Genomic DNA, 57,671 nt, shown 5'->3' with positions numbered 1-57,671 from the left:
CTGATCTTCCACCATGAACTCGAACACCTGCTCGGTGACGCGCCCGAACTGCGTGAAATGCCGGCAGGCACCCCGCACCTCGATTTGCAGCAGCTGGTGCTCAAAGCCGAGCAGCACCGCCCCGGCGAGGTCATGCAGTACTTCGGCTACGACGAAGACGAACCCAACGGCGTGGTCGCCATTACCGCGGCCACCGCCGGTACCGACCCTAACCTGTCGCACACCTTCATGCTCGACGCGCGTACCGGCGAGGCGGTGGCCATGCCGGCGGCCAACGGCGGCTTCATGATGCTGATGCTGCGCCTGCACGTGGACATGTTTGCCGGCCTGCCCGGCAAGCTGCTGCTGGCGTTCATGGGCGTGCTGTTCATCGTCGCGATCGTCTCCGGCACCGTGCTCTATGCACCGTTCATGCGCCGCCTGGAGTTCGGCACCGTGCGCCACGAGAAATCCCGCCGCCTGCGCTGGCTCGACCTGCACAACCTGATCGGCGTGGTGACCCTGGCCTGGGCACTCACGGTAGGCGTGACTGGCGTGATCAGCGCTCTGTCCGACCTGGTCATCGCGGCCTGGCGCAACGACAGCCTGGCCACCATGGTTGCCCCCTACCGCGATGCCCCGCCGCTCACCGAGCGCGCACCCGCCACGCGCCTGCTGGCAATTGCCGAACAGGCTGCCCCCGGCATGCGCCCGGACTTCATCGCCTTCCCCGGCACGCGCTTCTCCAGCGAGCACCACTACGCGGTGTTCATGAACGGCGCCACGCACCTGAGCTCGCACCTGTTCACGGCAGTGCTGATCGATGCCCGTACCCTGCAGCTGACCGCCGTGGGCGAACGCCCTTGGTACATGGACGCCATGGGCCTGTCGCAACCGCTGCACTTCGGCGATTACGGCGGTCGGCCCATGCAGATCCTCTGGGCAGTGCTCGACTTACTCACCATAATCGTGCTCGGTAGCGGCCTGTACCTGTGGTGGGGTAAACAGCGCAAACCCCGGGAGGCACGGGCATGAGCCACAAGTCGCAATCGACCTGGCAGATTTTTATCTGGCCGGCAGTGCTCGCGCTGTTGGCCGTGCTCGGCCTGTTCGCAGCGCTGCTCGGTGACGGGTGGTGGGATGCGCTGTCATGTTTTGGCCTGGGCATCCCGGCCTGGCTCAGTGTGCGTGGCATGAACAGCCGCTGAGGTAGCCGGATAACACCTGGTCCAGGCCGTCAGGCTGCAGCATGGTCCGTTTTCCTGGAAGGACACGGACCATGACCACGCCAGATCGCTTTCAAGCGCTGGATGAACGCCTCGCAGCGCTGCTCCCGGTGGCGGGCAGCATAGAAAAGCACCTTGACCAGCGCCTGGAACAGCTTTTCCCTGGCCTCGGCATCACCGCTCGCACGCTCTATTTCGACACCGACAACTTGCTGACATTGGTAGGCTTGCACCTGTTCGACGGTGGCACCTTCCAGTTGCCCGCGGGTAGCCGACCCGGCCACGCCAAACACCAGGCGCTGAGTCTGCCGATTGGCTTCAGTGCGCAGATCGACAGTTTCTGCCGTACGCTTCGCCAGGACCTGCATGCACGCCTGGCCGCCGATTGGCAAGAACGCGACAGCAAGGGCCTGACCCGCGTCGTGCGTCTGGCCTCGCTGCGCAGCGACCAGTTCGAAGCTGAGATGCGCTTGCGCAGCACTGACCAGACACTCTCCAGCGAACACATCCGGCTGCTTAGAACCTGCCTGGAACTGCCCCTGCCGTGGCAGCGCAGGCATCTGCCGCTGCAGTCGCGCCCTCAGCTCTACCGCCCCTTGCTGACGGCAACCCAACCCAACTGGCGCAGCCACTTGCCTGGGTTCATCGTACTTACGGAGCACGGCCCGGAGGGCCAGACGCTGGATCAGCATGCCGACGTCGGCCGTGCACTGCTCTGCAGTGTGGCGCACGGCGTGGAGGCGTTCGACAACCTTGCCGAACTGCACAAGGAACTTTGCGAACGCCTGGAGGACCCGCAGCAAAGCGAGCACCTGCTGGGGCTGCTGAACAATCCAGAGCACAAGCAGCGCGCCCGCCAGGCCGAGCAGCTGCGCTATGACTGGTATACCGAGGAGCTGGTGCAGTTTCAGGCATTTGCCATCCGCGACGCCCAGCTGGCGCGCCTGACCCAAGCCTGGCACGACAGCTGGAAACAAGGCCTGCAGCGCAACATTCAACAGCTCGACAAAGCGCTGGCCGACGCCTTGGACATGCGCAACCAGGTCGGCAGCACCGGCCCGCTCGCCACCCGCTACGGGCTGCTGCTTGAAAACCACCTGCCTAACTGGTTACGCACCACTTCACAGCAAGGTGTCACGCACATCATGCAGGCGCTGCAGCAACAAGTCGCTGCCATCGAGGGCGCTGCTGCCCCCGGTATTCTCACGCTGGAACAGTTCAACCAGAAAAACTCGCTACTGAATTGGGTTCGCGAGCGGCTGCGGGAGTACTTGCAACGTGACCCAGGCCTGGATATCGACCCCCGCGATGTCTTCATCAGCGTAACTGTCGCACGCCAGGTGGGCCCACTGATCAACCCGTCGTCCACCGGTAGCGCCACCGGCTACATCCCAGCAGCCAGCAGGCCTATCGTGGGAGATACCGTCGAATTTGTCGGCCATACCTACAGGCTCGACGAACTGGCGCTCCTCAACATCGCCTGGTTCGAAGTCGACTATTGGCTAACGGCAAAAGTGCATCTGGACGGTGGCGAAGCGATACCTGCCCTCACCCCTTCAAGGGTCAAACAAGTGGTGCGACGGCTCAATGCCGGAACCAGCTACCAGGCTTATCTGCGTACACAACTGCTCGACTCACCCGAAGGCCAGTGGCGGCAATTGGCCCACGCGCAACTAAACCGCAGCCGCATGAACGCCGATGCTGTCAAGGGGCGTTATGCAGGGCACTTTCTTGTGGATACGTTGGAACAAGGCTACGGCTGGGCCAGCACAGTCATCAACGCACCCGACAGCCACAACCGCCCCTACTTCAACGAAGAACAGCGCGTGGACGTACAGCAATTGCTCATTCAGGAGCACACCTTGCAAGGCGTGCTGGTACTGGTGTCGCCCCTCAACTCCAGGCGAATCGTCATCTACACCCCGGACGCCCCTGACCGCCGCTACTGGCGCGAATACGCCAACGCGCGCGGGCTGATCCGCGCGGTACGTGGCGACGAGCGCCTGCGCAACTATGTGCTAGAACGCCTGCCATTGGCCAACCCCAAGAGCCTGGAGACGCTCTTGGTAAAAGGGCGGCTGGGTTCGCACATACGGCAGCAGACCATCACCGGTAACCTCTATGACGCAGTCTACCGCGCAGAGGTCAACAGCCTGATGGCGGAAACCAACGCTGCTACCCGCAGCAACGAGGAATTGCTTGGCACATTCTCGATCAACGTGCTGCGGCTATTGCTGGACATCATCACTCTGGTATTGCCGCAGCGCCAACTCATCGCGCTGGCCTTCGGGCGCATGGGGATTTCGATCTGGGATGGTTTCGAAGCATTCCATGAAGATGACCATGAGGGTGCGCTGCATCACGCCGTTGCCGCCCTCAGCCATGCCACTGAAGGGCTGAACACCCTGGCGGGCTCGGGCATGATGCGCCGCGTGCTGCGCGGCATGCCCAAGCCACCGCCGGTACCGCTGCCGTCCCGTTACGAGGCCAGGCCACCCGAGGCAAAACTCCGATATCGAATCGACGGCGCGCACGGCGAGGCGGTGTATGAGCAGACCTCGGCCAGCTCGGGTTTATCCTTGTACTACGTCAGGGACGGGCAAGGGCGTTACTTCAATGTCAGTTTCGATGGCACCCGCTGGCGCGCTACCGACCCGAAACTGCCACTCGCCTACTTGAAGCTCCCCATCAAACGTCGCCTTGACGGTGCCTGGGTGGTGGATTCTCCACTGCTCTGGTATGACGGCCTGCCCGACCTGAAACAATTGCTGGCGGCCTGCCACCCTCTCATGCCCCTCACTGGCTCAGCGGTGGCCGGTGAGCCAGAGGTGTTCGAAGCGGAGGGTGCGCTGTTTCTGCAACTGGGCAAGCAGCAGGTCAACGTGCGGCACCACCCCCTTGCCGGACATTACCACCTCGCCATCCCGGAGCACATGCAAACCAGTGTGCCGATCTGGGCGGTGCTGCGCCTGCAGGATGCTCAATGGCATATCCGCGTGCGCCAGCCGGGGCGCAGCAGCGATTGGCTGGCGCTACCCGCGGACTACTCAGCCAGCTTGGGGAGCAGCCGGTCCAACCGCTGATGCAAGGCACTGCCACTCGGCCAGTTGCGCAGCAGCCGCGCCCGGTCACGGGCGTAGGCCGGGGCAAAGCTCAGCTGGGTGGCGTGCTGGCACATGGCGTCGAGGTCGATCAGCGACCACCGGCCGTTGTCCCAGAACAGGTTGTGGCCCTTGAAGTCCCCATGGCTGATCCGCTCGCGAATCAGCTGTTGCATGACATGCGCCAAGGCATCGACCTGTTCTTCGGGGGCATCGCCGTTCTCCACGTAGGGCGCGAAGCATGCGGTCAGGTCCGGGCCATCGACATACTCGGTGACCAGGTAGGCGCGGCTGCGCAGGCCCATCACCCGCTGCTCCAGCACCGCCAGCGGGCGTGGAGTAGCGATGTCGAGGAATTCCAGGCGGTGCCCTTCAATCCACGAATGCCAGGCCCGGCTCGGGCGCCAGAAGCGCTTGAACCAGTGTGCGGTGTTCTTGATGTTGTAGCGTTTGAGTACCAGCTTGCGGCCGTTGACCTCGATACGCGCCACGCTGGCGGCGCCACCGGTCTTGTATAGATGTCCCTTGTCGATCAGTGCATCCGCCTGCTCCAGCACAGGCAGCATGGCGTCCACTTCTTTGCGACGGATCGCCCGCAAGCCGGACAGGCTACGCTCGACACTGAACAGGCTGCATTCGCGGCCGGCCTTCTCCAGGTAGTCCTTCTGCCGCCAGCTGCGCACCTTGTCGACCTGCTTCTGCAGGGCTTCCAGCGGTAGCGCGTGCTCGGCATTGGCCAACAGGTAATGCACCAGCAACTCTTCGATGAACGGCTCCAGGCGCTTGGGCAACTGGGCGAAGAATACGCCTAGGTTTTCCAGGACGCGCTGCCGCGACAGCTGCTGGCCCGGGGTTTCGGCCTTGATGCCGGCGCCGTCGATCAGGTACAGCTTGCCGCCATGGCGCAGCAGGTTGTCCAGGTGCAGGTCTTCCTGCCACAGGCCCTGGGCATGCATGTGCGCCACTGCAGTCAGTGCCTCGCCCAGTACCAGGTGCTGCTCGTCGGCCAGCACCGGCAGGTTTTCCACCGCGGCCCAGGCATCGGCCAGGCTTTCGGCGCCGTCGAGGAACTCGAACAGCAGCCAGCCGCCCTCGCCTTCCTTGAGGCCGTCGGCCAGCAGCTTGGGCGTGGTCAGGCCCTGCTCGGCCAACAGCTTCACGCCCTGCAGTTCACGCTGGAAATGCCGGGCAGCGTTGCCACCGACCAGCAGTTTGGCCAGCACCGGGGTACCGCGCCAAACGCCGGCGCCAACATAGCGCTGGCCCGGCAACACACGCAGCAGGCTGAGCAGTTGCAGGTCGGCGCTGCCAGCGGCATCGGCCAAGGTAATGCTCAGCGGCAACGACGGGCTGCGCCCGGCATTCTTCAGTTCAGACAAACGCATCAGCGGGCCTCTTTTTCACGACGGCGTTGCGTCAGGCGTTGCAGCCAGGTATCGACCAGCGAGCCGTCGGCTGGCTGCGCCAGGTATGTAGCCAGCAGGGTACGCACATCCTGCTCGCTCCAGGCCTGGGCGCGGCGCAGCAGCGGCTCCAGGTCCTTGAGCCGGTCACGCATGCCGAACAGCAGCGGCCGGGTCTTTTCCAGGTCGATCAATTGCGCATCCCACCCTTCGCGGCGCTGGCGCAGGAAGATGTGCTTGGGGTAGAAGCAGCCATGCACCTGGCCGGCGCTGTGCAGCGTGCGCGCCAGCCGGCCACAGCCCTGCAGGATGCCTGTGCGTTCGGCGTCACCCAGCTGCGACCACTGCGCCAGCAGGCTGTCGAGGTCAGCCCACTCGTCCAGGGCGCGGGTCATCAAGATGGCCCGGTGTTTGCCGCCCTGCTTGCGCTCACCATAGAACACCGCCTGCAAGGCCGGAATGTGCAGCTTCTGGTAACGGCTGATATTGCGGAATTCGCGGGCGAAGGTCGGCTCGCCGAACGGCCGGTGCAGGGTGCGGGTCAGGTAGTCGCTCTGGCGCTTGAGGTAGTAGCCCTTGCCTTCGAGTTCCAGGCGGAACACGCTACTCCAGCCGCCCCGGCCGGTGTTGGGTTCGTCCACGGCGTCCAGTTGCAGCGCCCACAGCGCCTCGAAGTCGTTCAGGCCATGGCGTTTGAGCAGCGCGAGGTCTGCGCTGGCCAGGTAATCGGTCATTCCCTTCCCTCGAAAAAGCCCAGTACCTGGCGAATGCGCTTCTTGTCGCGCACATTCAGCCGGTCGCGGCCACGGTATTGCAGGTAGAAGCGCAGACGCTGGGTGGCCGACAGGTGATACTTGGCCACTTTGTCCAGGCACGCCAGGTCCTTGATCATCCGGTGCCGCCACATGAAGCCGCGCCAGAAATCGCCGGTGGGGCAGTCGATGAAAAATAGCGTGCCCTGGTCATCGACCAGCAGGTTGCGCCATTTCAGGTCGTTATGGGCGAAGCGGTGTTCGTGCATCACCCGGGTATGGTGAGCCAGCTGCCGGCTGATATGGTCGACCCAGGCGCGGTCGCCCAGGCGCGCATCGTTACGCTCGGCCAGTGCCGACAAGTCTTCGGTGTTGGGCAACTCGCGGGTGATCATCGCCCCGCGGCCAAAGGCCAGGCCATTGCGCTCCAGGCCCCAGGCCACCACTTCGGCGGTAGGAATGCCCCACTTGGCGAACTGCTTGAGGTTCTGCCATTCGGCCTTGATGCGTGGCCGGCCCAGGTAGCGGCGCATGTGCTTGCCGGCGCCGGTATAGCGTTTGACGTAGTAGTTGACCCCGTCACGCTCGATGCGCACCACCTCGCTCAGCGGGTCGCGGGTCAGGCGTTCGCCTTGAACGGCAAATACTGCATCTAGGCTGCCGAAGTCCGCCGCCAGGTGTTCATAACCCGGCGCCAGTGTCCAACTCGCCATCAGAGTGCATCCCCATAGCGTTGCTTGCGGTCGTAGAGTTTCTGCGCCTTGCGCTCCAGCCAGGCGAGCAGCGCGGCTTCGTCCTTGAGGATTTGCCGCAGCGGGCGCTGGAAGTAACCGCGCAGGAAACGCAGCTTGTCGCGCTGGGTCAGGCCGATGTCCAGCGCCGAGAAGTACAGCGCGGCCAGGTCCTTGTCGCGCCAGCGACGGCTGATTGTCGCCCGGGTTTGCGCGCGGTGCAGGTCGATCACCGACAGCTTGAAGTCATCCGCCGTCACCGGGCGGTCAGTGTGCAGCAGGAAGTGGCAGATGTAGCAATCGCGGTGGTTGACCCCGGCGCGGTGCATGCCGCCGGTCATCTTCGCCACTTCGGCGATCAGCGCACGCTTCAGGCGCGGCTCGGGCGGCTGTTTGACCCAGTCGATGCTGAAGTCTTCCAGGCTGATGGTCGGCGCCAGTTCCTCGGTAATGATGAACGAGTGCTGCGTGGCCGGGTTGCTGCCGCGCTCGCCGTAGGCGACTGCGGTCATGGTCGGCACGCCCACTTCATGCAGGCGCTGGATGGCCTGCCATTCCTGGCCGGCGCCAAGCACCGGCAGCTTGGCGGTGAACAGGTTCTTGAAGATCTCGCCCCAGCCGATGCCACGGTGGATCTTGACGAAAAAGCCCTCGCCAGCCACCTCGGTGCGCAGCGTGCGGCGCCCTTCCAGCTCGCGATAGACCTCGCCTTGCAGCGCCTCTACGGCGTCGAAGGCGTCACGCCCGGCCCACAGGCGTTTGAAGGGTTCGCCCAGTATCAGCTTCATGCGGTTTTCTGCCCCAGGATCACGTCGGCAGCATGCTGCGGCATGCTGTACAGATCAGCGGTTTCAGCAAATGCCAGGCCGTTGCGCGACCAGCTGGCGCGGGCCTGCGGGTCTTCGAGCATGCGCTGGAGGTAGCCGTTGAGCTGCTCCTGCTCGAACGGCTCGTCCAGCACCAGGCCACTGTCGGCCTCGGCAATGTAATGCGCGTAGCCGCACACCCTGGACACCAGCACCGGCAAGCCGGCCACCAGCGCTTCGAGCAGCACCGTACCGGTGTTCTCGTTATAGGCCGGGTGAATCAACAGGTCGGCGCCCAGCAGGAAGCGCGGGATATCGCTGCGCCCCTTGAGGAACTGCACCTGATCGCCCAGGCCCAGGGTGGCGCTTTGCAGCTGGAACACCTTGGGGTCGTCCTGGCCGATCACCATCAGTCTGGTGCGCTTGCGCAGGGCCGAAGGCAGCGCGGCCAAGGCCTTGAGGCTGCGGTCCACACCCTTGGTCTTGAAGCCCGAGCCAATCTGCACCAGCAGCAGGTCGTCATCGCCCAGGTTGAATTCCTTGCGGAACTCGGCGCGGATTTCGGCGGCGTTGGCCGGCGCGCGGCGGTCCAGGGAAATACCCGGTGGCAGCAGGTGGAAGCGCTCTGGCGGGGTGCCGTAATGCTTGATGAACAGCGGCTGCTGCACTTCGGAAATCATCAGCACTTCGGTATGTGCGTCCTTGGCGAACACCGCACGCTCGTATTCGGCAAAGTGCCGGTAGCGGCCCCAGCGGCGGTAAAGGCCACCACGCAGGGTTTGCGCCTTGTCTTCGAAGCAGCCGTCGGCGGCGTAGTACACGTCCAGCCCCGGCATCTTGTTGAAGCCGATCAGGCGGTCGACCGGGCGCTTGGCCAGGTCGGCGGCCATCCAGGCACTGAGCTTCTCGTTGCGACGGTGGTTGAAGATCGCCTTCACCGGCGCCACCAGCACTTCGAAGCCCGGCGGAATATCACCCTCCCAGATCAGCGTGTAGACACGGATCTGGTGGCCCCGCTTCTGGCATTCCAGGGCAATGCGCATGAAGTCGCGCTGCAGCCCGCCAAAAGGGAAATATTTGTAAAGTACGAAAGCCAGTTGCATCAACGGACATCCTCAGCCAGCAGCAACGCGCTCAAGCGGCTCGCCACATGCTCGGGATTCAGGCGAGTGAAGCACAGCGGCCACTCGCGTTTCAGATCAAACCGGGCCAGGTCATCGGCGCTCGGTTTATAGGTGCACTTTTTCTGCAGGCAGGGAGCGCAAGGCCAGTCACTGGCCTGGTGAATCTGGGTCCGTCCGTAGGCGCCAGTCAGGCCCGGGTTAGTCGGGCCAAACAGCGAAATGGTCGGCACATCAAGTGCCGCCGCCAGGTGGCCAAGGCCGGTATCGACCGCCACGCAGGCTTTTGCCGCCGCCAGCACACGTGCGACGCCGACAAGGTTCAATTTGGGGAGCACCTGGCAGTTGTTCAAGCCCTGGGCAATGCGCTCGGCCCGTGCCTTCTCGGCCGGGTTGCCCCATGGCAGGCGCACTTCCAGCTTGCGCCGGCCCATGCGCTCGGCCAGCTCACGCCAGTAGGCCTCAGGCCAGTGCTTGGTGGCCCAGGTGGTGCCATGCAGGAACACCACATAAGGCGCAGCCGGCGGCAGTTGCAGGCGGTCGAGGTCCAGGCCGTAGTTGCCGATGCCTTCCGGCAGGTCATAAGCCAGGGCCATGGCGAACAGCTGGCGCACCCGCTCTACCGCGTGTTGCCCGGTGGCCACCGACAGCGGCCGGTCATAGAAACGGCTGGCCCAGCCTTCGCGGGCCGAGTAGCGGTCCAGGCCAGCGACCGGGGCCTTCACGTAGCGGGTCAGCCAAGCCGACTTGACCAGGCCCTGGGCGTCGATCACCAGGTCGTACTTGCGCTCGCGCACACGCTTCTTGAACGCCCGCCACTCGCCGCTCTTGAGGGTTTGCCAGAGGTTCTTGCGCCAGCGGCGGATAGCCACCGGGATAACCTGGTCGACCGCCGGGTGCCAGCTGGGGATTTCGGCAAAGCCTTCTTCCACCACCCAGTCGAAACGGATGCCCGGGATGGCATGGGCGGCATCGGTAAGCGCCGGCAGGGTGTGGATCACATCCCCCAGCGACGAAGTCTTGATGATCAGTACCCGCACTTAGTCGACCTCGGCCACGGTATCGATCAGGTCCGGCCCGCTCAGGCTGTGCAGGGCGGCGATGACTTTGCCCGGTTCCAGCAGGCGCAGGCAGTTGTAGTGGCCGAAGCGGCAGGTACGGTCAAAGCATGGGCTGCACTCGATACCGGTGCGCACCACCTCCACCTGCTCGGCCAGCGGCGGGGTGAAGCCAGGCGAGGTCGAGCCGTACACTGCCACCAGCGGCCGGTTCAGCGCGGCCGCCACGTGCATCAACCCGGAGTCGTTGGACACCACGGCATTCGCGCAGGACATCAGGTCGATGGCCTCGGCCAGCGAGGTTTCGCCGGCCAGGTTGGACGATTCTTCACGGAACCCCGGGATCAGCCGGTCGCGGATCTGCTCGCCGACCGGGTGGTCGTTCTTCGAGCCAAACAGCCACACCTGCCAGCCCTGGCGGATCATTGCATCGGCCACGGCAGCATAGTGCTCGGCCGGCCAGCGCTTGGCTTCGCCAAACTCGGCACCGGGGCACAGCGCCAGCACCGGGCGGTCCAGCTCCAGGCCGAACTTGGCCAGGGCGGCCTCGCGGCTTGACGCTTCGATCTGCAGGCTGGGGCGCGGGTACGGCTGCGGCAGCTCGGCGCCTGGCGCGTAGGCCAGGGCCATGAAGCGCTCGATCATCAGCGGGTAGCGGGCCTTGTCCAGCTTGCGTACGTCATTGAGCAGGCCGAAGCGCATTTCGCCGCGCCAGCCGGTACGTTTGGGGATGCCGGCGAAGAACGGCACCAGGGCCGACTTCAGCGAGTTGGGCAGCAGGATGGCCTGGTCGTACTGGCCGGCCAGGGACTTGCCGATACGCCGCCGCGTGGCCAGTTCCAGCGCGCCGTGGCCGAGCGGGAAGCTCAAGGCCTGGCGCACTTCAGGCATGCGTTCGAGGATCGGCCGGCTCCACTCGGGGGCCAACACGTCGATCACGCAGTCGGGGTGCTGCTGTTTCAGGCACTGGAACAAGGTCTGCGCCATCACCATGTCGCCGACCCAGCTGGGGCCAATGATCAGTATTCTCATGCTTAGTCCAGAAACGCTCGGGGAGGCTACAGGCTACGTACAGCCTGGCCTCCCCTCTTTATATTCAGGCTATGTGGCGGACAGTGTACCACCGGTGTGGGGACATGGACCTTGGGGGCTGCTTTGCAGCCCATCGCGACGCAAGGCCGCTCCTACAAGGGAGTGCGATCTCCTGTAGGAGCGGCCTTGCGTCGCGATGGGCCGCAAAGCGGCCCCAAATTCTCAAGTCAGCCCCAATTCACCCCAGATCCGCCGCACTTCGCGGCGTTCATCGGCAAACTGCGCCGCATCGATCACCCCGGCCTGCTTCTGCAAAGCCTGGCGGTGCGAGGCCGAGCGGAACGCCTTGTACACTTCACGCAACAGCACCGCGTCACTGGCCGGCATCAAACCTGCCTGCTCCAGCTCTTCCAGAATGCGGATGTTATCGGTCCATCGGAGTATGGCCGGGTGGTCGTGGGACCAGGCCAAAGCGGCGTATTGCACCATAAATTCGATATCGACGATACCGCCGGCATCCTGCTTGATATCGAACGGCACACCGGCCTCGAAGGCATTGGCGGCAGTCCCTGCAGCGGTGGCCTTGGTGCCGAGGTTGTCGCGCATCTTGGCGCGCATTTCACTCACTTCGCTGCGCAGTTTTTCCAGGTCGCGGGCCTGGCCCAGCACCTTGGCGCGTACCCCTTCGAACGCCGTGCCCACTTGCTTGCAGCCCACCAGCACCCGCGCGCGTACCAGGGCCTGATGCTCCCAGGTCCAGGCTTCGTTCTGCTGGTAGCGCTCGAACGCACCCAACGAGCTGACCAACAGCCCCGAAGCGCCAGACGGACGCAGGCGCATGTCCACGTCGTACAGTTGGCCCGAGTTGGTTTGCGTGGTCAGCAGGTGAATGATGCGCTGGCCCAGGCGGGTGAAGAACTGCGCGCTGTCGATCGGTTTAGCACCGTCAGTTTCGGCCTGCGGGTCGCCGTCGTGGATGAACACCAGGTCCAGGTCCGAACCGTGGCCCAGTTCCAGGCCGCCCACCTTGCCGTAACCAATAATGATGAAACCCGGGTCGCACAGGCTGCCGTCGCTACGCTTGGGCTGACCGTGGCGGGCCACGGTCTGGCGCCAGGCCAGCGCCAGTACCTGGTCGAGGATGGCTTCGGCCAGCCAGGTCAGGTAGTCGCTGACTTTCATCAACGGCAGGTTGCCGCTGATTTCCGAGGCAGCCACGCGCAAGCTATGGGCCAGCTTGAAGTGTCGCAGCGCCTCCATCTGCTGCTCCAGGTCGTCCTCGGGGATGCGCGTCAGGCGCTCGCGCAGCTCGCTGGCCAGCTCTGGCGCCAGTGGCGGGCTGAACAGGCGCCCCTCATTGAGCAGTTCGTCGAGCAGCAGCGGGTAGCGGGCCATCTGCTCGGCAATCCATGGGCTGGCGGCGCACAGCGTCAGCAGGCGGCGCAAGGCACCGGGGTTTTCCGTCAGCAGCACCAGGTAAGCCGAACGCCGCGCCACCGCCTCGACCAGCGGCAACACACGTTCGAGCACCAGGTCGGGGTTGTCATGCTCCACCGCCTGCGCCAGCAACCGCGGGATAAAGGCATCCAGGCGTTCACGACCGAGGCGCTGCATCGAGCGCAGTTGCGGGCTGGAGCGCAGTGCAGCCAGGCGCCGCAGGGCTTCGACGGGTTCCTTGAAGCCGGCCTCCTCCAGCTGGCGGCCGGCGGCCTCCTCGTCCTGGGCCTGCTCCCACAGCGGCGACCATTCACCGCCCACTACCAGTTCACCTTCACCGTCTTCATCATCCGGGTCGGCGATTACCTGGCGGAAGTGCCAGTCGATCCGGCCACGCCAGTACATCAACTGGTCGTGAAAGCTCTGCCAGTCGGCAAAGCCAAGGATGTAGGCCACCCGTGCCTGATCGGTTTCGCCCTCGGGCAGCATCTGCGTCTGGCGGTCGGCGATGGCCTGGATGGCGTGCTCGGTGTAACGCAGGAACTCGTAGCCCTCACGCAACTCGGCCACCACCGCCGGCGGCAGGTAGCCCTGGCCCTCCAGGGTCGCCAGCACCTTGAGCAGTGGCCGTTGCTGCAGGCTGAGGTCGCGCCCGCCGTGGATCAGCTGGAAGGCCTGGGCAATGAACTCGACCTCGCGGATGCCACCGGCACCCAGCTTGATGTTGTCGGCCATGCCTTTGCGCCGCACTTCCTGCTGGATCAGCTGCTTCATGGTGCGCAGCGCTTCGATCGCGGAAAAGTCCAGGTAGCGGCGGTACACGAACGGGCGCAGCATCTCCTGCAACTGGGCACCGGCCGCCTGGTCGCCGGCCACCACCCGCGCCTTGATCATTGCGTAGCGTTCCCAGTCGCGGCCCTGGTCCTGGTAATACTGCTCCAGGGCATTGAAGCTGAGCACCAGCGCGCCGGCCGAGCCGTACGGGCGCAGGCGCATGTCGACGCGGAACACAAAGCCGTCGACGGTTACCGGGTCCAGCGCCTTGATCAACCGCTGGCCCAGGCGGGTGAAGAACTCCTGGTTGTCCAGCGAACGCTTCACCCCTTCGGTTTCACCGCCTTCGGGGAAGCCGAAGATCAGGTCGATGTCCGACGACAGGTTCAGCTCCACCGCGCCCAGCTTGCCCATGCCCAGGACCACCATGTGCTGCGGCTGGCCGCTGCGGTTGCCGATGGGCGTGCCGAACTGCTGGCAGTGGCGCGGGTACAGCCACTGGTAGGCTTCGTCGATGGCAGCATCGGCAAGGTCGGACAGGTCGCGACAGGTTTCGCCCAGTTCAGCCTGGCGGGTGATGTCGCGCCAGATGATGCGCACCTGTTGACGGTTGCGCGCCCGGCGCAGGTTGCGCGCCAGTTCGTCTTCGCTTTGCGCCGCCTGGGCCGCCTCGGCAATTTGCCCGCGCAGCTCACCCGGGGCGTAACGCCGCCCCAGCTCGCCGCCGGCCAGCAGGGCAAACAGCATGGCCGGGTCGCGCTGGGCGACACCCAGGACGAAGTCGCTGGCGGCGGCAACCTGATCGAACTGTTGCCGATGAATTGGACTCCAGGCGTTCAGGTCGAGTTCGGGGTGGGCAGCCACGGCATCGCGGATGAATTGCTGGTTGCGAACGACCACTGGCTGCAGGGTGACGGGCAGATCTGAAGGCAAAGGTAGGCGCATGGTCTATCCTTGATCGGCGTGAAATAGAGGGGAAAAAGCGGCCAAGGGAAAGCCGGACCACGGTTGGACTGTCGTACAAAAGTTGGAAATAGCTGAAAAAAACGGAATATTGGCAACAAACATCAAGAACCACCCGTTCGCAACACAATGCCAACCAACATGAACGTTTTTCCTCACAAGCAAAGGTGCGACCAAACGTCGCATAGTTGTAGTTTTACTACTACTCATGTCGTGTAAAAGCATGAAATGCGCAAGCAAATGTAGTAAAACTACAACTCGCCGGAAGACACCCCGGTAATCCAAGAATTCACGACGTCTGCCCATAAGGCCAGTCGCAATCTCAGGCAATCGATTCTGGTTGCCTTTCCGCCCTGGAGCAAGCCATGCAAGACCTCGATCCAATCGAAACCCAGGAATGGCTGGATGCCCTGGAGTCGGTCCTCGACAAAGAAGGCGAAGACCGCGCTCATTACCTGATGACCCGTATGGGCGAGCTGGCCACCCGCAGTGGCTCCCAGCTGCCGTATGCGATCACCACGCCATACCGCAACACCATCCCTGTCACCCACGAAGCACGCATGCCTGGCGACCTGTTCATGGAACGCCGCATTCGCTCGATGGTGCGTTGGAACGCCCTGGCCATGGTCATGCGCACCAACCTGAAAGACTCGGACCTGGGCGGACACATCTCCAGCTTCGCCTCCAGTGCCACCCTGTACGACATCGGCTTCAACTACTTCTTCCAGGCCCCGACCGAAGAACACGGCGGCGACCTGATCTTCTTCCAGGGCCACGCTTCGCCAGGCGTCTACGCCCGTGCCTTCATGGAAGGCCGCATCAACGAAGACCAGATGAACAACTTCCGTCAGGAAGTGGACGGCAACGGCCTGTCTTCGTACCCGCACCCATGGCTGATGCCTGATTTCTGGCAGTTCCCGACCGTATCGATGGGTCTGGGCCCGATCCAGGCCATCTACCAGGCCCGCTTCATGAAGTACCTGGAAGCGCGCGGCTTCATCCCGGCCGGCAAGCAGAAGGTCTGGTGCTTCATGGGCGACGGCGAGTGCGACGAGCCGGAATCCCTGGGCGCAATCGCCCTGGCCGGCCGCGAGAAGCTGGACAACCTGATTTTCGTCATCAACTGCAACCTGCAGCGCCTCGACGGCCCGGTTCGCGGCAACGGCAAGATCATCCAGGAACTCGAAGGCGTGTTCCGTGGCGGTGGCTGGAACGTCAACAAAGTCGTCTGGGGCCGCTTCTGGGACCCACTGCTGGCCAAGGACACCAACGGTGCCCTGCAGCGCCGCATGGACGAAGTCATCGACGGCGAGTACCAGAACTACAAAGCCAAAGACGGCGCGTACGTTCGTGAAAACTTCTTCAACACCCCAGAGCTCAAGGCCATGGTCGAAGACCTGTCCGACGACGAGATCTGGAAGCTCAACCGTGGCGGCCACGACCCGTACAAGGTCTATGCGGCGTACCACCAGGCTGTGAACCACAAAGAGCAGCCAACCGTCATCCTGGCCAAGACCATCAAGGGTTACGGTACCGGTGCCGGCGAAGCCAAGAACACCGCGCACAACACCAAGAAGGTCGACGTCGACAGCCTGCGTCACTTCCGTGACCGCTTCGACATCCCGGTCAAGGATGCCGACCTTGAGAACCTGCCGTTCTTCAAGCCGGAAGAAGGTTCTGCCGAAGCCAAGTACCTGGCCGAGCGCCGTGCTGCCCTGGGCGGTTTCGTGCCTCAGCGCCGTGCCAAGAGCTTCAGCGTGCCGACCCCGCCACTGGAAACGCTGAAAGCGATCCTGGATGGCTCGGGCGACCGCGAAATCTCCACCACCATGGCCTTCGTGCGTATTCTGGCGCAGCTGGTCAAGGACAAGGACATCGGCCAGCGCATCGTCCCGATCATCCCGGACGAAGCCCGTACCTTCGGTATGGAAGGCATGTTCCGCCAGCTGGGCATCTACTCGTCGGTCGGCCAGCTCTACGAGCCAGTCGATAAAGACCAGGTGATGTTCTACCGCGAAGACAAGAAGGGCCAGATCCTCGAGGAAGGCATCAACGAAGCCGGCGCCATGTCGTCGTTCATCGCTGCCGGTACCTCGTACAGCTGCCACAACCAGCCGATGCTGCCGTTCTACATCTTCTACTCGATGTTCGGCTTCCAGCGCATTGGCGACCTGGCCTGGGCCGCTGGCGACAGCCGCACCCGTGGCTTCCTGATCGGCGGTACCGCCGGCCGTACCACCCTGAACGGTGAAGGCCTGCAGCACGAAGACGGTCACAGCCACATGATGGCGGGCACCATCCCGAACTGCCGCACCTACGATCCAACCTACGGCTACGAGCTGGCGGTGATCATTCAGGACGGCATGAAGAAGATGACCGAAGAGCAACAGGACATCTTCTACTACATCACCGTCATGAACGAATCCTACCAGCAGCCAGCCATGCCGGCCGGTGTCGAGGAAGGCATCATCAAGGGTATGTACCTGCTCGAGGAAGACACCCGCGAAGCCGCGCACCACGTACAGCTGATGGGCTCCGGCACCATCCTGCGCGAAGTCCGCGAAGCAGCGAAGATCCTGCGTGAAGAGTTCAACGTCGGTGCCGACGTGTGGAGCGTCACCAGCTTCAACGAACTGCGCCGCGACGGCCTGGCCGTAGAACGCGCCAACCGCCTGAAGCCTGGCCAGAAGCCACAGCAGACTTACGTCGAGCAGTGCCTGAACGGCCGCAAAGGCCCGGTCATTGCCTCTACCGACTACATGAAGCTGTTCGCCGAGCAGATTCGCCAGTGGGTACCGAGCAAAGAGTTCAAGGTCCTGGGTACCGACGGTTACGGTCGCAGCGACAGCCGCAAGAAGCTGCGTCACTTCTTCGAAGTCGACCGCCACTTCGTGGTGCTGGCTGCCCTGGAAGCCCTGGCTGACCGTGGCGAGATCGAACCCAAGGTTGTTGCAGACGCTATCGTCAAGTTCGGTATCGACCCGGACAAGCGCAACCCACTGGACTGCTGAGGAGTATTTTTAAGTGAGCGAACTCATTCGCGTACCTGACATCGGCAGCGGTGAAGGTGAAATCATCGAGCTGTTCGTCAAGGTCGGTGACCGTATCGAGGCTGACCAGAGCCTGCTGACCCTGGAGTCCGACAAGGCCTCCATGGAGATCCCGGCCCCCAAGGCCGGCGTCATCAAGGAACTGAAGGTCAAGCTGGGCGACCGCCTGAAAGAAGGCGACGAGCTGCTGGTACTGGAAGCCGAGGGCGCCGCTGCTGCGGCCCCTGAGGCTCCGGCCGCCGCCGCTGCCCCGGCTGCTGCTCCAGCGCCAGCCGCTGAAGCCGCCCCTGCTCCGGCTGCAGCCCCGGCTGCCGCCAGCGTGCAGGACATCCACGTGCCGGACATCGGCTCGTCGGGCAAGGCCAAGATCATCGAAGTGCTGGTCAAGGTTGGCGACACCGTCGAAGCCGACCAGTCGCTGATTACCCTGGAGTCCGACAAGGCCTCCATGGAAATCCCGTCGCCGGCTGCCGGCGTGGTCGAAGAAGTCCTGTGCAAGCTGGAAGATGAAGTCGGCACTGGCGACCTGATCTTCAAGCTCAAGGTTGCTGGCGCAGCGCCTGCTGCTGCCCCGGCTCCGGCCGCTGCGGCTGCCCCGGCCAAGGCTGAGGCAGCTCCGGCCGCCGCACCTGCCGCTGCCGCCCCGGCTGCTGCCCCGGCACCGGTTGCTACTGCACCGGCTGCCGGCAACAACGCCAAGGTTCACGCCGGCCCGGCGGTTCGCCAGCTGGCCCGTGAATTCGGTGTCGAGCTGGGCGCAGTTGCCGCCACCGGCCCCCACGGCCGCATCCTGAAAGAAGACGTGCAGGTTTACGTCAAGGCGATGATGCAGAAGGCCAAGGAAGCACCAGCAGCCGCGGGCGCAACCGGCGGCGCCGGCATTCCGCCGATCCCTGCCGTGGACTTCAGCAAGTTCGGCGAAGTGGAAGAAGTGGCCCTGACCCGCCTGATGCAGGTCGGTGCTGCCAACCTGCACCGCAGCTGGCTGAACGTGCCGCACGTGACCCAGTTCGATTCCGCCGACATCACCGAGCTGGAAGCCTTCCGCGTTGCGCAGAAGGCCGTGGCCGAAAAAGCCGGCGTGAAGCTGACCGTGCTGCCACTGCTGCTCAAGGCCAGCGCCTTCCTGCTCAACGAAATGCCGGACTTCAACAGCTCGCTGGCGCCAAGCGGCAAGGCCATCATCCGCAAGAAGTACGTGAACATCGGCTTCGCCGTGGACACCCCGGACGGCCTGCTGGTCCCTGTGATCAAGAACGTCGACCAGAAGAGCCTGCTGCAACTGGCTGCCGAAGCTGCGGCGCTGGCTGAAAAAGCCCGCACCAAGAAGCTGTCGGCAGACGAGATGCAAGGCGCTTGCTTCACCATCTCCAGCCTCGGCCACATTGGCGGCACCGGCTTCACGCCGATCGTCAACGCGCCGGAAGTGGCCATTTTGGGCGTCTCCAAGGCGACCATGCAGCCGGTCTGGGATGGCAAGGCCTTCCAGCCGAAGCTGATGCTGCCGCTGTCGCTGTCCTACGATCACCGTGTGATCAACGGCGCTGCCGCCGCGCGCTTCACCAAGCGCCTTGGCGATGTGCTGGGCGATATCCGCACCATGCTGCTGTAAGGCTGCACACTGCCCCTGCGTGCAGGGGCAGTACCCTTTTCGAGCTGCCACGCTCGTACCTCAACCCCGTCAATTGGCGGGGCTTTTTTTTGCCTTGAGAAAGCTGGGAGGGCTTTGCCCTCCTTTCGCGACACAAGGCCGCTCCTACAAAAGACCGCGGTTCCTTGTAGGAGCGGCCTTGTGTCGCGATGGGCCGCAACGCGGCCCCAAAATCTCCAGCCAAACTACAGATTCCGACCAAACAGCCGATAACCCGTACACAGCATCACGCATGGCCGCTTGCCAGCCCTCGGGACATGATGCAACCTTGCCAGATACGCTGCGGTCCCAAGCTGCGTTCCCTCTTCAAGCGAGTCTTCGATGAAAAGCCAACCCGATGCCGCCAGCCGTGTGGCGGCCGAGGTCGTCACGCAGTTACCCGTGCCCTCGCGGCTCGGCATGCTGCGTTTCGAAAGGCTCAACGAAGCCACCTGGGCCATGCTTTACCTCGACCCGGCCTGCGAGCGCCACTTCGGCCTGCAAGCCGGCGACTTGTGCGCCATGGTCGACGCGCCCTACGCCAGCCTGATGGAGCCCGAGGCACGCTACCGCCTGCATGACGAGATCCAGCAGCAACTGGCCCAGCGCGGCTACTACCGGGTGCGCTATACCCTGCATACCCCCAGCACCTCGCTGCGCCTGCTGGAAGCCGGTGAAGCCTACAAGCAACACAATCGCCAGCTGTTGCGCGGCTACCTGAGCACGCTCGACGACCAGCAGGAGGACGCTGGCGACAGCGATGCCAGCGACCTGGAGTCACGAAACAACCGCCTGCAGCTGGCCCTGCAACTGAACCAGCGCGCCCAGCAAGAACAACTCGAGCACCTGGAGCGGGTGCGAGGCCAGCAGGACCTGATCCTGCGCCTGGCCCGCCAACGCTACAGCGCCGAAAACTCGCTGCCAGAAGCCGCCCAACTGATCACCCAGAGCGCCTGCGAAATCTACAAGGTCGACTGCGCCAGCATCTGGCACCTGGAAGACCAGCGCCTGGAGCCGATCATTGCCTGGTACCGCGACGCCCAGGAGCACCGCCAGCCCGAAGCCATCGATGCCAGCCGCTTCCCCGACTACCTGGACGCGCTGCACGCCAGCCGTGCCATCGACGCCCACAACGCCGGCCACGATCCGCGCACCCGCGCCCTGGCACAAAGCATGCGCCCGGAAAACAAAGCCATGCTCGACGCCAGCATCCGCGTCGATGGGCAGGTCGTCGGCGTGCTGTGCCTGGAACAGACCGGCCAGCCACGCGCCTGGCAGTCGGACGAAATTGCCTTCGCCGGCGAGCTGGCCGACCAGTTCGCCCAGGTCATCACCAACCACAACCGGCGCGCCGCAGCCAATGCCTTGCACCTGTTCCAGCGTGCAGTCGAGCAAAGCGCCAGCGCCTTTCTGCTGGTAAACCGCGATGGCCGGGTGGAGTACGTCAACCCCAGCTTTACCGCCATCACCCAGTACAGCACCGATGAAGTACAGGGCCGCCACCTCGGCGAGCTGCCAGCGCTGGAAAACCTCAGCGAGCTGCTGTTCGACTCGCCATCGAGCCTGGCCATGGGCAACAGCTGGCAGGGCGAATTCAAAAGCCGGCGCAAAAACCTCGAGCCATACTGGGGCCAGCTGTCGATATCCAAGGTGTACGGCGACAACCGTGAGCTGACCCACTACATCGGCATCTACGAAGACGTCACCCAGACCAAGCTGGCCCAGCAACGCATCGAGCGCCTGGCCTACACCGACAACCTGACCAACCTGGGCAACCGCCCGGCGTTCATCCGCAGCCTCGACGAGCGCTTTGCCCGCGACGGCGAAAACTCGATGTGCCTGCTGCTGGTAGACATCGACAACTTCAAGCGCATCAACGACAGCCTCGGTCACCAGACCGGCGACAAACTGCTGATCAGCCTGGCCCGGCGCCTGCGCAACAGCCTGCACACCGGCGGCATCCTGGCGCGCTTTGCCAGTAACGAATTCGCCGTGCTGCTTGATGACACCAGCCTGGAAGACGGCCAGAGTGTTGCCATGCAGCTGCTGAGCACGCTCGACAAGCCGATGTTCGTCGACAACCAGCTGATCAACGTCACTGCCTCAGTGGGCCTGGCCTACGCGCCACTGCACGGTACCGATCCGGCCAGCTTGATGAAAAACGCCGGCCTGGCGCTGCACAAGGCCAAGGCCAACGGCAAGCACCAGGTGCAGGTGTTTACCGAAGTGCTCAATGCCGAGGCCAGCTACAAGCTGTTCGTCGAGAACAACCTGCGCCGCGCGCTGACCCAGAACGAGCTGGAAGTGTTCTACCAGCCCAAGCTGTGCCTGCGCAGTGGCCGCCTGCTGGGCCTGGAGGCGCTGCTGCGCTGGAACCACCCCGAGCGCGGCATGATCCGCCCGGACCAGTTCATCAGCGTGGCCGAAGAAACCGGCCTGATCATCCCCATTGGCAAATGGGTGGTGCGCCAGTCCTGCCGCATGAGCCTGGAACTGCGCAAAGCCGGCCTGGGCAACCTGCACGTAGCCATCAATCTGTCGCCCAAGCAGTTCTCCGACCCGGACCTGGTAGCCTCGATCAGCACGATCCTCAAGGAAGAAGGCCTGCCCCCGCACTTGCTGGAGCTGGAGCTGACCGAAGGGCTGCTGCTTGAGGCCAGCGAGGACACCCACCGCCAGCTGGACGAGTTGAAGGCCCTGGGCCTGACCCTGGCCATGGACGACTTCGGCACCGGTTATTCGTCGCTGAGCTACCTGAAGAAGTTTCCGATCGACATCCTCAAGATCGACCGCAGCTTCATCAACGAAATCCCGGATAACCAGGACGACATGGAAATCACCTCGGCGGTGGTAGCCATGGCGCACAACCTGAAATTGAAGGTGGTGGCCGAAGGGATCGAGACGCCGGAGCAGTTGGCGTTCCTGCGTCGGCATCGTTGTGATGTGGGCCAGGGGTATCTGTTTGACCGGCCGATCCCCGGGCGCGAACTGGCTGAGCGGTTGAAGCGCTATCCGCGTGGACCGGTGGCCTGACAGCTGCGTAATCCTCGGGCACTATAGAGGCCATACGGGCCCTTTCGCCGGCAAGCCAGCTCCCACAGGGGCCGCACAGATCTCAAAACCTGTGGGTACCCCTGTGGGAGCTGGCTTGCCGGCGATGGCCCCAACACCTATCCAACTGACATACAGAGGAACGGCCATGGTCCTGCGTTCGGAAATCCTGGTGAACAAAAATGTCATGCCAACCGCGGAACAGGCCCTGCCTGGCCGCGAAACGCCAATGAGCCTGCCCGAGTTCCATTATGTGTTCGAAGGCACCCCGCTGCTTGGCCCGTTCTTCGAAGGCGCGATCGACTTCGCCATCTTCGGCCTGGGCTGCTTCTGGGGCGCCGAGCGCCGCTTCTGGCAGCGTGAAGGCGTGGTCAGCACGGTGGTCGGCTACGCCGGCGGCTTCACCCCGAACCCCACCTACGAAGAAGTCTGCTCGGGCCTGACCGGCCATACCGAAGTGGTACTGGTGGTGTTCGACAAAGATAAGGTCAGCTACCGCGAGCTGCTGGCGATGTTCTGGGAACTGCACAACCCGACCCAGGGCATGCGCCAGGGCAACGACATCGGCACCCAGTACCGCTCGGCCATCTACTGCACCAGCCCGGAACAGCTGAAAGAGGCGCAGGCCAGCAAAGCCGAGTATCAGGCTGAACTGCAAAAGTCCGGCTTCGGCGAAATCACCACCGAAATCGACCAGGCACCGACCGTGTACTTCGCCGAGGCCTACCACCAGCAGTACCTGGCCAAGAACCCGGACGGCTACTGCGGCATCGGCGGCACCGGTGTGTGCCTGCCACCGAGCCTGCAAGGTAACTGACGCATGAGCACGATGACCCTGTTCCACTCGCCGTTGTCGCCGTTCGTGCGCAAGGTGATGGTGGTATTGCACGAGACCGGGCAACTGGGCCGGGTGCAGTTGCAGGCGGTGAATATCAGCCCAGTCAGCGGCGACCTGCAACTGAACCAGGACAACCCGATCGGCAAGATCCCGGCCCTGCGCCTGGACGACGGCACCGTGCTGCATGACAGCCGGGTGATCTGCGAATACCTCGATTTGCAGCATGTCGGCCTGCCGCTGCTGCCACGCGAGGGTTCGGCGCGCTGGCGGCGCATGACCCTGGTGTCCCAGGCGGATGCGATCATGGATGCGGCGGTGTCGAGCCGCTATGAGAGCTTCCTGCGGCCTGAAGACAAGCGCTGGGATGGCTGGCTGCAGGCGCAGGGCGACAAGATCCGCCGTAGCCTGGCCAACCTGGAGCAGGAGCATTTGCCCGAGTTGCTGTCCGGGTTTGACCTGGCGGCGATTGGCGTGGCTTGCGCGCTGGGCTATCTGGATTTGCGTCAGCCGGAATTTGGCTGGCGTGAGCGCCAGCCTGGGTTGGCGGCGTGGTATGCCGAGGTGGCCAAGCGGCCTTCGATGGTGGCAACAGCACCGACAGCCTGACAGGCCGCTATCGCCGGCAAGCCAGCTCCCACAGATACTCCACAGCTCTTGAATCCTGTGCTGCACTTGTGGGAGCTGGCTTGCCGGCGATTGGGCTGCAAAGCAGCCCCCGCCTCACCTCGATATCACAGTAAACAACTGCCCGATCCTGAAAGCCAACCACCGCCCGATCTCTTTATCCTCCCTCATGCCGCCCTCCCCACCCGCGCCCAGTCCAGCCGCCGGGTCAGCACCATGAACACCCCCAGCAAGCCAAAGCACAGCAACGAGCCCATCAGCAGCGCATAGTCCTCGGCACTCAGCAGCCCGTAGAGCAACGCATACAACGCCGCCAGCCCCGCCGCAAACCCGACACCACGGCCCACGCTACGCAGCACATGGCTCAGGTAGAAACCGATCAACAACACACACGCCGACGCCGACAAGCCATACGCCAGGCCAAAACCGATGTGCTCGGACAACGACAGCAGCAACAGGTAGAAGAACGCCAACGCCACCCCCACCAGAATGTACTGTACAGGGTGCACACTCAGGTTCTTCAGCACCTCGAACAGGAAGAAGCCGGCAAAGGTCAAGGCAATGAACAGCAAGGCATATTTGATCGCCCGCTCGCTCTTCAGGTACTGGTCCACCGGGTCGACGAAGCTGACACCAAAGCTGCGCTCGCCGAAGTCAGCGCACTGCCCGGCATTGGCACACTGACGCAAAGCGTCTTCGAGGTTGGTGGCAAAGAACGAGGTCTGCCAATGGGCGCTGAAACCTTGCGCATCAATGTCGCGACGGCTGGGCAGGTAGCTACCGACGAAGCTCGGGTGCGGCCAGTTGGCGCGCATGTCCACGCTGCTGGTGCGGCCCACCGGCACCACGTGCAATTGGCCGGTGCCTTGCAGCGCCAGGTCGAAGCCGTAGCTGAACTCCCGCGCCTGCTGGCCATCGAGTCCGGGCAGGCTGGCGTGCACGCCGCCACGCATCCAGTCGAGCTGGGTGCCCGCTTCGAACGGCACCTTTTGCTCGTCCATGCTTAGTTCCAGGCCGTTCTCGATACCGCGAATATCACTGATGCCCACCACCAGGAACGGCTTGTCGAAACGGTAGTCGTCGAAATCCTTGTCGATGCCCCAGCGCTCCGGCAGCTTGAAGCGGCCGCTGATGCGGCCTTTGGCATGGAATAGCCGGGCCTGGTAGATACCACGGGCGCGCAGTTCGGTGTCCACGCCAAGGTCGGCATCGAAGGTTTCCGGCAGGAAGTACAGGTGGCCGGCGATGGTGCTGGTTTCCTGAGTCCGCTCGCCGTCCTTTTCGATCCAGCGGCGCTGGTATTTGCGGTAAGGCACTACCAGCAGCGGGCCGCTGAGTTGCTGGTCGAAGCTGGCGCTTTGGGCGATGTCCTGCAGCACGCTGTCGCGCAGGGCCTGGCGTTCGTCGATCAGGCCGTTGATCAGCAGCAGCGGGATGAGCAGCAGAAGCATCAGCACGGCGATCATGCCGAGTTTGAAACCGAGGGTCTTGTTCATGGGGCCTCCTGTGGCAATGGGCGCAGTGTCTGCGCCTTGCGTGGAGGCCTTGGGGAGACTGTGTGGAGATTGCGTGTATTTGGGACCGCTTTGCGGTCATCGCGACGCAAGGCCGCTCCTACAGGGGACCGTCTGACTTGAGCCTTTCGCGGTCCCTGTAGGAGCGGCCTTGTGTCGCGATGGGCTGCGCAGCAGCCCCGGCTATCTCAGCTAATACGCCGGGCAGGCAGCCACAACCTCACCCGCACCCCGCCATCAACGTTATCCACCGCCAATGCCCCACCATGCAGCTGCATCACCTCAGCCACAAAATTCAGCCCCAGCCCGGTACTCTTGCGCCCGCTCCCCGGCCGGGGCAGCGAATAGAACCGCTCGCTCACCCGGCCAATGGCATACGCCGGTATCGCCTGCCCCTGGTTGAACACACTCAACGCCACCCGCTCGCCATCGCGCTCCAGGTCGAACAGCAGCGCGCCACCCTCCGGGGTAAAGTCCAGCGCGTTGTCGAGCAAGTTGGCCAGCGCCTGGCGCATCAAAAACGGATCACACAGCAAGCGCATACCCGCGGGCACTCGCTGACGCACCTGCAGATTGGCGCTTTCAATGCGCGGCGCATGGGCCAGCAGCAACTCGTCCACCAATGCCGCCAGCGCCACCTGCTGTTCATCTTCCAAAGCTTGCATCTGCTCGACCCGGGCCAGGTTGAGCAAGCGCTCGATCATCTGCTGCAAGCGGTCGCTTTCCCGCTCGATGTTGCTGGCAAAGCGCGCGCGCTGTTCGGCTGGCATATCGTCCTGCAATAACTCGGAAGCCCCCCGAATAGCCGCCAGCGGGCTTTTCAGCTCGTGGGTCAGGGTATGCACATAGCGCTCGACATAGGCCTTGCCTTCCAGCTGCGTGCGCATGCGTTCCACCGCCTTGGCCAGGTTCGCCAGTTCACCCCCCTTGTAATGCGGCAACTCCGCCCGTTTACCTTCGCTGACCGCCTGGGCATAGGCCGCCAACTTGCGCAGCGAGCGCGCCAGCCACCACGACAGTGCCGCCCCCACCAGCAAGCCCAGGCCGATCAACCCCAGCCCCAGGGTAAGCAAACGCCGCTCGGAATGGTCGATGTACGGCTGTAGCGAGCTGTTGGGCTTGGCCACGGTGACCACGCCGATGATGTTGCCATCGTCGATGATCGGCGCACCCACGTGCATGACCGAAGTGCTTTCGTCGTTGGGGTCGCTGCGGGTCGAGCGCGCACCGTAATGGCCACGCAGGGTCAGGTACACGTCATTCCACTTCGAGTAGTCCTTGCCCTGGGCCTCGCCACTGGAGTCCAGTAGCACAATGCCCTTGGCGTCGGTGACATAGATGCGGTGGCTGACCTGGTTCTTGGCCAGCCCCCAGATCTGCGCACCCGGGCTGCGCGAGCCGTAGGCCTTGAGTACTTCCGGCAGCCGCCCTTGGTTCAGGGTGCCAGCTTTGACGTCATCACGCAGGATCTCGGCCAGCAAGTTGGCAGTGTCTACCAGGGTTTCCTCAGAGGACTGGCGCACCACTGGGCGAATCTGTTCGCGCACCGTGTTGAGCAGGAAGTACCCCGCCAGCCCGACGAACAGGAAGTACACCAGGAAAATCCGGATGCCCAGGCGCATCAGGCATGGTCCGGGCTGTAGCTGTAGCCGAGGCCTCGGTGGGTCTGGATCGGCTCGGCGTCGCTGGCCACCTGGCGCAACTTGGCACGCAGGCTCTTGATGTGGGTGTCGATGGTGCGCTCGTAGCCCACATCGGAGGCCACGCCCAGGGCGTCGAGCAGCTGTTCGCGGCTGAACACCCGCTGCGGTTGTTCCAGCAGGCATTGCAGTAGACGGAACTCGTGGCGGGTCAGCGTCAGCGCCTGGCTGCGGTAGGTGATCTGCATGCGCAGTGTGTCGAGCTGGAACAGCGCGGTTTCGGCAACGGGCTCGACCCTGGGCGCCATGCGTTTGAGAATGGCCCGCACGCGTGCGGCCACTTCTCGAGGGCTGAAGGGTTTGACCACATAGTCGTCGGCACCGATTTCCAGGCCAACTACCCGGTCGATTTCGCCGTCGCGGGCGCTGAGGAACATTACCGGCACGTCAGTGAAGCGGCGCAATTGGCGGCAGGTTTCGAAGCCGCTGACATCGGGCAGGCCGATGTCGAGGATGATCAGGTCGGCCGGGCGCAGGCGCTGCTGGTCGAGGGCGGCGCTGCCCAGGGTCACCCATTCAGTGCTGTGGCCGTCGGCCTGCAGGGCGTAGACCAGGGTGTCGGCGATGGCGGCTTCGTCTTCGACGATGAGGATATGGGGCATCGAGCTACAAGCCTCAAGTTGCAAGCTTCAAGTAAAAACGGACCGTTTGAACTTACACTCATCTGTTCATACTTGCAGCTTGCAGCTAAAGGCTTGTAGCTGCTGCTTAGCAGCCAGGCTTCCCAGCCGTAAACTTCTTCGCCGGGTTGACCGCCGCCTTGAACTCACGCAACGCCTTGGAGCCCACCAGCAGCGGGTAGTTGAAGCTGCTGCGGTCCACCAGGTTCACTTCCACGGTGCGCTTCACGTCACCCAGGCACAACTCCAGGTCCACCACCGGGCGCTTGGAGATCTCCGGCGCATCGCCTTCGTCCTCTTCATCGGCCCGGCCCTTGATCTTGCTGATGCGCGAGACCTTGTGCTCGTACACCTTGCCGTCCGAGTCCTTGGTCGCCAGGCGGAAGCGCACCCACTCGTCGCCATCGCGGGTGAACAGTTCGATGTCCTTGGCCGACAGCGACGCGGTAAAGGCACCGGTGTCCATCTTGGCTTTCAGGGTTTCGCCCAGCTCGGGCAGGGCAATGTTCTCGTAGCGACCGTAGATCGTGGGTTCGGCAGCCATCACCGGCAGCGCCAACAGCGACAATAGGGCAAAAAGAGATTTCACTAGCAGGCTTCCTTGAGAAGGGTCAGTGCTTAGACTGCACTGGCAGGATAGGTTCGCTGTCACAAGCTTACCCAACATGTCGTGAAACATTTGTCTGCGCCGCCGGGCATTGGACATTTGGCGTAGGCCGCATCGCTGCTTATCATTGCCAACCGTTTATCTCCCACAACAAGAGTCTCTTTATGCGTCGCCTGCTGACCGGCATTCTTACAACCACCCTGCTGCTGCTCAATACCGTGGTGTTGATCTGCCCGCTGCTGGTCTTCGCCCTGCTGAAGCTGGTGCTGCCGGGCCGTGGGCGTGACTATGCCTCGTGGGCGGTGATGTGGGTGGCCGAAACCTGGTCGGAGATCGACAAGGCCATCTTCGCCTTGTGCATCCCTACGAAGTGGGACATTCGTGGCGTCGAGAACCTGCGCAAGGACACTTCCTACCTGGCCGTGAGCAACCACCAGACCTGGGTCGACATTCCCGCTTTGATCGAAAGCCTCAACCGCCGTACGCCGTTCTTCAAGTTCTTCCTGAAGAAAGAGCTGATCTGGGTGCCGCTGCTGGGCCTGGCCTGGTGGGGGCTGGATTACCCGTTCATGAAGCGCTATAGCAAGGCGTTTCTGGAGAAACACCCGGAGCTCAAGGGCAAGGACCTGGAAATCACCAAGGCGGCGTGTGAACTGTTCAAGCGCCAGCCGGTGACTGTGGTGAACTACCTGGAGGGCACGCGGTTTACCGAGGCCAAACGCCTGGAGCAGCAGTCGCCGTATCGCTACCTGCTCAAGCCCAAGGCCGGTGGCGTGGCGTTCGTGCTGGCGGCGTTGGGCGAACAGCTGGATGCGCTGCTGGACGTGACCATCGTTTATCCCGGCAACCAGGCGCCAGGGTTCTGGGCGTTGCTCAATGGCAGCATCAGCCGGGTGATTATCGACATTCAGGTGCGCGAACTGGACCCGGCGTTGTGGGCGGGGGATTACGAGAATGATCCGGAGTTTCGCCAGACTGTGCAGGCTTGGGTGAACCAGTTGTGGGTGGACAAGGACCAGCGGATTGAGCTGCTGCGGGCGGAGATGGGTTGAAATCTCTATGGCCTGAATTGGCCCTATCGCCGGCAAGCCAGCTCCCACAGGTACAGCACAAGCCTTGAACACTGTGAGCATTCTGTGGGAGCTGGCTTGCCGGCGATAGGGCCAGAGAACCCACTGCAAATTTCCGATTAAAACCCAGGCTAATAATCAGCATAAGGAATACTTCTTTGTCACATCCCACCTAAGTGGATAAAAATCGATCAAAGCACAATTACAAAAAGCCTGGATCGATCAATGTCCAACCTACCCAGCTCCGCCCCCGCCCAGCTCCGCCGTGTCCTCGGCTTACCCGCCCTGGTGTTCTTCGGCCTGGTCTACATGGTCCCGCTGACCATCTTTACCACCTACGGTATCGTCACCGAGCTCACCGGCGGCCGCACCGCCGGCGCCTACATGGTCACCCTGGTGGCCATGCTGTTCACCGCTGCGTCCTACAGCTTCATGGTCAAACGCTTCCCGGTCGCGGGGTCGGCGTACTCCTACACCAACATGGCCTTCGGCCCCAACGTCGGCTTCCTGGCCGGCTGGTCGCTGCTGCTGGACTACCTGTTCCTGCCGATGATCAACTACCTGCTGATCGGCCTGTTCCTCAACATCGCCTTCCCTGCTATCCCGGCGTGGTCCATCGCGCTGGCCTCGATCGCCCTGGTCACGGTGCTGAACGTGGTCGGTATCCACTCGGTGGCCAAGACCAGCAACCTGATCGTGGGCGCGCAGATCGTCTTCATCGTGGTGTTCGTCGCCCTGTCCTGCCAGTCGCTGGCCGGCCAGCCGCTGGACCCGCTGTCGCCACTGCTGGGTGATGGCTCGCAACCTGGCTTTGGACCAATCATGGCTGGCGCGGCAGTATTGTGCCTGTCGTTCCTCGGTTTCGATGCCGTCTCGACGCTTGCCGAAGAATGCCGTGACGCCCGCCGCGATGTGCCACGGGCGATCATCCTTACCACGCTGTTCGCCGGTGTGCTGTTCACCGTGCTGGCTTACGTCAGCCAACTGGTGCTGCCGGGCAGCAGCTTTGCCAATGCCGACGCGGCGGCCAACGAGGTGATGTTCAAGGCTGGCGGGCAGTTTCTGGCCAACTTCTTCACTGCCGCTTATGTTGCCGGCAGTCTCGGCTCGGCGCTGGCCTCACAAGCGGCGGTGTCGCGCATCCTGTTCACCATGGGGCGCGACAACGTGCTGCCACGGCGTAGCTTTGGTTACCTGTCGCCGCGCTTTGGCACACCGGTGTTCGCCATTTTGCTGGTGTCGGCGTTCTCGCTGCTGGCGTTGGTAATCGACCTGGCTACCCTCGCCTCGCTGATCAGCTTTGGTGCGCTGGTTGCGTTTTCGGCGGTGAACCTGGCGGTGGTGAAGACTCACCTGATGGATGATGGGACCCAGCGTAGCCTCAAAGGGCTGCTGTGCTATGGCCTGGTGCCGCTGGTAGGGTTGGGGCTGACACTGTGGCTGTGGACCAGCCTGTCGGCGCTGACTTTGGTGATTGGCTTGTGCTGGTTTGCCCTGGGCCTTGCATACCTGGCAGTACTGACCGCCGGCTTCCGCCGCCCGGTGCGCCTGGTGGACTTCACCGAAGCTGCCTGACCAGACGCAATCTGCTTTTGTGGGAGCGGCCTTGTGTCGCGAAAGGGCCGCAACGCGGCCCCGGCAATTTTTGAGGTGACGCTAAAACCCTGGGGCCGCTACGCGCCCCTTTCGCGACACAAGGCCGCTCCTACAGGCCACAGCACAGGCCTTGAAGGCAGTGATAACCCTGCGGGAAGTGGTTTGCCGGCGATAGGGCCAGCACTGCCCCTACAAAAACTTCAGACCGACGGCTGAGCCAACGGCGCCGGCGCCGGTGTAGTCCACAAACTCCCCAGGTTCTGCAGCAACGACCCAGCAATCCCCTGCTGCCCCAGATACTGCAGCAACAACGGCGCAAACTGCCCGATCATCCCGGTGTCCATGCCCAGCGCCTTGAACGCATTGTCCAGGTCGCTGCGGTTCTCCACATTGCCACCCAGCGCATTGCTCAACGCCGACTGGCTCTCGCTGTTCTTGCCCAGCAAATCACCCAACCCACTCAAGCTGCCCAGCGCATTGGCCCCAACCAACAGGTCCAGTCCCGGCACCGCCTTGGTCAGCTGCCCATAGTCGTCACTGCTGAGGCTATTACGCGCCAACCCCAACATCGCCCCCGCCCCGCCCACGGCTTGTTCAGGAGTGATCCTCAATTCGCTGCCCAGGGTGTTGAGCAGATTGGCCTGCGCCTCGGGCGCCTGCACCTGGCCTTGCTGTTTCTGGTTCTGCATGGCGGAGACGGCGTTGGCGGCGTCGCTGAGGTTGAAGGCGAACACCGGGCTTACGGCCAGGGTCATCAGGGTTGCCAGGGTGAATGCTTTCATCGGGACCTCGGTTGGCCGGAATGGCCTGGGAAACGTGAGATATGACTGACGATTTGCAGGTTTGTTCCTGCCATCCGTTCCTAGCAAAATTGCTAGTTGATGCCAATGGCGCGAGGCCGCAGAGTGAGCCGTGATTACGATATATTCACAGGTGAAAGATCATGACAAACCAAATTGCAAACGACATCGGACCGAGTCATGCATTCTTACAGGAACAGGGCAGTTCCTCGCAGCATCGCTCCATACATTTTTATCAAAACGATTACCTCTCTGCCCGGTTCTCGGAGCAGGGCAATCACCGAGTGCTATGGGCAGAAGGAACACCGATCGTTCAGTTTGAAGAAGGACAGATAGCCAAGACGTTAAAGGTTGACCAAGCTAGCTCTGTACTGGGCTTGGCACATGATATGGTGGCATATTCGCCTTATGGCTTCTTGAAATCGGAAAAAATCACAGCGCTGATTGCATTCAATGGACAATGCTTCGAACTGTTGTCACAAGCATACGCACTGGGAATTGGATACAGGTTTTTCAGCCCTGTGCGTCTGCGCTTTAACAGCCCCGACAGCTTTAGCCCTTTTGGCAGGGGCGATCTTAATGCTTATGCATACTGCAAAAATGACCCTGTCAACTTCACTGACCCTTCGGGCCACTTTAGTATCTTCCAAGGCGTCCAGCGAGCTATAAATTCGCGCCGCAGACCTCAAACTTATATAAAAGACATACACCCCACAAAGTTATACAGCAAGAAATCAGAGTTGACCTTACAAGCCAAAACCTTCAAAAAAGCAATACAACGAGACACCAGAGGATTAGCTGCACAGCGAAGAGAGCTGCCGCATTTGGAGCACGCTGCGATTAACGCAGAACGCAAAAACACACCATTAATTGCAGACTCCAACGAATGGGCTGATGCAAGACGTGTCGACGCAATGAATCACAGGTTGGCTCTTAAAGCTCAACAGGCAAAGAGTAATTTATTAGCCGCACAAAACCATGAAGTTTTTTTATCAAAAAACACAATACTACAGACAATCGAGCTTGACAAGACCAACCAAAACATTCGTAAAGAGCAAAAATCAATTGAAAAGTTTGTTAGCCTTGGACTTTGAAAAACTTCTACAATGTGTGTTATTCAGCCGTGCGAATTCTCATAAAAGCCCCTCACTTGAGGGGCTTCGCTGAGGTTGCGCGTATTACGCCGCGCCCCACAACTTGTGCGGGTCGATCACAAACTTCTTCGGCACACCCGCATCGAACTCGCCATACCCTTCCGGCGCCTGGTCCAGGTTGATCACCTGCACACCCACCACTTCAGCAATGTTGATACGGTCCCACATGATCGCCTGCATCAGCTGGCGGTTGTACTTCATGGTCGGGGTCTGGCCGGTGTGGAAGCTGTGCGATTTCGCCCAGCCCAGGCCGAAGCGGATGCTCAGGGCGCCAATCTTGGCGGCGGCATCCACCGCGCCCGGGTCTTCGGTCACGTACAGGCCCGGGATGCCGATCTGGCCGGCAACACGCGTCACTTGCATCAGCGAGTTCAGCACGGTGGCCGGGGCTTCGTGCTTGGCACCTTCATGGCCGTGGCCACGGGCCTCAAAGCCTACGGCGTCGACGGCGCAATCCACTTCCGGCTCGCCGAGGATGTCAACGATCTGCTCGTGCAGCGGGGTGTCCTTGGACAGGTCGACCACTTCGAAGCCCTGGGACTTGGCGTGGGCCAGGCGAGCTGGGTTCAGGTCACCGACGATCACGCAGGCAGCGCCCAGCAGGCGCGCCGAGGCAGCGGCAGCCAGGCCGACCGGGCCGGCACCAGCGACATACACGGTGCTGCCTGGGCCTACGCCAGCAGTGACGGCGCCGTGGTAGCCGGTTGGCAGGATGTCGGACAGGCAAGTCAGGTCACGGATCTTCTCCATGGCCTTGTCGCGCTCTGGCAGTTTCAGCAGGTTGAAGTCGGCGTACGGCACCAGCACGTATTCGGCCTGGCCGCCGGTCCAGTCGCCCATGTCGACGTAGCCGTAGGCACCGCCGGCGCGGGCCGGGTTGACGGTGAGGCAGACGCCGGTGTGCATTTCTTTGCAGGAGCGGCAACGGCCGCAGGCAACGTTGAACGGTACCGAGACCAGGTCGCCGATCTGCATCCGCTCGACGTCGCTGCCCTTCTCGACGATTTCACCGGTGATTTCGTGACCCAGGACCAGGCCGACCTGGGCAGTGGTGCGGCCGCGGACCATGTGCTGGTCGGAGCCGCAGATGTTGGTGGAGACCACCTTCAGGATCACGCCGTGCTCGATCTTCTTGCCGCGTGGGTCCTGCATTTTCGGGTAGTCGATCTTCTGCACCTCGACCTTGCCGGCGCCGAGATATACCACTCCACGATTGCCAGACATGCTCTTACCTCGCTTGATTTTTATTTATGCAGCGGTGGTTGAACGCGCCGCCATCCGTGGGCGGCATGTGTTTCTGGAATGAGGGGAATTGTGGGCCTGATACGGCAGATTGCACTGACTGGAAACGACAGGGAGATGCCTTTTAACGGCAGGTGAAATCAGCCGGCGCCTTCAGGGGATTATCACGCGATTACAGGCGTACGCTGTACCTGTGGGAGCCGCGCTTGCCGGCGATGGGCCGCGAAGCGGCCCCACGATTTCAAGGTTGTTGCATGAATTGCCGGGGCCGCTGCGCGGCCCATCGCCGGCAAGCGCGGCTCCCACAGGGATCGCGCCAGCTTCAGGGGCTGTTAGAGAACGACGGTCCGGTTGGCGTTAAGGAACACCCGCCGCTCAATGTGATACCCCACAGCCCGCGCCAGGGTCAGGCATTCGATATCACGCCCCTTGGCAATCAAGTCTTCCGGGTAATGGCTGTGGTCCACCACCTCGACGCCCTGGGCAATGATCGGCCCTTCATCAAGGTCGTTGTTGATGTAGTGCGCCGTGGCGCCAACCATCTTCACGCCCTTGTTGTACGCCTGGTGATACGGCTTGGCGCCCTTGAACCCCGGCAACAACGAGTGGTGGATGTTGATCGCCCAGCCATCCAGGCGCCGGCACAGCTCGGGCGACAGCACTTGCATGTAGCGCGCAAGAATCACCAGCTCGGCACCGGTTTCCTCGATCACCTGCAGCACCTTGCGCTCTTGCCCGGGCTTGTCCTTGGGGTCGAGGGCGAAGTGGTAGTAAGGGATCTTGTGCCACTGCGCCAGCGGCTCGAGGTCTGGGTGGTTGGACACCACCGCGACCACGTCCATGCCCAGCTGGCCAATGCGCTGGCGATACAGCAGGTCGTTCAGGCAATGGTCGGCCTTGGACACCATGATCACCACCTTGGGGCGATGATTGGGTGCAGTCAGCTCAAACGTCATGCCGAACGCTTCGCTGCGCTCGGCAAGGCCGGCCCGGAAGCCGGCTTCGTCGAAATCGTCCGGCTGGCGGAACTCCACGCGAATGAAGAAGCGCCCCGACTGCCGGTCATCGAAGGAGTGGTGCTCCGTGACGTAGCAGCGCTGCTCGAAGAGGTAACGCGTCACCACGTCGACGGTGCCGAGCATGCTCGGGCAGTCGGCGGTGAGAATCCAGGTATCCGGTGCCCGACTCATGTTCTGCTCTCCTTAAGCCTCAATGCTCAGGCCGTACTCGGCCGAAGCGTCCTGCAGCCACAGCCACCAGTAGTCGGAGAAGCTGCGGCGAATCACCAGTTCCCAGGTGTCTTCGGCGGTGCGGCGGATTACCAGTTGCGACTTGGCGAACACGGTGCCGACAGCCTTGCCTACCGGGAAGTTGTTCGGGTGAACATCATAGCTGGTGGACTTCATCAGCACTTCGCGCACGTTCGGGCCGCGCAGCTCCAGCAGGCTTTGCCCGCCGCTGACGTTGACCACCTGGATGTGCTGCCCCTCAAGGGCTGCGCGCAGCTTTTGCTCGACCGACAGTTCCTGGCCGCCGGGTACGATCAGCAGCCACTCGTCAGGGCCGACCCACTGCAGCGACATGTGGTTGTTGGCGACCACGGTCAGGGCTACCGGCAGCTCCAGGCCCAGGGCCTTGTGCACGCCGGCGGCGAACTCCGGGTTGTGGCCGTCGCCACGCAGGGTCAGGTGGCCGAGGAACTTGCGTTCACGCAGGGTTACGCCTGCGTTCTTGCGGCCTTTGCCAACCAGGCTGGCCAGGTCGGCGTGGTGCAGTGGCGACTGGGCCTTGGCCTCGGCGCCGGGGTTTTGCTGGAAGACGTTGATAGCGCTCATTTCTTACCTGCCTTGAATTCTGGTTCGTCGATGCGACGCAGCTTTTGTGTTGGGGCTACCGGCCTCATCGCCGGCAAGCCAGCTCCCACAGGGAACTCATCAACCTTCAAAGCTGCATCGATCCTGTGGAGCTGGCTTGCCGGCGATTGGGCCTGGCCTGCCCCCACAGGGCCCGGAGTCAAACGTTCTGCCGCTCACCCTTCGGATCGAAGAACACCGAAGACACGATTTCCGCCTCGATCACGCTGCCATCCGCCTGTGGCGAGTACACACGCTCGCCCATGCGCTTGAGGCCGCCTTTGACCACGCCCATGGCGAACGAGTAGCCCAGGGAGTTGGATGCGTAGCTGGAGGTCACGTGGCCAACCATGTCCATCGGGATCGGCTGTTTCGGGTCGAATACCAGTTGGGCGCCTTCCGGCAACCATTTGGTCGGGTCGACCGGCTTCAGGCCTACCAGCTGCTTGCGGTTTTCGCGCACCACGTCTTCGCGGTTCATGCCACGCAGGCCAATCCACGAGAACGGCTTGTTGCGGCCCACACACCAGCTCATGTTGAGGTCGTCTGCGGTCATCGAGCCATCGGTATCCTGGCCAACGATGATGAAGCCCTTTTCGGCACGCAATACGTGCATGGTCTCGGTGCCGTACGGTGTCAGGTTGTACTTCTTGCCGGCCTCGATGATCTGTTCCAGCACGCCCATGGCGTAGTTGGCCTGCACGTTGACTTCGTACGACAGCTCGCCGGTGAACGAGATGCGGAACACGCGGGCAGGTACGCCGCCAACGTTGCCTTCCTTCCAGGTCATGAACGGGAAGGCTTCCTTGTCCATGTCGATGTCGGTCAGCTCGCTGAGCAGCTTGCGGCTGTTGGGGCCAGACAAGGTCATGGTGGCCCAGTGGTCGGTGACCGAGGTGAAGTACACCTTCAGTTCCGGCCATTCGGTCTGGTGGTACAGCTCCATCCACTGCAACACGCGCGCAGCGCCGCCGGTGGTGGTGGTCATGATGAAGTGGTTGTCGCCGACGCAGGCGGTTACGCCGTCGTCGAAGACCATGCCGTCTTCTTTGCACATCAGGCCGTAGCGGGCTTTGCCCACGTCGAGCTTGGTCCAGGCGTTGGTGTAGATGCGGTTGAGGAACTCGCGGGCATCCGGGCCCTGGATGTCGATCTTGCCCAGGGTCGAGGCGTCCAGCAGGCCCACGCTGTCACGCACGGCCTTGCATTCACGGGCCACGGCAGCATGGATGTCTTCACCGGCTTTCGGGAAGTACCACGGGCGCTTCCACTGGCCGACGTCTTCGAACTCGGCGCCGTTCTTCAGGTGCCAGGCATGCAGGGCGGTGAAGCGTACCGGCTCGAACAGGTGACCACAGTGGCGGCCCGCTACTGCACCGAAGGTAACCGGTGTGTAGTTGGGGCGGAACATGGTGGTGCCCATTTCCGGGATGGTGATGCCGATCGAACGGGCGGCGATGGCCAGGCCGTTGATGTTGCCCAGTTTGCCCTGGTCGGTACCGAAGCCCAGCGCGGTGTAGCGTTTTACGTGCTCGACCGACTCGAAGCCTTCACGGGTGGCCAGTTCGATACCGGCAGCGGTCACGTCGTTCTGCTGGTCGACGAACTGCTTAGGCCCTTTGGTGCCCTTGTCGTGCGGCACCTGGAACAGTGCCACGGTGGCCTCTTCCTTGCGCGCAACGGTTTTCGGCAGGGTGCCGACGGTAGCCTTGAAGCCGGCTTCGGTGGCTGCACGAACGCCGCCTTCGAAGCCATCGGCAATCACATCGCCCAGGGCGTAAACGCCGTTGATGCCACCGACGCACTCACGTTTTTGCGGCGCATCGCCCGGCACGAAGCCGAGGATGTCGTCACGCCATACCGGGCGACCGCCCAGGTGCGAGGCCAGGTGAACGATCGGGCTGTAGCCGCCCGAAGTGGCGATCAGGTCGCACTCGAGGGTTTCGCCAGGGCTGGTGACCTTGTGTGCCTGCACATCGATGGCCGCCACGCGGGCGCCGGTGACGTGCTTGCTGCCTTTGGCCTCGACCACGGCGCTGGAGGTGAGGATGCGGATGCCTTTGGCACGCGCTTCTTCAACCAGCGAGCCACGTGGGTTGTGGCGGGCGTCGGCGATGGCGACCACTTGCAGGCCGGCGTCATGCCAGTCCAGCGCGGCCCGGTAGGCGTGGTCGTTGTTGGTCGACAGCACCAGCTTGCGGCCTGGGGCCACGCCGTAGCGGCGCACGTAGGTAGAAACGGCACCGGCCAGCATGTTGCCCGGCACGTCGTTGTTGCCGTACACCAGCGGGCGCTCGTGGGCGCCGGCAGCCAGCACTACACGCTTGGCGCGAACGCGGTGCACGCGGTGGCGAACCTGGCCGATCGGGGCGCGGTCGCCGAGGTGGTCGGTAAGGCGCTCGTGAATGGTCAGGAAGTTATGGTCGTGGTAGCCGTTGACCGTGGCGCGTGGCAGCAGGGTCACTTCCGGCAGGCCTTCCAGCTCTTTGACCGCAGCGCTGACCCAATCGGCGGCAGGCTTGCCGTCAAGGGTCTCGCGGCTGTCGAGCAGGCTGCCGCCGAACTCTTCCTGCTCGTCAGCCAGGATCACGCGGGCACCGCTGCGCGCAGCGGCCAGCGCCGCAGCCAGGCCAGCAGGGCCGGCACCGACAATCAGCACGTCGCAGTGCTGGTTCATGTAGTCGTAGCTGTCCGGGTCGTTCTGCAGCGGCGCGCGGCCCAGGCCGGCTGCCTTGCGGATGTACTTCTCGTAAGTCATCCAGAACGATTTCGGGTACATGAAGGTTTTGTAGTAGAAGCCCGGCGGCATCATGCTGCCGCCCACCTTGCCAAGGATGCCCATGACGTCGTTATTGACGTTCGGCCAGCCGTTGGTGCTGGTGGCTACCAGACCGGCGTACAGCGCCTGCTGGGTGGCACGCACGTTGGGGATCTGGGTGGCTTCGCTGGAGCCGATCTGCAGGATGGCGTTCGGCTCTTCGGTACCGGCGGCGATGATGCCGCGTGGGCGCGAGTACTTGAAGCTGCGGCCTACTATGTCGACGCCGTTGGCCAGCAACGCGGCGGCCAGGCTGTCACCGGCATAACCCTGGTAGGTCTTGCCGTTGAAGGTAAAGTTCAGGACCTTGCTGCGGTCGATGCGGCCGCCGCTGGCGAGGCGATAGGTCTGGCTCATACTTTTTCCCCTTGGCCTTTGACGGCGGACGCTGCGGTCGCAGCTTTGCCATCAGCGGTCACTTGCGGCTTCTGGCCAATCTTGTAGGTTTCCAGAATCTCGTAGGTCACGGTGTTGCGGGTGACGTTGAAGTACTGGCGGCAACCGGCTACGTGGTCCCACAGTTCATGGTGAATGCCGCGTGGGTTGTCACGGTAGAACATGTAGGTACCCCACTCCTCGTCGGAGCAAGCGGCAGGGTCCAGCGGGCGGGCGATGTGCGCCTGGCCAGAGGCGTGGAACTCTTCTTCGGAGCGCAGCTCGCCGCAGTGGGGACAGAAAATATGCAACATGACGGTGTCTCCGGTTAGTGGGCGACGGCGGCGGCGCCGTGTTCGTCGATCAGTGCGCCGTTGTAGAAACGGTCCATGGAGAACGGCGCGGCCAGTGGGTGCATTTCGCCCTTGGCCAGGCTCGCGGCGAAGACGTTGCCCGAACCCGGGGTTGCCTTGAAGCCGCCAGTACCCCAACCGCAGTTGAAGAACATGTTCTTGACCGGGGTCTTGGTGATGATTGGGCAAGCGTCCGGCGAGGTGTCCACAATGCCGCCCCATTGGCGGTTCATGCGTACGCGCGAGAGGTTGGGGAACATCTCGACGATGGCTTGCAGGGTGTGCTCGATCACCGGGTACGAACCGCGCTGGCCGTAGCCGACCCAGCTGTCGATACCGGCACCGATCACCAGGTCGCCCTTGTCGGACTGGCTGATGTAGCCGTGTACGGCGTTGGACATGATCACGCTGTCGATAATCGGCTTGATCGGCTCGGATACCAGGGCTTGCAGCGGGTGCGATTCCAGCGGCAGGCGGAAGCCGGCCAGTTTGGCCATGTGCCCGGAGTTACCGGCGGTGACCACGCCGACGCGCTTGGCGCCGATGAAGCCTTTGTTGGTTTCCACACCGATGACCGCGCCGTTTTCCTTGCGGAAGCCGATCACTTCGGTCTGCTGGATCAGGTCCACGCCCAGGGCGTCGGCGGCACGGGCATAGCCCCAGGCCACGGCGTCGTGACGGGCCACGCCACCCCGGCGCTGAACGGTCGCGCCGAGGATTGGGTAGCGGGTGTTCTTCGAGCAGTCCAGGTACGGGATTTCGGCCGCGACCTGGGCGGTGTTCAGCAACTCGCCATCGACGCCATTGAGGCGGTTGGCGGAGACGCGACGCTCGGAGTCACGGATGTCCTGCAGGGTGTGGCACAGGTTGTACACACCGCGCTGGGAGAACATCACGTTGTAGTTGATGTCCTGGGACAGCCCTTCCCACAGTTTCATAGCGTGTTCGTACAGCTGCGCCGACTCGTCCCACAGGTAGTTGGAACGCACGATAGTGGTGTTACGGGCGGTGTTGCCGCCGCCCAGGTAACCCTTCTCGATGACCGCGACGTTGGTGATGCCGTGCTCTTTGGCCAAATAGTACGCCGTGGCCAGGCCATGGCCGCCACCGCCGACGATGACCACGTCGTAGACCTTTTTAGGGGTCGGCGTGCGCCACATGCGCTGCCAGTTTTCGTGGTGGCTGAGGGAGTGCTTGAAAAGGCCGAAGCCCGAGTAGCGTTGCATGGTCGTTTACTCCACTCAGCGGTAAACAGGGAAATCAGCGCACAGGGCCGCGACGTTCTTCGCCACATCGGCTTCGACGTCTGCGTCACCGAGGTTGTCGAGGATGTCGCAGATCCAGCCGGCCAGGGCTACGCATTGCGCAACCTTGAAGCCACGGGTGGTAACGGCCGGGGTGCCGATGCGCAGGCCCGAGGTGACGAACGGCGACTGCGGGTCGTTCGGCACGGCGTTCTTGTTGACGGTAATGTGCGCGCGGCCCAGGGCGGCGTCGGCATCTTTGCCGGTCAGGCCCTGGCGGATCAGGCTGACCAGGAACAGGTGGTTGTCGGTACCACCGGAAACCACATCGTAGCCGCGGTCGATGAACACCTGGGCCATGGCCTGGGCGTTTTCGATCACTTGTTGCTGGTAGGCCTTGAAGCCAGGCTCCAGCGCTTCCTTGAAGCACACGGCCTTGGCGGCGATCACGTGCATCAGCGGGCCGCCCTGGGCGCCCGGGAATACCGCGGCGTTGAGCTTTTTCTCGATCTCTTCGTTGGACTTGGCCAGGATCAGGCCGCCACGTGGACCACGCAGGGTCTTGTGGGTGGTGGTGGTAACCACGTCGGCGAACGGGATCGGGTTCGGGTACAGGCCAGCGGCAACCAGGCCGGCAACGTGGGCCATGTCGACGAACAGCAGCGCACCGACCTTGTCGGCGATGGCGCGGAAGCGTGGGAAGTCGAGGGTCTTGGAGTAGGCCGAGAAGCCGGCAACGATCATTTTCGGCTTGTGCTCGACTGCCAGGCGCTCGACTTCGTCATAGTCGATCAGGCCGGTGTCGGTGTTGATGCCGTACTGCACAGCGTTGTACAGCTTGCCCGAGGACGACACCTTGGCGCCGTGGGTGAGGTGGCCGCCGTGGGCCAGGCTCATGCCGAGAATGGTGTCACCGGCCTGCAGCAGGGCCAGGTAGACAGCGCCGTTGGCCGACGAACCGGAGTGCGGCTGGACGTTGGCGTAGTCGGCACCGAACAGCTGCTTGGCACGTTCGATGGCCAGGGCTTCTACCTTGTCGACGTGCTCGCAGCCGCCGTAGTAGCGCTTGCCTGGGTAGCCTTCAGCGTATTTGTTGGTCAGGCCGCTGCCTTGGGCCTGCATCACGCGCGTGGAGGTGTAGTTTTCCGAGGCGATCAGCTCGATGTGGTCTTCCTGGCGCTGTTCTTCGGCATTCATCGCCGCCAGCAGTGCATCGTCGTAACCTTGGATTTGGTCTTGCTTGCTGAACATCGTGTATCTCCCGGCAGCGATCGTTTTTTGTCGTGGGGCACTGTGGCCCTTTGTGGCGATGTTATGACTGGGCGGGGCGGGTCAGATGCCTGCGCACGCCTTGCAATGGCGCGTTTACGACATTCGTTTTGCACTGGGCTCTCCGGCCCTATCGCCGGCAAGCCAGCTCCCACAGGAATTGCACCGCCCTCAGGCCTTGTGGAGTACCTGTGGGAGCTGGCTTGCCGGCGATAGGGCCAGCCCAGACAACCTTGAAACCAGCTTATGCAGCGGTTGTATAGGCAACCGCCGAATCGATGGTTTAGAGTGCTGTTCTGCGTCGTTCACAGGACAGTGTCATGACAGACAAGAGCCAACAATTCGCCAGCGACAACTATTCCGGTATCTGCCCTGAAGCCTGGGCGGCGATGGAAAAGGCCAACCATGGCCACGACCGCGCCTACGGCGACGACCAGTGGACCGAGCGTGCCTCGGAGTATTTCCGCAAACTGTTCGAAACCGACTGCGAGGTGTTCTTCGCCTTCAACGGCACCGCCGCCAACTCCCTGGCCCTGGCCTCGCTGTGCCAGAGTTACCACAGCGTGATCTGCTCCGAGACCGCCCACGTCGAAACCGACGAATGCGGCGCGCCTGAGTTCTTCTCCAATGGCTCCAAGCTGCTGACCGCGCCCAGCGTCAACGGCAAGCTGACGCCCGAGTCGATCCGCGAAGTGGCGCTCAAGCGCCAGGACATCCACTACCCCAAGCCACGGGTAGTGACCCTCACCCAGGCCACCGAAGTGGGCACCGTATACCGCCCCGACGAGCTCAAGGCGATCAGCGCCACCTGCAAAGAGCTGGGCCTGAACCTGCACATGGACGGCGCGCGCTTTACCAACGCCTGCGCATTCCTCGGGTGCAGCCCGGCCGAGCTGACCTGGAAGGCCGGTGTCGATGTACTGTGCTTTGGCGGCACCAAGAACGGTATGGCGGTGGGTGAGGCGATCCTGTTCTTCAACCGGCAGCTGGCTGAAGACTTCGACTACCGCTGCAAGCAGGCCGGGCAACTGGCGTCGAAGATGCGCTTCCTGTCGGCGCCGTGGGTCGGGCTGCTGGAAGACGGCGCCTGGTTGCGCCATGGCAACCACGCCAACCATTGCGCGCAGTTGCTGGCGTCGTTGGTGGGTGATTTGCCAGAGGTACAGCTGATGTTCCCGGTGGAGGCCAACGGGGTGTTCCTGCAGATGCCAGAGCATGCTATTGAGGCGCTGCGGGGTAAGGGCTGGCGGTTCTATACCTTTATCGGTAGCGGTGGGGCGCGGTTCATGTGCTCGTGGGATACCGAGGAAGAGCGGGTGCGTGAGCTGGCGGCGGATATCCGCAGCATCATCGGCGCCTGACCGATTGCTGGGAGGGCTTTGCCCTCCTATCGCGACACAAGGCCGCTCCTACAAGGGACCGCGTTGCCGGCCTGGGAATGCGGTCCCTTGTAGGAGCGGCCTTGCGTCGCGATGGGCCGCAAAGCGGCCCCGGCAATCTACAATCTGAACCCACCCATCTGCCGCGCAAGATCATCGGCGAAGCCACGCAACGCCTGGCACTCTTCCCGGCACCCTTGCACCTCGGCCGCCGTCTCCCGCGCCAGATCGGAAATCCCCTGCACCGTGCGGTTGATCTCCTCGGTCACAGCCGACTGCTCTTCAGTCGCCGTGGCCACTTGGTGGTTCATATAGCTGATGTGCTCGACCTGATCGGTAATCGCCCCCAACGACGCCCCAGTACGTTGGCTCGATTCCACGCCACTACCCGTCGCCTGCTGTCCCGCCTGCATCGAACTCACCGCCGAACCCGCACCTTGCTTCAGGCGCTGGATCATCTGCTGAACTTCATCAGTGGACAACTGCGTACGCCGGGCCAAGGTCCGCACTTCATCGGCCACCACAGCGAACCCACGGCCCATCTCGCCCGCGCGCGCAGCCTCGATGGCAGCGTTCAGCGCCAATAGGTTGGTCTGTTCGGAAATACTACGGATTACCGCCAATACTTCATCGATCGAGGCGACTTCATCTGCCAACTGGCTAACCGCATCAGCGGCCTTGCCGATATCGCCCGACATACCCTCGATACCCCGAATCGACCGTTGCACCACCTCGCGCGCCTGCAGCGCCTCATCCCGCGCCGACTGCGAAGCCTGCGCTGCATCGCCGGCATTGCGGGCAATGTCCTGCACGGTCAGGCCCATCTCGTGGACGGCGGTGGCGACCATTTCGGTCATTTCCTGCTGACGCCCGGAGCGCTCGGCGGTGTTGTCCACCACCTGGGTCACCTGTTCCACGGCCAGGTGCAGCCGCTCGGAGGTTTGCAGTACCTCGCCAATCAGTCGGCGCTGGCTGTCGAGGAAGCGGTTGAAACCACGGGCCAGGTCGCCCAGTTCATCCTGGCGCGAATCATCCAGGCGATGGCTGAGGTCGCCAGCACCGCTGCCAATCTGCACCAATGCAGCGGTAACGCGGCGGATCGGCCGCACCAGGCCACGCGCCAGCAGCACCACCAGCAGCAACGACAGCAAAGCCACGGCGCCACCAATCAGGCTGGTCAGCCCCACGGTCTGGCGCATCTGCGCGTATATTTCCGCCTCTGGCACCTCGGCCACCAAGGTCCAGTTGAGGTCGCGCAGCGGCAGGCCAAGCGCCAGGTAGGTTTCCCCATCACGGCTGAAACGGCCGTTACGCAAGCCTTCGCCACCGCTCATCACGGCCTTGGCTGCAGCCGCACCGAGCTGTTCGCCGAGCTGGCGCTTGCCGCTGAAGGCTGAATCCGGGTGCACCTGGATCAGGCCATCGTTACGCACCAGGAACACCTTGCCGTGCTCGCCGAAGCTGAAGTCGTGGATCAGGCTGGACAGCTCGGTCATGCGCAGCCCCATGCCGGCCACACCGACCAGCTTGCCTTCCTTCTCGACGCGGTAGTCGATGAACAGCGCCAGCTCACCGGTAGCACCGTCGATGTCGATATTGATCAGGCGCTCGGCGCCGCTGTCGACGTAGCCGTAGAACCAGTTGTCCTTGGGGTTGCTGCGGCTAAGGGTGCGGTCCAAGCCGTTTTCATTGTAGTAATGGCCGGTCTCGGTCGAGGCGAACAGGGTAGTAAAGGCGTGGTTACGCTGCTTGGCGGCGGTCAGGTATTCAAGAAATTGTGGGGCTTGGGCAGGGTCTTCACCCGCGGCTAGCCAGTCGCGCAGCAAGGTGTTGCCGGCAATGTCGGCAGCAGCCGTTATGGGCTGGCCAAGCATGCGCTCGATGTCGTTGCGGATGGCTTCGATGCTGGCTGGCAGGGCGGTGTCGACCAGATAGCGCTCGGTGAGGCGATTGAGCGCCACGGTGAAGATGATGACCACAACCAGGATGCTCGCCAGCAAGGCCGCACCCATGCTGATGATCATTTGCCACTGGATGCTCTTGCGCCAGATACCCATGCCCTACTCCCCCGCAACATTATTGTTTTGCGAGAAGTGTATACACTTGCGTATCCAGTTAATCCAGTGACCTGGAACAATGATTTTGGCCTTTGGGGCTGCTTTGCAGCCCATCGCGACACAAGGCCGCTCCTACAGGAGATCGCGTTCCCTTGTAGGAGCGGCCTGGTGTCGCGAAAGGGGCGCGAAGCGCCCCCGGCTATCGATCAGGACTCTGCAATGGTCCGAACGATTGCATCCACCGTGGCGTCGATCTGCGCCTGGGTGCGCGCCAGCGTCTGCTGGTGTTCTTTCTGCAGTTCAACCTGCCTGGAGCAAAGGTTGAGGGCAGCCAGCACCAGCAGCTTGTCACCGATCAGGGTCGGGTACTGACGCTTGGTTTCGTTCAGGGCAGTGTTGAGCATGCGTACAGCCTGGGCCAAGGTTTCTTCCTGGCCTTCGGGCGCCTTGATCGAATAGTCGATGCCGAGAATCGACACGACATTGATCGGCTGCTCTGGCAGTCTCATGCGCCGACAACGCCCGCGCTGGCACGCTCAACCAGGGCCTGGATGCGTGCTGCGGTAGCGCCGTTCTTCTCTTCCTGCTCCATCAGTGACAGCTGCAGGGTTTCGTTCTCTTCTTTGGCCTGGGCCAGTTCCTGACCGAGGGCGGTGTTCTGTTCGGTAAGTTGAGCGTTTTTTTGCATCAGGTCGCTGACCAGTTGCTCGATTTGATTCAGGGAAGCTTCCAGCATGGGGTCTATCTCAGGTTGTTGCGAGGGGCGCACACGATAAAGAAAACTGCGGCCTATCGCCATTAAATATCGGATTCACGAAGTGTCGAACCCGCAGATTGACAGGGTAACCGCCACCTTGTTCCGACTTGGGTCAACCGCCGGTCAGGAAAAGGATAGCTACCTCACAATTCTCACCGTTCGCGCTCAAGACTGATCAGTCACGACCGATAGCCCGGCAAGTCCCATTTCGTCGCACTTTGCGCACGCTTTCTTTCCTTGCCTGGATCCCTTCCACCATGTCTTTACGCAACATGAATATCGCCCCGCGGGCCCTGCTGGGCTTCGCGCTGATCGGCCTGCTGATGCTCGGCCTCGGCATCTTTTCGCTCATACAGATGGGCAACATCCGCCAGGCCGGCGTGGTCATCGAGCAGGTCAGCGTGCCCAGTATCAAGATCCTCGACGAACTCACCGCGCTGAACCTGCGCATGCGCACCCTCTCCTACCGCCTGCTGCTTAACCGCGAAGCGGAAACCCAGCGCGACACCCTGAACCTGCTGGACCAGCGCAACGCCCAGATCGACCGCGCCCGCCAGGCCTACCTGCCGATGATCGGCGCCGCCGACGAGCAGGCCGCGTTCGACCAGTACGGCCAGTTACTCAACCAGTACCGCCAGCTGGAATCGCGCATGCGCAGCCTGAGCCAGGCCGACCGCGTCGATGAGCTGCGCGACCTGCTCAACCGCGACCTGCTGGCCAACTCCGAGCAAGTCAACAAGGTCATGGAAACCCTGGTACGCATCAACACCGACCAGACCCGCGCCACCAACGAAAAAGCCGCCAACCAGTACGCCGCCGCCTTCGCCCTGGTGATCGGCCTGCTGATCGCGGCAACCGTGCTGACCTTCGTCTGCGCGTTCCTGCTGACCCGCAGCATCGTCAAGCCGATCGAGGACGCGCTGAAGAGCGCCGAGCAGGTCGCTGACGGTGACCTGACTCACATCATCCGCGCCGAAGGCAGCGATGAAGCTGCCCGCCTGTTGCGCGCCATGGCCCGCATGCAGGACAAGCTGCGCGACACCCTGCAACAAATTGCCGGCTCTGCCACCCAATTGGCCTCAGCGGCGGAAGAGTTGAATGCCGTTACCGACGAAAGCGCCCGTGGCCTGCAACAGCAGAACAACGAAATCGAACAGGCCGCCACCGCCGTGACGGAAATGACCAGCGCCGTGGAAGAAGTGGCACGCAATGCCGTGAGCACGTCCGAAGCGTCCAGTGAAGCCAGCCGCTCGACCGGCGACGGCCGTGACCTGGTGATGGAGACCGTCGGTGCCATCGAGCGCATGAGCGGTGATGTGCAGGCTACCGCCAAGCTGATTACTCACCTGGCCGAGCAGTCGCGTGATATCGGCAAGGTGCTGGATGTAATCCGTGGCCTGGCTGACCAGACCAACCTGCTGGCATTGAACGCAGCAATCGAAGCGGCACGCGCCGGTGAAGCGGGCCGTGGTTTTGCCGTGGTGGCCGATGAAGTACGCGCGCTGGCGCACCGTACCCAGCAGTCGACCAGCGAGATCGAGCGCATGATCGGCAGCATTCAGGGCGGTACCGAAGAGGCCGTGGAGTCGATGCGCACCAGCACGGAGCGTGCCGAATCGACGCTGAATATCGCACGGGGTGCGGGGATGGCGCTGGATACCATTGCCGGGGCGGTGGCGCAGATCAACGAGCGCAACCTGGTGATCGCCAGCGCGGCGGAAGAGCAGGCGCAGGTGGCGCGGGAGGTGGACCGCAACCTGGTGAATATCAATGATTTGTCGGTGCAGAGTGCTACCGGGGCGCATCAGACCAGTGCGGCGAGTGCCGAACTGTCTCGCCTTGCAGTTGATTTGAATGGGTTGGTGGCGCGCTTTCGCACCTGACTTTAGATAGCCGGGGCCGCTTTGCGGCCCATCGCGACACAAGGCCGCTCCTACAGGGATATGCGTTTACCAGTGGGTACGCGCTCCCCTGTAGGAGCGGCCTTGCGTCGCGAAGGGCTGCGCAGCAGCCCCCTGCAATTTCGGATCAGTAATCGATCCGCACATCCCCTTTCGGCACGCTGCAGCACGACAGGATATAACCCTCGGCTTCGTCCTCTTCGGTAATGCCGCCGTTGTGCTCCATCTCCACTTCGCCGCCCAGCTTCAGCACCTTGCACGTGCCGCAAATACCCATGCCACAGGCTTTCGGGATCATCAGGCCCACCTTGGCCGCCGCCGCATGCACGGTCTCGCCCGGGGCGACGCGGATGCTCTTCTCACTGCCAATGAACTCCACCAGGTTGAGGTCGGAAACATCCAGCTCCGGCGCATCGGCGGCCTGCTCGGCGTGCTCCACCGCGTCGGCCTTGGCCTCTGGCGGCGTGGCCCCGAACGATTCCTCGTGGTAGTTCTTCATGTCGAAGCCGACCGCTTCGAGCATGCGCTTGACCGCAGTCATGTACGGCGTCGGGCCGCAGCAGAACACCGTACGCTCCATGTAGTCCGGCGCAATCAGCTCCATCAGCCGCTGGTTCAGGTAACCGCGGTAACCCGCCCACGGTTCGCCCAGGCCATGCTTCTCGCAAATGATGTGCAGGCTGAAGTTGGGGATGCGCGAAGCCATCTGTTCCAGCTCGCGGTGGTAGATGATGTCCTTCGGCGAACGGGCGCTGTGCACGAAGACCATGTCGACATTGGCGTTGGTGTCGTAGAACCAGCGCGCCATCGACATCACCGGGGTAATGCCGACGCCGCCTGACAGGTACAGCGTCTTGCCAGCCGGGAAGTCGATGGCATTGAACAGCCCCACCGGGCCGTGCACCGGCAACTCGGCGCCTTCGTGCATGGTGTCGTGCAGGAAGTTCGACACCAGGCCGCCTGGCACGCGCTTGACGGTGATCGAGAAGCTGTACGGCACCGACGGCGAACTGGAGATGGTGTAGGAGCGCATCACCGGCTTGCCTTCGATCTCCAGCTCCAGGGTAACGAACTGCCCTGGTTTGAAGAAGAACATGATCGGCTGGTCGGCCATGAAGCAGAAGGTGCGCACGTCCCAGGTCTCCTGGATGACCTTGACGCAGCGCACGATGTGGCGGCCGTTGGCCCAGGTCTGGGTAGTGACCGGATTGAGGAAGGTATCGGACATGTTCATCTCCAGCGGCCGACTATGGCCCTTTTTATGGCTTGGATAATGCGCAAGCTGAGGGCGACGTACATTCCTGCCAGCGACATCGGCGTGCTTATCGCGACCAGCCCCGCACGACAAGGGCTGGCGCGTCGTTATTCAAATCGGCCATGTCGTCCATGGATACGGTTCACGGCGCCTTCGGACGCACACTCCACGGCAAAACAACTAGCTGCTTTCTGACACGCAGCCTTGCGGCACCACAACAACGATTAGCCACCTTTTGCCGGCCGCACACGGCCCCGAGGAATACACGATGGACGTCACCGCAACCCTGAGCCTGGGCGATCCACTGGAACCTGCACGCAAGGCTACCGCCGAGATGCTGCAGACCCGCGAGCGCACCTACTCGTTGCCCCAGCCTTTCTACACCGACGAGCGTCTGTTCCAGATCGACATGCAGGAGATCTTCCAGAAAGAATGGTTGATCGCCGGCATGACTTGCGAAATTCCGGCGAAAGGCAACTACATCACCTTGCAGATCGGCAAGAACCCGATCCTGGTGGTGCGTGGCGCCGAAGGTAAAGTGCACGCCTTCCACAACGTCTGCCGCCACCGCGGTTCGCGCCTGTGTGTCAGCGACAAAGGCAAGGTGGCCAAGCTGGTCTGCCACTACCACCAGTGGACCTATGAACTGGACGGCCGCCTGCTGTTCGCCGGCACCGAAATGGGCGCCGACTTCGACATGAAGGAGTACGGCCTCAAGCCGGTGCACGTGAAGGTTGCCGGTGGTTACATTTTCATCAGCCTGGCGGAAAACCCGCCTGCCATCGACGAGTTCCTGGCCACCCTCGAGCATTACATGGAACCGTACGACATGGAGAACACCAAGGTGGCGGTGCACACCACCTTGATGGAAAAGGCCAACTGGAAACTGGTGCTGGAAAACAACCGCGAATGCTACCACTGCTCCGGTTCGCACCCGGAACTGCTGCAGACCCTGCTGGAATGGGACGACACCAACGACCCGCGCGCCAGCCAGGAATTCAAGGACCACGTGGCCAGGTCCGCTGCCGCCTGGGAAGCCGAGAAGATCCCGTACCTGCACAAGAGCCACGGCCTGCGTAACCGCATCGTGCGCATGCCGCTGCTCAAGGGCACCGTGTCGATGACCATGGACGGCAAGCAGGCCTGCCAGAAGCTGATGGGCCGCATCAAGAACCCGGACCTGGGCTCGATGCGCATCCTGCACCTGCCGCACTCGTGGAACCACTGCATGGGCGACCACATGATCGTGTTCACCGTGTGGCCGATCAGCGCGCAGGAAACCATGGTTACCACCAAATGGCTGGTGCACAAGGATGCCGTGGAAGGCGTGGATTACGACCCAGAGCGCATGCGCAAGGTGTGGGATGCCACCAACGACCAGGACCGTCGCCTGGCCGAAGAGAACCAGCGTGGGATCAACTCCACGGCTTACCAGCCTGGGCCTTACTCGAAGACTTACGAGTTTGGTGTGGTGAACTTCATTGACTGGTATAGCCAGCGGGTGTTGAACAACCTGGGGGCGGAGCCGGCGCCGTATCTGAAGGAAGTGCAGGCGCAATAATACCTACACACCTGCCATGCTTCGGCAGCAGGCCGAAGCATGGCGCGTTTTACACCGCTGTCTCTGGCCACTGTGCTCCTGTACGCACCTGATAAGCCATCGGTTGTATGGGATAGCGCCGTTCGGCAGACGACGTTGCCAACCCATAAAGCTCATAAGCTGACAGGGCCGTAGCAACTGAGGCCACCCCAAAATCAACCCAGGCCAACCCCTCGGCCGCCGGTGTGAACAGCCGTCCAGTAGCCGTGCCAATACTTACCGAGGCGCTGATGGCTCCAGCGGCCGAAAGCACCTTATCCTGCATAGTCCATGGTGCGACGGGCTGCTCTGCCGTGTTGAACGTGACAATCCCTGAGCGGCTTGCCGGGTAACCACTATTCAGGGCGAAGTCTCGCTCGATACGGTAGTTCCGGTACGCTTTCACGGCACTGATTGCCAGGTTGATCACCCCCGTGACGATGTTCCTGATGGGCGCCATGATGGCGGGGAAACGACCACTTGGGTCAATAAAGTTAACAGGGTCGCCTTGGCAGTAGGCGTAAGCATTGAGCCCCCCCTTGCCGAACGGGCTTAACGCGTCAGGACCGATGAACCGACCCAGACTCGGGCTGTAGACGCGGTGGCCGTTGCCCAACGGATAGCCACCCGTGAGCGGATCACGGTACTGACCGCAGAACGCCAACGCCGGCACAGCGGCAGCTGCTATGAACCCATAGGGTGAATAAGTATTCACGTCAAAGGGATTACCGCTCAAAAGCGGGCGCTGCTGATCTGTTCCGAACACAGGTCTGGCCATGACTTATCCACAATTAAATCGTTCGTGGATAGACTATCGAGAGCCTGCAAGTTTTGATACTGGCAAATATACCAGGCAAATCAATGATCATTTTTTGATCATATCGACCAAGGCAGCATCATTGCTGGGCTACAGCGAACTTCGTACACCTTGTCCACAGAGACACCAACAGAGTTTGTGAGCAACGTGCCAATTACCGCTGATTCGCTTGTGGATAAACGCCTCAAAACCCTGATTCTTATGGATCAGTGCGGGTTTAGGTGGGTTTGATCATTCTTTGATCAAAACCCTGTAAGCCTTTATTATCAAGGCTCACAGCCTCTACCAAACAGATTATCCACAGACCGGCTAACAGCGATTGTGGGTAACGCGTACCACGCTGATCTTCAAGGACTGCCAGCGGAGCGCGCCAAGCTCTGGTCATTATTTGATCAAATCTCTGCAAGCGGCGCAAATCAAGCTTCCCAGCCATGCGCCAACACTTTATCCACACCTTGGCGAACAGATTCCGTGGGCAATAATCTCGGTACCTGACATTTTTGCCAAAGCGGGCTTCGTGGTTGAGTTGCGGCCATCATTATGGCATTAGCGAGAGGTCACTTATGCACAGGCGCCTGACTGGCTCCGTGAAGTGGTTCCATGCAGTGCATGGTTTAGGGGTGATCAGGGCTGATGACGGTAGCGGGGACTACTTCGTGGCGCGCAATGCGATTTTGATGCTCGGCAGGGCAACGCTGCAGGAGGGGGAGCGGGTGGCCTTTGCGCCGGTGGTAGAAGGCCTGGTGATGTGGGCGTTCGATGTAGTTCGGTAATAACTGCTCTGTGTAGGAGCGGCCTTGCGTCGCGATGGGCCGCAACGCGGCCCCAGGATCTTGAACCTGTCGCAAGATTGCCGGGGCTGCTCTGCAGCCCATCGCGACGCAAGGCCGCTCCTACACTGGATCGCATGAAGACTGAACGCCTTAGCGCAGTACGCCCTCTTCCACCAGCAGCTTGAGGATGGCTTCGGCGCCTTCCTGTGGGGAAACGTCCTTCAGCACCTTGCCGCCACCGCCGCTGGCCTTGGCCGTTGCGGCCTTCATGCGGTCAGCACCGCTCTTGGCCTTGATCACCTTCAAGCGTTTGGGCCGCGGTCGCGCCGGTTGCAGCTCGGCCTCGGCCAGCAGCTCGTCATCGACAATCGCCACGTTACGTGCCGCCAATAACCCGCGGCGCGCTGGCCCGAAGGCGCTCTGTCGTGGCTTGGGCGCTGCGTTATCCACAGTCGCCAGCAATGGCAGGCGTACCTTCAGCCGACGCCGCTGGCCACGCGGCAAAGCCTGCAGCACCTGCGCCGTGCCGTTTTCGATCGACTCCACCTCGGCCAATCCGACAATCAACGGCCAGCCAAGCTTTTCCGCCAGCAGGAACGGCAACATGCCCGAACCCTCGCCCGTCTCGGCCTGGCTTCCGGTCAGCACCAACTGCGCCCCGGCATCGCGCAGGTAATCGCCTAGCACACCCAGCACATCGGCACCGGCCGGCTGCTCCAATACGTCCAGGTGGTCCAGGCCCATTCCCAGGTAGGCACGCAGCGCTTCTTCACCCGGGTCGCCGGCATGCACCACCTGCAAGTTATCCCCAGCCAGCTGCAAACCCAGCTCCACCGCGCGGGCATCCTGCTCGGCGCGGCGGGCGCGGCCGGAGCTTGGGTGGGCACCGATGGAAACCAGGCTGATCACTTTCGTACTCATGCTCGTGCCCTTATGCCGCGTCGCGCTGGCCGCCGCTGCGGTAGTTGTCCACAGCCTCGATCAGTGCCTTGAGAATCGCCGAACTGTCGCCAATCACCGACAGGTCAGCCCGCTTGATCATGTCGCAGCCCGGGTCCATGTTGATCGCCACCACCTTGTCGCAGGCGCCAATGCCCTGCAGGTGCTGGATCGCCCCCGAAATACCCACAGCCACGTAGACCCGTGCAGTGACCCAGGTCCCGGTGGCACCGACCTGGCGGTTACGCGGCATGAAGCCATCGTCCACCGCTACCCGCGAGGCGCCTTCGGTGGCGCCGAGGGCCGCAGTGGCCTGGTGGTAAAGATCCCAGTCCTTGACCCCGTTACCGCCCGAGACAATGAATTCGGCCTCGGCCATGGCGATGGTGGCCGGGTCGACCGCCACCGAGCCAAGGTCTTCGATACGCGTCAGGCTGCGCGCCACGCTTGTGGACAACTCCACCGGCAGCGCTTCATGACGGGTTTCACTGACCGGCTCGGCGCACTCGGCCGCCGCCAGGATCAAGCGTGGCACGGCGCGTTGCAGGTCTTGCTGGCCGGCACCGGCGCGGCCGATGCACTGGCCATCCTTGACCTGCCACACCCGCGTCGCCGGGCGCTCGCCCAGTGCTGCGCCCAGGCGCCGGCCCAGTTCGCCGCCACCGGTGCGGCTGTCGGGCAGCAGCCAGTGACGCGGGGCGAACTGGTTATCCACAGCGCGCAAGCCTTGAACAAGATGCTCCGGCGCATAGCCTTCGAACGCTTCGCCGTCGATGACCAACAGGCGGTCGACACCGGCTGTGGAAAAGTTGCTTTCCTTGTGCTCGCCAAACACTACCGCCAGCACCGCACCGTCGCTGCCGGCCAGGCTGTGGGCCAAGCCGAGCAAGTCGCGGTCGTGGCTGCTCAGGCGGCCGCCGACCATGTCCGGCACCACAGCAATGTAGAACGCCGGCGCCGACACCTGGTGCAGCGGCAGCTTGACCTCGGCCGCGGCCGTGCGCCGACCGCCGACACCGGTGCCCTGCTGGGCGCCGCTGCGGTCGATGCGCTTGATGCCGGCGGGGCCAATGAAGCCTGCAGCGATCGCATGTGGGTTCTTGCGGATGAGGCCGTTGGGCCCCATCCAGTTGGTCTGTTGCGTCTGCATGGCTGCATGCAGCGGGTGCAGACGGTTACGGGCGATCCACTCGGCGCGTGGGTCGCGGCGGATAATGTCGCTCATCAGTGCACCTCCGCAGGTTCACGTTTAGCCGTTTGCGGCTTTGGGACGGCAGGCGTGTCCTCTTCGATCAGCACGTCGGCCACCAGTTCGGCCAGGTCCTTGATCTGTGGGCGCGGTTCGACCACACCTTCGAGCATGGCGGTGCACTGTGGGCAACCCACGGCCACCAGCTCGGCCTCGGTCTCACGGATGTCGTCCATGCGCATGTCGGGGATACGCTGCTTGCCCGGGATGTCGGTGATCGGCGCGCCGCCACCACCGCCACAGCAACGGGAACGGAAGCCCGAACGCTGCATCTCGCGTACTTCGATACCCAGCGCCTTGAGCACTGCACGCGGGGCCTCGTACTCGCCGTTGTAACGGCCCAGGTAGCACGGGTCGTGGTAAGTGACGCTGCCGCCCTTGTGCTGCCCGAGGTTCAGCTTCTTCGCCGCAATCAGCTCGGCAATGTAGGTGCTGTGGTGCTGCACCTGGTAGTCGCCACCCAATGCGCCGTATTCGTTCTTCAGCACATGGAAGCTGTGCGGGTCGCAGGTGACGATGCGCTGGAATTTGTACTTGGCCAGGGTCTGGATATTGCGCTTGGCCAGTTGCTGGAAGGTCGCTTCATCACCCAGCCTGCGCGCCACGTCGCCGCTGTCGCGCTCTTCCAGGCCGAGCACGGCAAAGTCCACGCCCGAAGCCTTGAGCACTTTGACGAACGAGCGCAGGGTACGCTGGTTGCGCATGTCGAAGGCACCATCACCCACCCAGAACAGCACCTCGGTGCTTTTCACCTCCGACAGCAGTTGCAGGTTGAGGTCGGCAGCCCAGTTCATGCGCCCGCCAGGCGCGAAGCCGCCCGGGTTGTCGGTGGCGATCAGGTTGTCCAGCACCTCGGCGCCCTTGTTCGGGGTCGCGCCCTTTTCCAGGGTGAGGTGGCGGCGCATGTCGACGATGGCATCGACGTGCTCGATCATCATCGGGCATTCCTCGACGCAGGCACGGCAGGTGGTGCACGACCACAGCGTCTCGGCGTCGACCAGGCCATTGACGATCGGCTGGTGTGGGCTACCGCCGTGCTCGCCAATCGGCTTGCCAGGGTACGGGCTGCCGGCGAACTGGGCGTCGGTGCCACCGGCCAGGCCGATGACCATGTCCTGGATAAGTTTTTTCGGGTTCAGTGGCTGGCCGGCGGCAAACGCCGGGCACATCGCTTCACATTTACCGCACTGCACGCAGGCGTCGAAACCGAGCAGCTGGTTCCAGGTGAAGTCCACCGGTTTTTCCACGCCCAGCGGCGCGTTCGGGTCTTCCAGGTCCAGCGGCTTGAGGCCGGTGGAGCGGCCGCCGCCGAAGCGCTCGGCGCGGCGGTGCCAGGCCAGGTGCAAGGCACCGGCGAAGGCGTGTTTCATCGGCCCGCCCCAGGTCATGCCGAAGAACAGCTCCGACACGCCCCACAGCACGCCGAGGCCGAGTACCGCGACCATCACCCAGCCGCCGGTATTGGCCGGCAGGATGCCGGCGACCGGCAAGGTGGCGATGAAGAAGCTCACGGCAAATGCCAGCAGGCTCTTCGGCAGGCGCATCCATGGGCCCTTGGACAGGCGCGCAGGCGGGTTGAGGCGGCGTTTGAAGACGAAGATGGCGCCGGTAAACATGATGACCGTGGCCACCAGCAGCGCGTAGCCAAGGATCTTGCTCTGCAGGCCGAAGCCGTGCACCAGGATTGCCAGGGCAGCCGACAGCACGAAGCCGCCCGCCGTGGCCACGTGGGTCTTGGACATGTACTTGTCGCGCTCGACCACGTGGTGCAGGTCTTCCAGGTAACGGCGCGGCATGGCCAGCAGGCCGCCGATCAGGTTGACCTTGGAGACCCGGCCGCGACGCCACATGCGCACCCGGCGCAGGGCGCCGAGCACTGCCAGGCCAAGGGCAGCGAACAGCAGGATGGGTAAAAGGGTGTTCAACATGGGAGGCTCCCACAACAGCTGGATTCTTGCGCCACTCTCAAGCGCGGCGCGGACCCCTGTAGGAGCGGCCTTGTGTCGCGAAAGGGTCGCGAAGCGGCCCCAGCATTCTCAGCGCTGATGAATTGCTGGGGCCGCTTCGCAGCCCTTTCGCGACACAAGGCCGCTCCTACAGGGGGGCCAGTCCCGCCCCTAGAGAGGCGGTGCGATCAGAAGTCCTTGCACAGGCGCAAGGCGTCGTAGATCGCCGCATGCACGTTGCGCTGGGCCACGCAGTCGCCAATGCGGTACAGCAGGTAGCCTTCGCCCGGCTGGCTGAGGATCGGCTGTGGCTTGATGGCGAACAGCGCCTCCACGTCGATCTGGCCTTTGTTGCGCGAACCTTCCTTCAGCGCGTAGTACAGCTGCTCGTCAGGGCGCACGCCGTTCTCCACCACCACCTGGTCGACCACGCGCTCTTCCTTGGCGCCGGTGTATTCGTTCTCCAGCACCGCCACCAGCTTGTCGCCTTCGCGGTAGACCTTTTCCAGCATCATGTCGCCGGTCATGATCACTTCTTTCGGGTACATGCTGCGGTAGTAGGTAGGGAAGGTAGTACCGCCCATGGCCACGCCCGGCTTGATGTCGTCGGTGACGATTTCGACCTGGCTGCCCTTGTCGGCGATGAAGTCGGCCACCGACATGCCGGTGAATTCGCAGATGGTGTCGTACACCAGCACGTTCTTGCCCGGCGCAACCTTGCCGTCGAGCACGTCCCAGCTGCTGACCACCAGCCCTTCGGCGGCGCCCCAGTGCTCGTTCTGCTCAAGGAACGAATGGCCGCCCACCGCCAACACGATCACGTCCGGGCGCAGGTCCTGGATGGTAGCCACGTCAGCGGCAGTGCCCAGGCGCAGGTCGACCTTCAGGCGCGCCAACTCCAGCTGGTACCAACGGGTGATACCGGCAATCTGGTCGCGCTGCGGCGCCTTGGCGGCGATGGTGATCTGCCCACCAATCTGGTCCTTCTTCTCGAACAGGGTCACGTCGTGGCCGCGTTCGGCAGCCACGCGGGCCGCTTCCATGCCGGCGGGGCCGGCGCCTACCACTACCACCTTGCGTTTGACGCCCGTGGTCTTTTCGATGATGTGCGGCACGCCCATGTATTCACGGGAGGTCGCGGCGTTCTGGATGCACAGCACATCCAGGCCCTGGTACTGGCGGTCGATGCAGTAGTTGGCACCGACGCACTGCTTGATCTGGTCGATCT

General features: G+C 62.8%; 43 protein-coding genes and 2 pseudogenes (1 of these 45 running past the window's edge). 15 read left to right on the top strand and 30 right to left on the bottom strand.

The features are described from left to right. The 3 genes from ACI2KG_RS25525 to ACI2KG_RS25515 form a co-directional block, all read left to right on the top strand. Positions 1–1,014 carry the 3' portion of a PepSY-associated TM helix domain-containing protein gene (locus tag ACI2KG_RS25525; RefSeq protein WP_404663758.1) on the top strand. The gene continues 99 nt to the left of window position 1, outside the view, so only the last 1,014 of its 1,113 coding nucleotides appear in the window; the start codon falls outside the window, past its left edge; its stop codon occupies positions 1,012–1,014. After that, positions 1,011–1,187: a hypothetical protein gene (locus ACI2KG_RS25520; RefSeq protein ID WP_404663757.1), complete on the top strand. Its 177-nt coding sequence runs from the start codon at positions 1,011–1,013 to the stop codon at positions 1,185–1,187. Before ACI2KG_RS25525 ends, ACI2KG_RS25520 begins: the two co-directional genes overlap by 4 nt. A 71-nt stretch (positions 1,188–1,258) precedes the next feature. Further along, positions 1,259–4,288, top strand: a complete 3,030-nt coding sequence (locus ACI2KG_RS25515) for a dermonecrotic toxin domain-containing protein (RefSeq protein ID WP_404663756.1) — start codon at positions 1,259–1,261, stop codon at positions 4,286–4,288. On the opposite strand, the gene ACI2KG_RS25510 is transcribed toward ACI2KG_RS25515, so the two are convergent. From ACI2KG_RS25510 to glnE, 8 genes are all read right to left on the bottom strand, one after another. After that, positions 4,249–5,691 (bottom strand): lipopolysaccharide kinase InaA family protein, encoded by a 1,443-nt coding sequence (locus tag ACI2KG_RS25510; protein WP_404663755.1) that lies wholly within the window; start codon positions 5,689–5,691, stop codon positions 4,249–4,251. The genes ACI2KG_RS25515 and ACI2KG_RS25510 overlap by 40 nt on opposite strands. Beyond that, the gene (locus ACI2KG_RS25505; protein ID WP_404663754.1) at positions 5,691–6,443 is read right to left on the bottom strand and encodes a lipopolysaccharide kinase InaA family protein; all 753 of its coding nucleotides are present in this window, start codon (positions 6,441–6,443) and stop codon (positions 5,691–5,693) included. Before ACI2KG_RS25505 ends, ACI2KG_RS25510 begins: the two co-directional genes overlap by 1 nt. Further along, positions 6,440–7,174: a lipopolysaccharide kinase InaA family protein gene (locus ACI2KG_RS25500; RefSeq protein WP_404663753.1), complete on the bottom strand. Its 735-nt coding sequence runs from the start codon at positions 7,172–7,174 to the stop codon at positions 6,440–6,442. Before ACI2KG_RS25500 ends, ACI2KG_RS25505 begins: the two co-directional genes overlap by 4 nt. Beyond that, positions 7,174–7,980, bottom strand: a complete 807-nt coding sequence (gene rfaP, locus ACI2KG_RS25495) for a lipopolysaccharide core heptose(I) kinase RfaP (protein ID WP_404663752.1) — start codon at positions 7,978–7,980, stop codon at positions 7,174–7,176. Before rfaP ends, ACI2KG_RS25500 begins: the two co-directional genes overlap by 1 nt. Further along, a complete protein-coding gene (locus tag ACI2KG_RS25490) occupies positions 7,977–9,101 on the bottom strand; it encodes a glycosyltransferase family 4 protein (RefSeq protein WP_404663751.1) in 1,125 nt (374 codons plus the stop codon). The genes rfaP and ACI2KG_RS25490 overlap by 4 nt, the downstream gene beginning before the upstream one ends. Then, positions 9,101–10,159 carry a lipopolysaccharide heptosyltransferase I gene (gene waaC / locus ACI2KG_RS25485; RefSeq protein ID WP_400616911.1) on the bottom strand — a complete coding sequence of 353 codons (1,059 nt, stop codon included), beginning with the start codon at positions 10,157–10,159 and terminating at the stop codon, positions 9,101–9,103. Before waaC ends, ACI2KG_RS25490 begins: the two co-directional genes overlap by 1 nt. After that, positions 10,160–11,209, bottom strand: coding sequence for a lipopolysaccharide heptosyltransferase II (gene waaF / locus ACI2KG_RS25480; RefSeq protein ID WP_404663750.1), 1,050 nt, complete (start codon positions 11,207–11,209; stop codon positions 10,160–10,162). 222 nt (positions 11,210–11,431) lie between these two features. Continuing rightward, on the bottom strand, positions 11,432–14,365 hold the full coding sequence (gene glnE, locus ACI2KG_RS25475; protein WP_404663749.1) for a bifunctional [glutamate--ammonia ligase]-adenylyl-L-tyrosine phosphorylase/[glutamate--ammonia-ligase] adenylyltransferase: 2,934 nt from the start codon (positions 14,363–14,365) through the stop codon (positions 11,432–11,434). Positions 14,366–14,748: 383 nt separating this feature from the next. Between glnE and aceE the strand changes: the two genes are divergently transcribed. The 5 genes from aceE to ACI2KG_RS25450 all read left to right on the top strand — a co-directional run bounded on the left by aceE (position 14,749) and on the right by ACI2KG_RS25450 (position 23,558). Further along, complete coding sequence (aceE, locus tag ACI2KG_RS25470; protein WP_152957944.1) at positions 14,749–17,394, top strand: pyruvate dehydrogenase (acetyl-transferring), homodimeric type; 2,646 nt, start codon at positions 14,749–14,751, stop codon at positions 17,392–17,394. 13 nt (positions 17,395–17,407) lie between these two features. Further along, the gene (gene aceF, locus ACI2KG_RS25465; protein WP_404663748.1) at positions 17,408–19,045 is read left to right on the top strand and encodes a dihydrolipoyllysine-residue acetyltransferase; all 1,638 of its coding nucleotides are present in this window, start codon (positions 17,408–17,410) and stop codon (positions 19,043–19,045) included. 360 nt (positions 19,046–19,405) lie between these two features. Further along, the gene (locus ACI2KG_RS25460) at positions 19,406–22,096 is read left to right on the top strand and encodes a putative bifunctional diguanylate cyclase/phosphodiesterase (protein WP_404663747.1); all 2,691 of its coding nucleotides are present in this window, start codon (positions 19,406–19,408) and stop codon (positions 22,094–22,096) included. Between the two features lie 166 nt (positions 22,097–22,262). Continuing rightward, positions 22,263–22,931, top strand: coding sequence for a peptide-methionine (S)-S-oxide reductase MsrA (msrA, locus tag ACI2KG_RS25455; protein ID WP_404663746.1), 669 nt, complete (start codon positions 22,263–22,265; stop codon positions 22,929–22,931). Positions 22,932–22,934: 3 nt separating this feature from the next. Further along, the gene (locus tag ACI2KG_RS25450) at positions 22,935–23,558 is read left to right on the top strand and encodes a glutathione S-transferase (RefSeq protein ID WP_404663745.1); all 624 of its coding nucleotides are present in this window, start codon (positions 22,935–22,937) and stop codon (positions 23,556–23,558) included. A gap of 185 nt (positions 23,559–23,743) precedes the next feature. Here ACI2KG_RS25450 and creD read toward each other — a convergent pair whose 3' ends face one another. The 4 genes from creD to ACI2KG_RS25430 all read right to left on the bottom strand — a co-directional run bounded on the left by creD (position 23,744) and on the right by ACI2KG_RS25430 (position 27,999). Then, positions 23,744–25,072, bottom strand: a complete 1,329-nt coding sequence (gene creD, locus ACI2KG_RS25445; RefSeq protein ID WP_404663744.1) for a cell envelope integrity protein CreD — start codon at positions 25,070–25,072, stop codon at positions 23,744–23,746. A 206-nt stretch (positions 25,073–25,278) separates the two neighbouring features. Next, entirely contained in the window at positions 25,279–26,712 is a 1,434-nt protein-coding gene (creC, locus tag ACI2KG_RS25440; RefSeq protein WP_404663743.1) for a two-component system sensor histidine kinase CreC, read from the bottom strand. After that, entirely contained in the window at positions 26,712–27,392 is a 681-nt protein-coding gene (gene creB, locus ACI2KG_RS25435; protein WP_404663742.1) for a two-component system response regulator CreB, read from the bottom strand. Before creB ends, creC begins: the two co-directional genes overlap by 1 nt. 106 nt (positions 27,393–27,498) lie before the next feature. Next, positions 27,499–27,999 (bottom strand): ATP-dependent zinc protease, encoded by a 501-nt coding sequence (locus ACI2KG_RS25430; RefSeq protein WP_400616893.1) that lies wholly within the window; start codon positions 27,997–27,999, stop codon positions 27,499–27,501. 182 nt (positions 28,000–28,181) lie between these two features. On the opposite strand from ACI2KG_RS25430, the gene ACI2KG_RS25425 reads away from it, so the two are divergent. Continuing rightward, complete coding sequence (locus ACI2KG_RS25425; RefSeq protein ID WP_404663741.1) at positions 28,182–29,069, top strand: acyltransferase; 888 nt, start codon at positions 28,182–28,184, stop codon at positions 29,067–29,069. 243 nt (positions 29,070–29,312) lie between these two features. Next, on the top strand, positions 29,313–30,662 hold the full coding sequence (locus ACI2KG_RS25420; protein ID WP_404663740.1) for an APC family permease: 1,350 nt from the start codon (positions 29,313–29,315) through the stop codon (positions 30,660–30,662). A gap of 221 nt (positions 30,663–30,883) precedes the next feature. On the opposite strand, the gene ACI2KG_RS25415 is transcribed toward ACI2KG_RS25420, so the two are convergent. Further along, positions 30,884–31,465 carry a DUF2780 domain-containing protein gene (locus ACI2KG_RS25415; protein WP_404663739.1) on the bottom strand — a complete coding sequence of 194 codons (582 nt, stop codon included), beginning with the start codon at positions 31,463–31,465 and terminating at the stop codon, positions 30,884–30,886. Between the two features lie 161 nt (positions 31,466–31,626). On the opposite strand from ACI2KG_RS25415, the gene ACI2KG_RS25410 reads away from it, so the two are divergent. Then, complete coding sequence (locus tag ACI2KG_RS25410) at positions 31,627–32,577, top strand: RHS repeat-associated core domain-containing protein (protein WP_404663738.1); 951 nt, start codon at positions 31,627–31,629, stop codon at positions 32,575–32,577. An 84-nt stretch (positions 32,578–32,661) separates the two neighbouring features. On the opposite strand, the gene fdhA is transcribed toward ACI2KG_RS25410, so the two are convergent. From fdhA to ACI2KG_RS25375, 7 genes are all read right to left on the bottom strand, one after another. Further along, positions 32,662–33,861: a formaldehyde dehydrogenase, glutathione-independent gene (gene fdhA, locus ACI2KG_RS25405; RefSeq protein ID WP_404663737.1), complete on the bottom strand. Its 1,200-nt coding sequence runs from the start codon at positions 33,859–33,861 to the stop codon at positions 32,662–32,664. Positions 33,862–34,211: 350 nt separating this feature from the next. Continuing rightward, positions 34,212–35,069: a formyltetrahydrofolate deformylase gene (gene purU / locus ACI2KG_RS25400; RefSeq protein ID WP_019096474.1), complete on the bottom strand. Its 858-nt coding sequence runs from the start codon at positions 35,067–35,069 to the stop codon at positions 34,212–34,214. Between the two features lie 12 nt (positions 35,070–35,081). Next, positions 35,082–35,714 (bottom strand): sarcosine oxidase subunit gamma, encoded by a 633-nt coding sequence (locus tag ACI2KG_RS25395; protein ID WP_404663736.1) that lies wholly within the window; start codon positions 35,712–35,714, stop codon positions 35,082–35,084. A gap of 178 nt (positions 35,715–35,892) precedes the next feature. Beyond that, positions 35,893–38,907, bottom strand: a complete 3,015-nt coding sequence (locus tag ACI2KG_RS25390; protein WP_404663735.1) for a sarcosine oxidase subunit alpha — start codon at positions 38,905–38,907, stop codon at positions 35,893–35,895. Beyond that, complete coding sequence (locus ACI2KG_RS25385) at positions 38,904–39,239, bottom strand: sarcosine oxidase subunit delta (RefSeq protein WP_400616873.1); 336 nt, start codon at positions 39,237–39,239, stop codon at positions 38,904–38,906. Before ACI2KG_RS25385 ends, ACI2KG_RS25390 begins: the two co-directional genes overlap by 4 nt. Positions 39,240–39,253: 14 nt before the next feature. Next, complete coding sequence (locus ACI2KG_RS25380) at positions 39,254–40,504, bottom strand: sarcosine oxidase subunit beta family protein (RefSeq protein ID WP_404663734.1); 1,251 nt, start codon at positions 40,502–40,504, stop codon at positions 39,254–39,256. 15 nt (positions 40,505–40,519) lie between these two features. Then, positions 40,520–41,773 (bottom strand): serine hydroxymethyltransferase, encoded by a 1,254-nt coding sequence (locus tag ACI2KG_RS25375; RefSeq protein ID WP_404663733.1) that lies wholly within the window; start codon positions 41,771–41,773, stop codon positions 40,520–40,522. Positions 41,774–42,111: 338 nt separating this feature from the next. Here ACI2KG_RS25375 and ACI2KG_RS25370 point away from each other — a divergent pair, with 338 nt between their 5' ends. Next, a complete protein-coding gene (locus tag ACI2KG_RS25370; protein ID WP_404663732.1) occupies positions 42,112–43,152 on the top strand; it encodes a low specificity L-threonine aldolase in 1,041 nt (346 codons plus the stop codon). Between the two features lie 137 nt (positions 43,153–43,289). Here the strand turns inward: ACI2KG_RS25370 and ACI2KG_RS25365 are convergent, their stop codons facing one another. From ACI2KG_RS25365 to ACI2KG_RS25350, 4 genes and pseudogenes are all read right to left on the bottom strand, one after another. Further along, positions 43,290–44,018, bottom strand: a complete 729-nt coding sequence (locus tag ACI2KG_RS25365; RefSeq protein ID WP_404663762.1) for a methyl-accepting chemotaxis protein — start codon at positions 44,016–44,018, stop codon at positions 43,290–43,292. A gap of 135 nt (positions 44,019–44,153) precedes the next feature. Next, positions 44,154–45,182 (bottom strand): annotated as a pseudogene (locus tag ACI2KG_RS25360) (cache domain-containing protein); the annotation flags it as partial. Between the two features lie 251 nt (positions 45,183–45,433). Then, complete coding sequence (locus ACI2KG_RS25355; RefSeq protein ID WP_201206634.1) at positions 45,434–45,736, bottom strand: cell division protein ZapA; 303 nt, start codon at positions 45,734–45,736, stop codon at positions 45,434–45,436. Beyond that, positions 45,733–45,963 (bottom strand): hypothetical protein, encoded by a 231-nt coding sequence (locus ACI2KG_RS25350; RefSeq protein ID WP_012270115.1) that lies wholly within the window; start codon positions 45,961–45,963, stop codon positions 45,733–45,735. The genes ACI2KG_RS25355 and ACI2KG_RS25350 overlap by 4 nt, the downstream gene beginning before the upstream one ends. A 278-nt stretch (positions 45,964–46,241) precedes the next feature. On the opposite strand from ACI2KG_RS25350, the gene ACI2KG_RS25345 reads away from it, so the two are divergent. Further along, complete coding sequence (locus ACI2KG_RS25345) at positions 46,242–47,867, top strand: methyl-accepting chemotaxis protein (RefSeq protein ID WP_404663731.1); 1,626 nt, start codon at positions 46,242–46,244, stop codon at positions 47,865–47,867. Between the two features lie 145 nt (positions 47,868–48,012). Here ACI2KG_RS25345 and gbcB read toward each other — a convergent pair whose 3' ends face one another. After that, the gene (gene gbcB, locus ACI2KG_RS25340) at positions 48,013–49,113 is read right to left on the bottom strand and encodes a glycine-betaine demethylase subunit GbcB (RefSeq protein ID WP_404663730.1); all 1,101 of its coding nucleotides are present in this window, start codon (positions 49,111–49,113) and stop codon (positions 48,013–48,015) included. Between the two features lie 295 nt (positions 49,114–49,408). On the opposite strand from gbcB, the gene gbcA reads away from it, so the two are divergent. After that, the gene (gbcA, locus tag ACI2KG_RS25335; protein WP_404663729.1) at positions 49,409–50,701 is read left to right on the top strand and encodes a glycine-betaine demethylase subunit GbcA; all 1,293 of its coding nucleotides are present in this window, start codon (positions 49,409–49,411) and stop codon (positions 50,699–50,701) included. Positions 50,702–50,750: 49 nt separating this feature from the next. Here the strand turns inward: gbcA and ACI2KG_RS25330 are convergent, their stop codons facing one another. Next, on the bottom strand, positions 50,751–51,497 hold the full coding sequence (locus ACI2KG_RS25330) for an RHS repeat-associated core domain-containing protein (RefSeq protein WP_404663728.1): 747 nt from the start codon (positions 51,495–51,497) through the stop codon (positions 50,751–50,753). 626 nt (positions 51,498–52,123) lie between these two features. On the opposite strand from ACI2KG_RS25330, the gene ACI2KG_RS25325 reads away from it, so the two are divergent. Continuing rightward, positions 52,124–52,309, top strand: a complete 186-nt coding sequence (locus tag ACI2KG_RS25325; RefSeq protein WP_404663727.1) for a cold-shock protein — start codon at positions 52,124–52,126, stop codon at positions 52,307–52,309. Between the two features lie 150 nt (positions 52,310–52,459). Here ACI2KG_RS25325 and ACI2KG_RS25320 read toward each other — a convergent pair whose 3' ends face one another. From ACI2KG_RS25320 to dgcA, 4 genes and pseudogenes are all read right to left on the bottom strand, one after another. After that, a complete protein-coding gene (locus tag ACI2KG_RS25320) occupies positions 52,460–53,230 on the bottom strand; it encodes an electron transfer flavoprotein subunit beta (protein ID WP_404663726.1) in 771 nt (256 codons plus the stop codon). A 10-nt stretch (positions 53,231–53,240) separates the two neighbouring features. Next, the gene (locus tag ACI2KG_RS25315; protein WP_404663725.1) at positions 53,241–54,473 is read right to left on the bottom strand and encodes an electron transfer flavoprotein subunit alpha/FixB family protein; all 1,233 of its coding nucleotides are present in this window, start codon (positions 54,471–54,473) and stop codon (positions 53,241–53,243) included. Then, positions 54,473–56,425 (bottom strand): dimethylglycine demethylation protein DgcB, encoded by a 1,953-nt coding sequence (gene dgcB / locus ACI2KG_RS25310; RefSeq protein ID WP_404663724.1) that lies wholly within the window; start codon positions 56,423–56,425, stop codon positions 54,473–54,475. The genes ACI2KG_RS25315 and dgcB overlap by 1 nt, the downstream gene beginning before the upstream one ends. Before the next feature lie 206 nt (positions 56,426–56,631). Beyond that, a pseudogene (gene dgcA, locus ACI2KG_RS25305) lies at positions 56,632–57,671 on the bottom strand (dimethylglycine demethylation protein DgcA); the annotation flags it as partial.

This window comes from Pseudomonas sp. NPDC089407, from assembly GCF_044900445.1.
Lineage (GTDB): Bacteria > Pseudomonadota > Gammaproteobacteria > Pseudomonadales > Pseudomonadaceae > Aquipseudomonas.
This window is presented reverse-complemented; position numbering and strand designations above follow the sequence as displayed.

What these genes read in the sequence shown, in the direction of transcription:
- ACI2KG_RS25520 (WP_404663757.1), top strand. Translation starts at nt 1,011, where the DNA reads ATGAGCCACAAGTCGCAATCGACCTGGCAGATTTTTATCTGGCCGGCA.
- ACI2KG_RS25515 (WP_404663756.1), top strand. Translation starts at nt 1,259, where the DNA reads ATGACCACGCCAGATCGCTTTCAAGCGCTGGATGAACGCCTCGCAGCG.
- ACI2KG_RS25510 (WP_404663755.1), bottom strand. Translation starts at nt 5,691, where the DNA reads ATGCGTTTGTCTGAACTGAAGAATGCCGGGCGCAGCCCGTCGTTGCCG.
- ACI2KG_RS25505 (WP_404663754.1), bottom strand. Translation starts at nt 6,443, where the DNA reads ATGACCGATTACCTGGCCAGCGCAGACCTCGCGCTGCTCAAACGCCAT.
- ACI2KG_RS25500 (WP_404663753.1), bottom strand. Translation starts at nt 7,174, where the DNA reads ATGGCGAGTTGGACACTGGCGCCGGGTTATGAACACCTGGCGGCGGAC.
- rfaP (WP_404663752.1), bottom strand. Translation starts at nt 7,980, where the DNA reads ATGAAGCTGATACTGGGCGAACCCTTCAAACGCCTGTGGGCCGGGCGT.
- ACI2KG_RS25490 (WP_404663751.1), bottom strand. Translation starts at nt 9,101, where the DNA reads ATGCAACTGGCTTTCGTACTTTACAAATATTTCCCTTTTGGCGGGCTG.
- waaF (WP_404663750.1), bottom strand. Translation starts at nt 11,209, where the DNA reads ATGAGAATACTGATCATTGGCCCCAGCTGGGTCGGCGACATGGTGATG.
- glnE (WP_404663749.1), bottom strand. Translation starts at nt 14,365, where the DNA reads ATGCGCCTACCTTTGCCTTCAGATCTGCCCGTCACCCTGCAGCCAGTG.
- aceE (WP_152957944.1), top strand. Translation starts at nt 14,749, where the DNA reads ATGCAAGACCTCGATCCAATCGAAACCCAGGAATGGCTGGATGCCCTG.
- ACI2KG_RS25460 (WP_404663747.1), top strand. Translation starts at nt 19,406, where the DNA reads ATGAAAAGCCAACCCGATGCCGCCAGCCGTGTGGCGGCCGAGGTCGTC.
- msrA (WP_404663746.1), top strand. Translation starts at nt 22,263, where the DNA reads ATGGTCCTGCGTTCGGAAATCCTGGTGAACAAAAATGTCATGCCAACC.
- ACI2KG_RS25450 (WP_404663745.1), top strand. Translation starts at nt 22,935, where the DNA reads ATGAGCACGATGACCCTGTTCCACTCGCCGTTGTCGCCGTTCGTGCGC.
- creD (WP_404663744.1), bottom strand. Translation starts at nt 25,072, where the DNA reads ATGAACAAGACCCTCGGTTTCAAACTCGGCATGATCGCCGTGCTGATG.
- creC (WP_404663743.1), bottom strand. Translation starts at nt 26,712, where the DNA reads ATGCGCCTGGGCATCCGGATTTTCCTGGTGTACTTCCTGTTCGTCGGG.
- creB (WP_404663742.1), bottom strand. Translation starts at nt 27,392, where the DNA reads ATGCCCCATATCCTCATCGTCGAAGACGAAGCCGCCATCGCCGACACC.
- ACI2KG_RS25425 (WP_404663741.1), top strand. Translation starts at nt 28,182, where the DNA reads ATGCGTCGCCTGCTGACCGGCATTCTTACAACCACCCTGCTGCTGCTC.
- ACI2KG_RS25420 (WP_404663740.1), top strand. Translation starts at nt 29,313, where the DNA reads ATGTCCAACCTACCCAGCTCCGCCCCCGCCCAGCTCCGCCGTGTCCTC.
- ACI2KG_RS25415 (WP_404663739.1), bottom strand. Translation starts at nt 31,465, where the DNA reads ATGAAAGCATTCACCCTGGCAACCCTGATGACCCTGGCCGTAAGCCCG.
- ACI2KG_RS25410 (WP_404663738.1), top strand. Translation starts at nt 31,627, where the DNA reads ATGACAAACCAAATTGCAAACGACATCGGACCGAGTCATGCATTCTTA.
- fdhA (WP_404663737.1), bottom strand. Translation starts at nt 33,861, where the DNA reads ATGTCTGGCAATCGTGGAGTGGTATATCTCGGCGCCGGCAAGGTCGAG.
- purU (WP_019096474.1), bottom strand. Translation starts at nt 35,069, where the DNA reads ATGAGTCGGGCACCGGATACCTGGATTCTCACCGCCGACTGCCCGAGC.
- ACI2KG_RS25395 (WP_404663736.1), bottom strand. Translation starts at nt 35,714, where the DNA reads ATGAGCGCTATCAACGTCTTCCAGCAAAACCCCGGCGCCGAGGCCAAG.
- ACI2KG_RS25390 (WP_404663735.1), bottom strand. Translation starts at nt 38,907, where the DNA reads ATGAGCCAGACCTATCGCCTCGCCAGCGGCGGCCGCATCGACCGCAGC.
- ACI2KG_RS25385 (WP_400616873.1), bottom strand. Translation starts at nt 39,239, where the DNA reads ATGTTGCATATTTTCTGTCCCCACTGCGGCGAGCTGCGCTCCGAAGAA.
- ACI2KG_RS25380 (WP_404663734.1), bottom strand. Translation starts at nt 40,504, where the DNA reads ATGCAACGCTACTCGGGCTTCGGCCTTTTCAAGCACTCCCTCAGCCAC.
- ACI2KG_RS25375 (WP_404663733.1), bottom strand. Translation starts at nt 41,773, where the DNA reads ATGTTCAGCAAGCAAGACCAAATCCAAGGTTACGACGATGCACTGCTG.
- ACI2KG_RS25370 (WP_404663732.1), top strand. Translation starts at nt 42,112, where the DNA reads ATGACAGACAAGAGCCAACAATTCGCCAGCGACAACTATTCCGGTATC.
- ACI2KG_RS25365 (WP_404663762.1), bottom strand. Translation starts at nt 44,018, where the DNA reads ATGGTCGCCACCGCCGTCCACGAGATGGGCCTGACCGTGCAGGACATT.
- ACI2KG_RS25355 (WP_201206634.1), bottom strand. Translation starts at nt 45,736, where the DNA reads ATGAGACTGCCAGAGCAGCCGATCAATGTCGTGTCGATTCTCGGCATC.
- ACI2KG_RS25350 (WP_012270115.1), bottom strand. Translation starts at nt 45,963, where the DNA reads ATGCTGGAAGCTTCCCTGAATCAAATCGAGCAACTGGTCAGCGACCTG.
- ACI2KG_RS25345 (WP_404663731.1), top strand. Translation starts at nt 46,242, where the DNA reads ATGTCTTTACGCAACATGAATATCGCCCCGCGGGCCCTGCTGGGCTTC.
- gbcB (WP_404663730.1), bottom strand. Translation starts at nt 49,113, where the DNA reads ATGTCCGATACCTTCCTCAATCCGGTCACTACCCAGACCTGGGCCAAC.
- gbcA (WP_404663729.1), top strand. Translation starts at nt 49,409, where the DNA reads ATGGACGTCACCGCAACCCTGAGCCTGGGCGATCCACTGGAACCTGCA.
- ACI2KG_RS25330 (WP_404663728.1), bottom strand. Translation starts at nt 51,497, where the DNA reads ATGGCCAGACCTGTGTTCGGAACAGATCAGCAGCGCCCGCTTTTGAGC.
- ACI2KG_RS25320 (WP_404663726.1), bottom strand. Translation starts at nt 53,230, where the DNA reads ATGAGTACGAAAGTGATCAGCCTGGTTTCCATCGGTGCCCACCCAAGC.
- ACI2KG_RS25315 (WP_404663725.1), bottom strand. Translation starts at nt 54,473, where the DNA reads ATGAGCGACATTATCCGCCGCGACCCACGCGCCGAGTGGATCGCCCGT.
- dgcB (WP_404663724.1), bottom strand. Translation starts at nt 56,425, where the DNA reads ATGTTGAACACCCTTTTACCCATCCTGCTGTTCGCTGCCCTTGGCCTG.